Here is a 54,219-nt window from a genome sequence, read left to right as displayed (position 1 = left end):
CCCCCGCTTCCTCCGTGGTCGTCCTGGCAGACCCGGACTTCAACGCCCCGCCGCCCCCCGCCTCCTCGCTGGCCAGGGCGCCCGCGCGGGTCATGCGCTCCAGCGCCCTGAAGCGCTTCTTCTCCGCGCTGAGCGAGGAGGGGCCGCGGCGGGACTGGGACATCGTGCCGCTGCCGGGCTCCCGCCAGGAGGCCGAGGCCATCCAGCGGCTGTGGCCCCAGGCCCAGCTGTACCTGGGTGCCGAGGCGACCAAGCAGCGGCTGCTGCACCTGCCGACGCCCGGCATCCTGCACGTGGCCACCCATGGCTTCTTCCTGGAGGACGAGCCTGCTCCACCCGCGGCGCGCGCGGTGGCCCACTTCGGTGCGCTGGGGGATGACACCCCGGGGGCCAGCTCCCCGGACCCGCTGCTGCGCTCGGGCCTGGTGCTGGCGGGCTCGAGCGCGCCGGCGCCCTCTGGCTCCGGTCCTGCGGCCTCCCAGGTCGACAGCACGCTGGTGACGGCGCTGGAGCTCGCGGGACTGGACCTGTGGGGCACGCAGCTGGTGGTGCTGTCGGCGTGCGACACGGGGCGCGGGGACGTGAAGCTGGGCCAGGGGGTGTACGGGCTGAGACGGGCCTTCCTGGTGGCCGGGGCGGAGACGGTGGTGATGAGCCTGTGGAAGGTGAATGACGAGACGACGCGGGAGCTGATGGAGGCGTACTACCACCGGCTGCTCGCGGGACAGGGCCGGGCGGCGGCGCTGAGGGAGGCGATGCGGAAGCTGAGGCAGGCCCAGCCCCACCCGCACTACTGGGCGCCCTTCATCGCCATGGGCCGCGAGACGCCCCTGCGCCTCTTCACGTCCAGCTTCCTCCGGTACCGGGGCCTCTCCGCGGACTCCGACGGGTTGTGAAGGGTGACAACGTCCGGCGCGTGCACGCTCCGTCTATACTTTCCGCACCCATGACGCCGCGACAGGGTTTCCGGCAGGGATGGCGTTGGAAGGTGGCGAAGGTGATTTCAAAACAGGTATTTCGCGCGGCTTTGTCTGTGATGCTGTTCTTGACGGCTTGCTCCCACCCGACCCGGGTGGAGCCGCCCACCGCTCCCCGAGACACCGGCGGTGCGACCCCGACTTCGACGCTGTCTCCAGTTCCAGCCCCGGCCCCGGCGCCCGCCTCCGTCGCCCCCCCGGTCCAGGCGGAAGCACCTGCCGTGCCCCCGCCGCCGGTCCAGTACCCGGCCGCGGTGAAGGCGGCCTTCGACACGGCGTGGAAGACCCTCTCCCGGAAGCCCGGAGACGCGGCCGCGCAGGACGCGTTCGCGCGCGCCTGGCTCGACCTGGAGTTCCAGCTCCTCGGCGAGGAGCGGAAGGAGGCGGCGGGAGACGAACCGCCGCTGAAGCTGGAGGGCTGCCCGGCGGGTACTCCGGCGAGGGATTGCCTCGCGGCGAGCATCGGCCGCCGCTTCGACAGCTCCTGGTACCGCGTGGAGACGCGGGGTGACGCGGCCGTCGTGCTCTTCTTCCACGCCCGCGACCCCGACGACGGGAACCCGGAGACCGGCAACCTGATGGTGGGGTTCCGGGGCACGCTCCAGGCGCGGCAGGGCGCACCCCTCCGGCTCACCCTCCTCTCCTGGAGCGAGCAGCAGGTCTCGGACGTCCTCGGCACGGCGCTGGGCCGGGGTGCCACGCCGGCGGACCCGAAGGACCCGGCCACGCGCTGGGGCATCCGCTTCGAGCCGCTCGAGCCCGAGCAGTACGCCCTCGTCGACGCCCTTCCCGACGAGTGGGTGGCGCTCCGCGAGGAGGGAGCGCGCTACTGGCGATACCGGGAGTCACCGGCCCACGGCGCGCGCTTCTACATCGTCAAGGAGCCCGGACTGCGCATGGCCTGGCTGTCGTTCGTCGACCGCGATGGCCAGCTCGAGGCGCTCACCCAGGTCTCGAAGAAGGGCGACACCTACCAGCTCGGCGGCTACACGCTCCGCTGGCCAGCTTCGTCCCCCAAGGTGGGCCTGCTGACCGATGACTATCCCGACGCGCCCGCCCTGCCCCACACCCCGGCGCGGTACGCGAAGGAGTACCCGGTCTTCATCCCCAAGCCCACGCCGGAGGAGCTGCGCGAGGAGAACGAGAAGGCCGGGACGTACAAGACGGAGGAAGGACAGCCCGTGCCGGAGATGGTGGGCCGGGTGATGGCGCGGTACTGCGACCGGGGCTACGTGTCACACCTGAAGGCCGGCCTGTACGAGGTGCGGTGCAGCTGCGGCACCTCCTGCGGCGCCTCCACCTTCGTGGACGTGAAGAGCGGGCGCACGTCCGCGCTGTTCTCGATTCCCCTCGCCGTGGACGCCGAGGGCATGCGCGTGGCCATCTCCACGGACGGCCGCATGCCCCTGCGCGTCGTCGGCATGTTCGACGAGAAGGAGTGGCTGCGCCTGCGCCGTCCCGCCGAGGAGACCGCGGACATCTCCGGCGTGATGGGGGTCTCCTTCAGCGGCAACCGGCTGGACCTGCGGTACCTGGACCGGCGCGGAGAGTGGACCGAGGAGGAGGTGGCCCTACCGGACCGTCCCGTCGAGGCCCCGCGGGCCCATGAATAGGGAGGCGAGGTCCTTGACGGGCCGGAGATTCCGCCCGCCGCGCGCGACGCGCTTTTGGAACCTAGCCCCGCCGCGCGCGGACGTATGAGGACGGCCTAGCAGTCCCAATTGGGTACGGAGTAGGACGACGTCGTGCCCCATCTGGACCACAAGCCACAGTGGCAACCCCGCCTCCCGACCAGGGTCGTGTAGGTAGCGTCGCTGTAGAAGTCGATCGCGTCGTGCATGCCGTTGCAGTCGGGAAACGGGGCCTCCTGCGTGGACAGGTTGGTTTCCTCTTCCTGCTCCACGGGCACACCACAGCCCACCATCAGCGCCGACGCCAACAGACCACAGACAATGCTCGCTCGCATGCGTCCTCCATCAAGGTGACTCCCGTAGCCTTAGCAGAGCCTGTCTTTCCTTGGAATGACGATTCCGTGGTCTGAATGTCTATAGCAACATGGATGCACTTTTCTTCGTATCGCGGTTTTACGCACGCACTTGTGAGCCATTCGACAGGGGACGCGGTGTCGGCGCGGCTTACGGCCCGGAGCGCTCCACGCGAGTCCGCCAGGCGATGAAGGGGGCGGAGCGCGCCAGCACGCGCGCGAAGGGCAGGCCGTGCGCGTGCAGCCACTGGCGTGTCGCGTCCCGCAGTCCGGCCTGATCGAGCAACTCCCCCACGGTGTGCCGTGACAGGTCCTCCAGGACGGCGTGCAGCTCGGCCTTCAGCCCCTCGCGCACCTCGGGGCGCGCGAGGTTGTGCGCAATCACCTGGGGCGCCAGGGAGTCGAGTTGCTCGTGGGGCACCCGGCTCAGCGCCTGCGCGGCCTCGGCCTCGGTCTTCTCCAGGGTCGACAGGAAGACCTTCTGGCGCCGTACCCCCAGGGCGCGAGCGGTCTCCTCGCTGGCGAGCCGCTCGGCGATGCGCCGCTGCACCATGGCCATGGAGCCGTCGATGACCTCGCGCACGCGGTCCTGCAAGCCTCCGCCCAGGCCTCCCAGGATTCCCTTCCCCGCCGAGGCCGCCGCTCGCGCGCCCCAGCTCAGCGCATCCCTCAGGCCCCCGGCGACGCCCGCCCCGGGAGCTCCCGCGATGACCTTGCTCACCAGCGACGACAGCGTCTCCTGGAGCGTGGTGCGCACCGTCTCCCGCACCTGCTCGGACGCCACCAGCTCGTCGATGGCCTTGCGAGGCAGGTGCACCGGCTGGCCCAGCAGCGCCGTCAGCGACGCGGTGGCCTCGGTGGGGAGCCACGCGCCCAGCTTGATGTGGCTCTTCGCCGCGCGCGCGAGCAGGCGCGTGCGCAGGGGCGCCACCAGCCGGGCGTGCCAGCCCGTCACCCGCTCGGGCGTCAGGGCGAGGTCAACCGCGGCGAGGACCCGGTCGGGGTCCACCCAATCCGAGACGCGGGATGCACAGAGCGCGTCGAAGGTCAGGTCCAGCAGTTCCAGGAGCGAGGAGTCGTCGAGTTCGGACATCGGGGCGTTCCTACTACGGACCGGAGCCGGAAGGACGGGGACGACGGCCTCCATGGCGACCCGTGTACAGATGGAGTCCACGTGGTAGAAAAACGCGACCAGCCTGGCTGCCTGGCGACTGGCTTCATTCAATCGAGGGGGGGATTCATGAGGAAGGCGAGAACGACCTGGAGCGTCCAGGCCCTGCTCACCGCGGTGCTCGTGGTCGGCTTCGCGGGCTGTGCGGACTCCGAGCAGGAAGAACCGGGACTCTGTCAGCGCAACCCCACCCAGTGTGGTCCGGACGCAGGCACCACGGATCCGCTCCCGGACGCAGGCACCACGGATCCGCTCCCGGATGGGGGGAGCGTTGATACGACGGCACCCACCCTTCTCGACAGCTCGCAGTCGGTCACCCAGGTGCGGGTCCAGGGCCCTGTGACCTTCCGCGTACGTGCCCAGGACGAAGAGAGCCCCCAGCTGCGCTTCTCGTGGACGGCCAACCTCGGGACACTGGGAGTCCCTGTTCATACGGGCACCACCAGCGAGGTCGTCTGGACCTCCCCTTCGTGTGTGCCCACTGGCACCGCGGTCACGGTCACGGTCACGGTCGCGAATCGCAGCGATGCATCCATTTCCAAGACCTTCACCGTCACCGCCAATGCGTGCCCGAGCCCCACCGTGGTCTCAGGCAGTACCCACACGTTGGCGCTGCGCGGCGATGGGACCGTCTGGGCCTGGGGCAACAACGCCAGCGGCCAATTGGGAACCGGAACGACCCTCTCCTGGGCCACGCCGGTACAGGTGGCCGGGCTCACCAGCGTGACGGCGCTGGCGGTGGGCAGTGGCCACTCGCTGGCACTGCGCGGGGATGGCACCGTCTGGTCGTGGGGCTCCAATACGAACCTCCAACTGGGGGACGGGACGTCCATCAATCGGCTCACGCCGGTGCGGGTGTCCGGGCTCACGGGGGTGACCGCCCTGGCCGCGAACTCTCGCCACTCGCTGGCGCTGCGCGAAGATGGGACCGTCTGGGCGTGGGGCAACAACGGCAGTGGCCAGCTGGGAGATGGGACGCGCACCTCCAAGCGCACGCCGGTGCAGGTGTCCGGGCTCACCGGGGTGACCGCCCTGGCCACGGGCTCTTCCTACTCGCTGGCGCTGCGCGACGATGGGACCGTCTGGGGTTGGGGCGGCAACGCAGGCGGCATTCTGGGGGATGGGACGGAGGACCGGACCTCTCCGGTGCAGGTGTCCGGGCTCACCGGGGTGACCGCCCTGGCCGCGGGCCTCAACCACGCGCTGGCGCTGCGCGGCGATGGCAGCGTCTGGGCGTGGGGCTCCAACGGAAATGGCCAACTGGGAGAGGCTTCAGGCACCTCCCATCGGACCACCGCGGTGCAGGTGCTCGGGCTCACGGGCGCCTCCGCCGTGGCCGCGGGAAATACCCACTCGATGGTGCTCCGGAGCGATGGGACCGTCTGGGCCTGGGGCGACAACTTCTACGACCAGCTGGGGGATGGGACGCGCAGCGCTCGATTCGAGCCGCGACAGGTGTCCGGGCCCACCGGCGTGACCACCCTGACGACAGGCTCGTATCACGCACTGGCGCTGACCGGCGATGGCATCCTCTGGGCGTGGGGCGACAACCGCTACGGCCAGCTGGGGACGGGGACGACCACCACGCGGACCCCGGCGGTGCAGGTGCCCGGGCTCACGGGGGTGACGGCCCTTGCCGCGGGCGCGAGCCAGTCACTGGCGCTGCGCGGCGATGGAACCGTCTGGGCGTGGGGCTCCAGCGAAGGCGCTGAGTCGGCCACCCCTCGGGCCTCGCCGGTTCAGGTGGCCGGGCTCACCAACGTGACCGCTCTGGCGGCAGGCAGTGCCCACGCGTTGGCACTGCGCAATGACGGGACCGTGTGGGCGTGGGGCGAAAACGCAAGCGGCCAGTTGGGAGATGGGACGAGCCTCTCCCGGGCCTCGCCGGTACAGGTGGCCGGGCTCACCAACGTGACCGCTCTGGCGGCAGGTGCTTTCCACTCGCTGGCGCTGCGCGGCGATGGCAGCGTCTGGGCGTGGGGCTCCGACGAAGGCGGTGGAACGGGCACCTCTACGTCCACGCCGGTGCAGGTGTCTGGGCTCACGGAGGTCATCGCCCTGGCGGCAGGTAGCAACCACTCGCTGGCGCTGCGTGGCGATGGCTCCGTCTGGGCCTGGGGCAGAAACTCGAGCGGCCAGTTGGGGGATGGGACGAGCGACGCTCGGACCACGCCGGTGCAGGTGTCCGGGCTCACGGAGGTCGTTGCCCTGGCGGCAAGCAGTGGCCACTCGCTGGCGGTGCGCGTCGATGGCTCCGTCTGGGCCTGGGGCTTCAACACGAGTGGACAACTGGGAAGTGGGACGGCGAGCTTCTCTCGAGCCACGGCGGCACGGGTGCCCGGAGTGACGGGTGTCATCGCCGTGGCGGCGGGCAACGGATTCTCGCTGGCGCTGCGCGGAGACGGGACCGCCTGGGGTTGGGGCTACAACGGAGGCGGCCAGGTGGGAGATGGGACGTACACGAACCGGCTCTCGGCGATGCAGGTGTTTGGGTTCACGGGTGGCACCACCCTGGTGACAGGCAGTGACCACGCGCTGGCGCTGCGCGGCGATGGCACCGTCCGGGCGTGGGGCTTCAACGGGAATGGACAGCTCGGCGATGGGACGTTGGCGTCGCGAGTCCCTGTCGAAGCCCTGTGGCCTTGAGCGTCCTTTGAAGGCCCGGCCGTGCACACTCGCGCACCCATGGCGCCCCACCAGCAAGACGGGGCGCCTTGGCCTCCGTGGAGCAGGACTCGAGTCTGCGCGGTATCGTCGCCGACGTGACGGCCGGAGCCATCGAGCCGGGTCACCAGGCGGTACGGCCGAGAGGGACTCGTGAGGCTATTCGTTCGCATCCTCTTGTTTTGCACGCTCCCATTCCTGGCCCTTTCCGCGCTGATGGGTGCCGGGATGCTCTTCAGGGGCGCTTTCATCGTCCCGCTCACGGTGGAGAACCGCACCGGCCGGCCCCTTCTCATCACGCCCGTGGGCACTCCCCACGGACAGGAGCACAAGGCCCCATTGCCCACGGTCGTGCGCCCGATGCTGGCCATCCCTTCGCCGCAAGCCGGCTCCTACCCACTCGGTCCCGACGAGTCCGTGACCATCCATTTCGATAGGGATGACATCACCGCCTCGGAGCTCGTGCTCGAAGACGAGCAGGGTCGCATCCGGCAGCGCGTCATCAACCCGGAGCCGAACAAGGGCTACCGCCCCTTGGATGAGCGTTACGTCCTCGAGGACTTCGAGACCCTGCCCGAGCCGAGCCCCCCCGTCCTGGAGGCCTCCGTTGCCGCTCGCGATAGGAAGAGTGTCCACACCATCCTCTATCTCGTGTTTCTCATCACCCCATGGCTCCTCGCGGCTTGGGCGCTGCGTCGCCTGATGGCGGAGCGGAAGTCGGCTCCGCCGGGCTCACTTCCGAAGTGACGAGACACACCGGGTCTCCACGCCTCGCGGAAAGGCGCGTCGGCGCATTCATCCCGCGCTGTCACGGACCTCGGCGAGAACGAGATGCTCGTACGGCGCGAGCGGCTCCTCGGCGAGCCCGTGGGGCGTGAGAAAGCGCTCACGGAGCATCCGCGGGGTGGGCTGGTCCAGGACGCGGTAACCGGCCGTCGTGAGAAACGGAGGGACGGCGGAGGGAGCGATTCCCCACCGCAGGGGCTCGCCCGCGAGTCGGAGTGCGGACCGGATGGCCCGCCCGAGCAGCCTCCCGGCGAAGAGGAGCCGTGGCTGGCCTTCCTCGTCCGAGTCCATGGAGCTGAAGGCGAGCCGGCTTCCAGGGCTCGTGCAGGCACGCACCTGGGCCAGGAACGCGGAGACCTGCGCGGGCGCCAGATACATGAGGAGCCCCTCGGCCACGACGACGCTCCGGACGTCGACGCGCCAGCCCGCCGCCCCCAGGACCGCCTCCAGCGGCTTCTTCGCGAGGTCCGCCGCGAGGACGACGTGGTTCGGACACGCGAGCCCTCCCCCCTGGATGCCCGCGCGCTTGGGCTCCGCCGTCGCCGGTGCATCCACCTCGACACACGTCACGTCCGGATGACGGCGGGCCACGCTCACGGCCAGGGGGTCGAACCCGGCGCCGACCACGAGCACCTGTCGCGCGCCCTCGGCGATGGCCTGCTCGACGACCTCCCGCATCCAGCGCTTGCGCACCCCGAACCAAAGGAGCTGCCCCTGCCCGAGAAGCCTTTCGGTGGCTTCATAGAACCGCACCGTCAGGCGCGTTCGCTGCAGCTCGACGTGAAGTCGGGGAACCGCACCGGAGGCTCGTAGGATGGCCTCCGCCTCCACCGCCGCGCCCGGCGGCAGCACGGGCGCGAGCCGGGGCACGGAGTCGAGCAGCAGCATGAAGCCAGCAATCTTCGTCGCGGTGCGGCTGGGGCGTTCGCTCGGCATGAGGCTCATCTGGGACTCCCGCGGGCGGCGACCCCAGTATGAGCCCATCTCTTCCTGTCGGTGCACGCGAGATGGCCCGCGAACCGCTCACGGGATGAGCGGCACCGACCAGAGCTGCTGGGCCTCCGTGTCGTCGAAGGCGCCGAAGAACACCCGCGCGCCCGCGCGCACGAAGGCGCCTGGGAAGGAACTCCCGCTCGGGGCGATGTCCTTCAGCAGGCGCGTGCCCGCCACCGTGCCGTCCGTCACCCAGGGCTCGAGGCCCGAGGTCTCGCTGTAGGAGACGAAGAACGCGAGGCCGGAGTCCACCGCGGTGATGGGCGAGCCGTACTCGTCGGAGAGGCTCAGCGGCCGGCGCAACAGCCGCGTGCCGGCCTTGGTGCCATCCGTCACCCACAGTTGCGTGTCGCGCGGGGCGGGGCCGGAGCTGCCGATGACCTGCTCGAAGTAGATGCGGTCCGCCGTGGCGCTGAAGTTGTTGAGGAAGGGAAAGGCCTCCGGCTGGGACGCGTACGGGTTGGACAGCGTGGCGACGTGCTCCTTGCCACCCACATTGTCAATGCGCAGCCGGAAGAGGCCGAGCCGCTGGTCGACCGGGTTGGACAGGGTGACGTAGAGGTGCGCGCCCATCGCCGTCAGCAGCCTCGGGTAGCGGCCATCCGGCTCGAAGGTGTACAGCCGCACCGTGCCCGTGCGGGTGCCGTCCGACTTCCAGACGGTGGTGGCGCCCCCGGCCTCGTACGACGTGAAGAACGCCAGCCCGCCGCTGCTGCGCACGTCCAGCGGCGCGGAGCCCTCCGGCCCGGTGAGCGCGCGCAGCGGCTGCGTGCCCGCGCGGGTGCCATCGGTCTTCCAGGCCGCGACGTTGCCGGCCGAATCCCGGACGAAGAAGACGAGCGCGCTACCCGCGCGCGCCGTCCGCCAATCCACCTCGACGTCTTGTCCCAGGTCGAGGACGCGGACCGTGCCGGTGTCGGTGCCATCGCTCCGCCACAGCTCCGAACGCCCCGGCGTGGTGTCCGTGGCCGGCACATCGCGGAAGAAGACGAGCGTGCTCCCGAGCGCGTTGAGGTACTTGGGCGCGGAACTCCCCGCGCCCGGGGTGATGTCCTTGACGAGCCGGGTGCCACCGGCGGAGCCATCGCTCACCCACAGCTCGTGGCCGTACAGGGGCTCGCCCACGGTGAAGAAGAGCTGCGCTCCCGCCGGGGTGAGGTCCGCCACCTGGACGTTGACCGCGGGGGGCGGCGCCGCGGGGAAGGTCTTCAGCGCGACGGTCCCCGCCTCGGTGCCGTTGCTCACCCACAGCGACCGGGTGCCGTCCTCGAAATTGGCGGCGAAGGCGAGCCGGCCGCGGAAGTCCACCAGGGATGACGGCCCTTGCATGTAGCGCGGAAGCATCTGCGACGGCGGGAAGATGGTCTTCACCCGGCTCGGCGTGCCCACGGTGAGGGCCGCCCGGGACGTGCCGGTCGACGTGTCGTGGACGGCCTCCCGGTCTTCCGCCGGAGTGCCGGAGGGCCATCCGTCCTCTGGCGCCATTCCCCCGCATCCCGCGGCCAGCCAGCCCACCAGAATCCCTCCGCACCATCCGCGCATCCGCCACCTCCACTCCACGGGTTTGCGCGAGGGTAGGGAGCGTGAGTCACATCGACCACCGCGCCACCGGACAGTCAACGCGAGCCGCGTGTGATGGTGGACGAAGGTGCTTCCCCTCCTGCTCCCGGAGTGGGAACGCGCGGAGCCATACCGTGAAACAGAGGCCCTCATGAGCAGGCATGCGCACGGGCGCATGGCTTCATGCCAGCCTGCTGCTCCCGCCCGTTCCCGAATGGCGCAATCCCTCACAGGCCAGTCCTGTGTCGCCGCCGCGGAAGTGGCTCAGCTCTCCCCGCAGGGAGCTGGAGATGCTCGCCGACGAGGGACCGTAGGTGACGGTGCCGTAGCGCCACTGGGTGCCGCGGTTGGGGCCGTTGGCGATGACGCTCATCGTCCCTGCCTGGCTCGCCCTGCACTCTCAACTGCCGGGTACAGACTGTCTCACTCACTCACAATCCATGTTCTTGGAATGAGAGGAAGAACTCGTACGACTCGGGGAATCTGAGAGGGACGGCGAATCGATGGCTCGGGCTCCGAGCCTGACTGGGGCTCCGTCGCATCCGCGTGCGCTGAACGACCAGGAATTGTCACCGGCTCCGTAATCACCAACATACACATCCATCGGAAGAGGCCGCGGGGCGCACCGCGCATACGGCCCTCCGAACCGAATCATTTGAAAGCAAGCCAGCAGCGACGTGCGAGTCCCTCGCGCGGCGCGTGAGGGGGGCTTGCGTCCATTCCGGCGATACCCGCCGGGCGCTGCGACCATGCAGCATGTCGAGGGGAGCAATACGTGAAGATGAAGTCCAAGTGGGCGGGACGTTCCGCGGTGTCCCTGATGTTGTCGGGCTTGATGCTGGTGGGTGGCCCGGGCTGCGGTGGCGGCATGGGGCCGGATGACTCACGGCAGGCGGCGCGGGTTGCCTACGACGGCGAGACGGTGTTCCGGGGCGTGCTCTTCGGCCTGGGGCCCGTGGGCAGCGCGCTGCCCGAAATCTGGGAGGAGCCGCACGCCGCCAGCGTGCTGCGCAATCCGGACCGCTCGGCGGCCGCCGCGGCCCTGGCGGACAAAATCGTCGCGCGCATCCAGCAGCAGGATCCGTCGTTCTTCGGGCGCTTCGGCGCGGACATCCAGAGCGGTGACCACCTGCGCGTGTCGAGCGCGCTGAAGGAAGCCGGTGACGTGACGCTGGCCGCCGCCGCCGCGGAGCAGGGCACGACCGTCCAGGCGCTGCGTGACAAGAAGGCGGCGGCGATCGACGTCTGCGTGGGCGAGGAGGTCGTCGTCCAGGCATACGTCGCCGCGGTGGTGGTGGCCGTGGCCATGGCCGTGGTCGTGGTGGTCGCGCTGGCGCCCGAAGACGGCGGCTCGGAGGCGATGAAGGTGTCCGGCCTGGAGCGCGACGTCTGGGTGCAGCTCCTGGTGGAGCGGCTCGGCCCCGGTGACGCGAGCGCGGCGCCCGCTCGGTAGTCCGTCTCGTCTGGGGAGGCGGGGCCCGGCGCTGTCGGGCTCCGCCTCCGTCCCTTTCTTCGCAGGAGTGGCTCCATGCCTTCGGACAACCTCGCGCCGCCCGAAGCCCGCGGCCTCAACCGCCTGGGGGGCGTTGCCCTCGCGGTCGTCTCCGCCTGGGTGATTGTGCTCGCCTATGTGGCGCATGGCTTCATGCCCTACAACCCGTTCTCCCTGCCCTTCGAACGATACGTCCGCGCCTCGACGTGGGCGCCCGAGGGCTGGAGCTTCTTCACTCGCAACCCGCAGGAGCCGGACATCCGCCTGTACTCACGCGGCGTGGATGGCACCTGGATGCCCTCGGGCCTGACGCCCAACTCCAGCCCGGCGAACCTCTTCGGCCTCCGGCGCGGCGGCCGTGCACAGGGCATGGAGTCCGCGCTCCTGCTGGAGCACGTCGCCAAGGAGTCATGGCAGGCGTGCGAGGGGGCTCCGCTCTCGTGCCTGGAGCGCATGGAGGCGCTGCCCCCGGTCCACAACCCCACGCCGGGTCCGACGCTCTGCGGCCACGTGGGCTTTGTCTCGCAGAAGCCCGTGCCCTGGGCATGGAGCCGCGCGACGCGGCCGGTGGTCATGCCCTCGAACGTGCTGGTGATGGAGGTCTCATGCTGACGGCCCTGGGTGGCGCCACGAGGCGCTGGATGGGAGACGTGAATCCCTGGACGAACGTGTATGGGCTCGCCCGCACGCTGCTTGCCACGGGCACCGCGCTCACCCTCGCGTTCAACCCCACGACGCTGATGTTCCGCCCCGCCGCGGGCGGCATCGAGGCGCCCATCTGCCAGGGCATGAGCAACGCCGCCCTGTTCTGCCTGGTCCCGCGAGGGGGCCTGGAGTGGGCACGCTGGCTGGCGGTGGCGCTGCTCGTCGTCGTCGCCTCCGGATGGCGTCCCCGGCTGACGGCGCCCGTGCACTGGTGGCTGTCCTTCAGCCTGCACTCCACCGCGCTCGCCACCGATGGCGGAGACCAGGTGACGTCCGTCCTGACGTTGCTCCTGCTGCCCCTGACGCTCACCGACGGGCGGCGCTGGCACTGGGACCCGCCGCGCGAGCGCGGGGAGGGGGCGCGTCTGGTGGCGCTGTCGTCGCTCACCGCCATCCGTCTCCAGGTGGCGCTCGTCTACTTCCACGCCGCGGTGGCCAAGTTCCCCGTGCGGGAGTGGGCGGACGGCACCGCGCTCTACTATTGGCTGCTGGACCCGGGCATTGGCGCGTCGCCGTGGCTCGCCGCGCTGCTGCGCCCGCTGCTCACGCAGGGGGTGCCCGTGGCGCTGCTCACCTGGAGCGTGCTCGTGCTGGAAGTCTTCCTCGCGGCGGGCCTCGTGGTGGAGAAGCGCCACCGGGGAAGGCTGTTGCTGCTGGGGCTGGGACTGCATGGCGGCATCGCGCTCATCCATGGCCTGCCCAGCTTCGCCCTGGCCATGGCTGGCGCACTGGTGCTCTTCCTGCGTCCGCTGGAAGACGGGTTCGCCTGGCTGAGGCTCCGGCGTAGCCCTTCCCCAAGGGCAGCCTGCTCCCACCACGAAGCACGCCTCTGTTCTAGGCCCGAAAACGTCTCGTGAGCTGTCATGCCCTGCATCCGCGGGGTTGCTTCATCACGTAGAGGCAGGACCGCATATTCGCCCCCTCTGACTGGCGAGCGCCGGCAGTGGGAGGAAAGCCATCATGCGGTTCTCTCGATGCAGATTCGCTTTCGTCGCGTGGGTCACCTTGCTGCTGGTCGGAACCCGCGCGCCAGCCGCCCCGCACCAACTCCCGGGCCCGGTGCAGCCAGAAGGCATCGTCCAGCCATTCCTCATCACCTTCGAGCGCCACGAGGTCCAGGTGATTGCCCTGCTCGCCAATCACCCTGTCTACGATGCCATCGAGGTGATGGTGACGCGGCGGACCGGGCGGCCCCCGCTGCTTCGAGCCATCATCACGCAGCTCGATGGAGTTCAAATCGACTTCATCAACGACGAGGAGGCGGCGAGGGAGCGCGCCGCGGTGCTGACCGATCGGCGGACGCTCTACCGGCCCATGCGGTACGAGGAGGGAGAGCGCAACGGCCTCCCCACGATGCGGCTGCGCTTCACCTCTCATGAGGGTGAGCGGATCGTGCTCTCGTTCGAGGCCTTCTCGCCCCCCACCCCCGAGCAGGGCGGGTTCATCAATCCTGGAAATCACTCGGAGGACTCCTCCCTTCCCGTGATGTGGGCGGGCACCAGCGCCCTCGCCCACCCCCACAGTCAGGTGACCGTGGACGGCATCTCCTATCGGCTCCGCCCCGCCCCGCAGCCAGGCGCGCTTCTCTTCATCTACTCGGAAGACTTCCTCATCGGTGTCATCCGCGAGGGGCAGCTGAGGCTGTGGCTGGCCTGGGCCCCCAGGCGCATCGCGGTGGGCGAGCGCTGGGTGTATTGGGACAACCTGGGCAACCTGCACCAGTACGAGCTCGTCGGCATCGAGGGAGACCTGCTCACCCTGCACAAGACCACCACGTCGTCGTTCCTGGCGGAGGAAATCCTCACGGTCCAACGCGTGGAAGGGCAATTCCTGCTCCGCTCCGTCCGGAACACGGGCCGGCTCGACAGACGCGAGGACATCCCGCCCGCTCCCCAGGGCTTCACCCTCCGCCTGTCCACCCAGGGTGGCTTTTCGTTGTCCACGGACGAGCACGAGAACCTCGTGACGGGGACGGCCTCCCGGCAGGTGAGCGGCAACACGACGACGTGGACCCTTCACCCCATGGACCCGCCCTGGACGCAGGGCCGCACGGTGCGAGCCAGCGTCTCCAGGTATGGGCGCTGGCACCACATCGAGAACACGGTCGGCGAGGACTGAGCGGCCCGCGCCGACCGGCTCGCGCCTGTGTCCGTGCTTGCTTTGGGTGACTGATGAGGCAAGCGTACGTCGACCTCTTCTTCCATCTGGAGCTGCGTGATGCGCGCTTGCTGGCGTTCGCTGTCGCTGAGAGTCCTGTGGGGTGTCGTCCTGGCATGGTGGCTTCCGGGGGAGGCGCTGGCGCAGCAGTCCGCGGGGCCCTCGAAGGTGGCCGTGCGCGCGGCGAGGCTGTTCGATGGGAAGAACGCGAAGCTGCTCACGGACGCCGTGGTGCTCGTCGAGGCCAACCGCATCAAGGCGGTGGGCAGCAAGCTGGCGATTCCCGAGGGGACGCAGGTCATCGACCTGGGGGACGTGACGCTCCTGCCGGGACTCATCGACGTGCATTCGCACCTGCTGCTGAGCGACAACATCGCGCTGGGGCCGGAGCTCACCGTCTCGCGCCTGAGCACGGCGGAGCGGGCGCTGCTGGGTGTGAAGCTGGGGCGCGAGGTGCTGGAGGTGGGGTTCACCATGGTGCGGGACGCGGGCAACTCCGGGGTGAACGGGGACGTGGCGCTGCGCGATGCCATCCAGAAGGGCTGGGTGGAGGGGCCGCGCATCTCCGCGTGCACCCGCGCGCTCGCGCCGCACGGTGGGCAGTTCAGGCGGCTCCAGCCGGACGCGCAGGGGCTCATCGAGCAGGAGTACGTCACCATCGCCGGCGCGGACGAGGCGCGGCGCGCGGTGAGGCAGGCCGTGTACGACGGCGCGGATTGCATCAAGGTCATCGGGGACAACGGGCACAACCTCCTCTCGGAGGAGGAGCTGAAGGTCATCGTCGAGGAGGCGCACCGCATGAAGCGCCCGGTGGCGGTGCACACCACGACGGACGAGAGCATCCGCGCGGCGGTGGCGGCGGGCGTGGACTCCATCGAGCATGGGTACTCGCTGCCGGAGGACGTGCTGGCGCCGATGGCGCGCAAGCGCATCTTCCTGGTGCCCACGTATGGCTCGGTGGAGATGTGCGAGGAGATCGACGCGATGACCGGGGACGAGGCGATGAAGCGCATGCGCAGGGAGCGGTGTCGCAACGCCATCAAGCAGGGGCACGCGCAGTTCCGCCGCGCGGTGGCGGCGGGCGTGAGGGTGGCGATGGGCTCGGACAGCTACACGGAGCCGCCGGGCAAGACGCGTGGCGACTCCACGCTGGCCTATCTGCTCGCGTATGAAGAGGCGGGGCTGTCGGCGGTGGACGTCCTGCGCGCGGCGACGTCGAGCGCGGCGGAGCTGCTGCGCGTCCAGGACCGGCTGGGGTCGCTCGAGGCCGGGAAGCTCGCGGACGTGATTGCGGTGCAGGGCAACCCGCTGAAGGACCTGTCGTCGCTGAAGCAGGTGCGCTTCGTGATGAAGGACGGGAAGGTGGTGGTCGCGCCAGTCGAGAAGACCGGGCAGGTTACCGCCCCCGCGCACTGACGGGAGCGGGCGCCTGCTCAATCCATGGGAGCCCCGCTGTCAGTTCAGGCACTCGCCGCAGGAGCCGGACAGCCGGGTATTGGCGACGAAGGAATCGTAGTCCGCCTTCGAGGTGACCACCGCCGAGCCGAAGTCGGCGTAGACCGCCCAGGTGGAGGGAGTGGCCGCGGCGTCCTTGAAGGTTCCGCGATAGTAGTCCACCCCATTGCCATTCTTGATGAAGCTCCACCCGTAAGGGCTATTCCAGGGACGGCAGCTCGCATGGGTCGCCATGTAGCTCGCCGAGGGCGCACCTCCACGCCCCTTCCACAGGTAGCACGCATTCGCGGGCGTCTGGTTCGAGGGGGTCTGAGCGGGGGGCGTCTGCGCTCCAGCGCCAGTCATCAGCAGACAGCTGGCCAGTGAGAAGAGCGTCACGAATCTGCGCATGGTTGTCATTCATCTCCGGTAGGGGCCCGTGGTGGGTGGGCCTGAGTCCACACAGCAAGCCTCATGCCCAGGGCCGATGAGGCCTGGCACGAGGGCAACCCGTGCATGCCCGAGGTCGCTCCACGCTCGTTGACATGTCCATTGACGCGGCTGACGTGTCAGTGGGCACGCCGGGGCACCCGCCTCCCATCTCCTACACGGATTACATCAGCCACACGGTAGCTTCATCTCGTGGAAGGATGGGAGGCGGCCCTCTGGAAGGAATGGGAAGACACCGCTAGTTTCGCGCCCATGCTCCCAGCCCACTCGCTCATCGCCTACGCCCTGGCATTCCTGCCCGGAGATGTCTTCCCGCTCCACGCCGACCGCTGTGTCGCCCCGGAGCCTTCTTCTTCCGCCTGGTCGGCGAAGCTCACCGCCTCCGACTGCTCCCTGGACTCGACCGTTCCCGGCCCGCTGTGGCAGCCCGCGACACTGCGGCGCATCCCTGTGGTGGTTCACGTCCTCGCGGACAGTTCGTGCACGAACGTCAACATCCCGGATGCCCTGGTCCACAGTCAGATTGCGGTCCTCAACGAGGACTTTCGCGCGCTGGCCGGCAGTCCGGGAGGCGCCGGAGTGGATAGCAAGATTGAATTCTTCCTCGCCACCGTGGACCCTTCGGGCAACCCGAGCACGGGCATCAAGCGCTACTGCAACACGACGTGGTACCAGGACCAGGGCAGCTACTGGCTCAGCATCGCCTGGGACCCGACGCGCTACCTGAACATCTACACGAACAGCGCCGGCGGCTCGCGAGGGTACGTGCCCTTCCTCCCCGCGGACCCCGCGGGCGCTATCGGCCAGCCTCAGGACCGCGTGGTCATCAACTGGCTGGCGTTCGGGCGCCCGGGGCCTGTTTCGCCATACCACCACGGGCGGACCGTCACTCACGAGGTGGGTCACTACCTGGGCCTGTTCCACACGTACTACGCCGGTTGTGGAACGGCCACCGCGCCCGGCTGCTACACCACGGGCGACCGCATCTGCGACACCCCGCCCAACGCCACCTCCCACAAGGGCTGCACGGCGGGAATCACGAGCTGCGGCGGCGTACCGGTCCCCATCCAGAACTACATGGAGCTGACGGACGATGCCTGCATGACGGGCTTCAGTGCCGAGCAGGTGCAGCGGATGCGCTGCACCCTCGCCACCTACCGTCCAGACCTGGCGCAGTAGCGCGACCTCGCTCCGGGCGAGCGCGGCAGCGAACGTTCCGAAGCCTCCGAAGGCGATGGTTGGCAAGCAGCGCAACGCCCAAGCTGCGCCGACCATGGTCTGGCGCGAGGCGCGGGGAAGACTGTCGGCGGCACGGGTCCGGCGGTGCTTCATCCTGGTGCTCGCACTGAGTACCGCCCGGGTCATGGCGGCGGAGCCTGCCTCGCCCGCGCCCACCACGAAGCAGGGTCCGGCGGACGGATGCAGGCTGGATGCGCTGCCCGGCGTGGTGTGGCATGGCACGGAGACGAAGCTCTCCCTCGCGCGCCTCGCCGCATATGCCGCGCCCATCTACTGGTTCTCTCCGGACGAGCCACGGCTGCGGAGTGAGGAGGCCGGGGACATCCAGCTTCCCCAGGCCCTCCCCTTCCAGCCCGCCGCCGCCACGCCCGTCGTGTACTACCAGTTCGACGAGGTCTCCCTGTCCGGCGGCGACACGGGACGCGCGAGCCTCCAGCGGCGGGAGGACCCCGGCGACACGGAGGTGGACCTGCGGTACGTCACGAGCTTCCAGCTCGACTTCTTCGCCTACTTCCCCACGGAGCAGGGCGTGGGGGCACACACCCACGACGTGGAGACGGCCGAGTTCAAGGCCATCGTCGTGTCCACGGCCAGCGAGGTCTTCCAGGAGTTCACGGGCCTGCGCTGCAGCCCGACGGAGCACGTGGTGTTGGTCACGCGGGTGAGCGGCAAGGCCCATGGGCTCTTCTGGTACTGGAACGTCAGTGACACGGATGAGGACACGCGCTTTCCCATGCACCTGCTGGTGGAGGAGGGAAAGCACGCGCTCGGGACGGACAAGAATGGCGACGGCTACTACACGCCCGGCTACGACGTGAGCCGCAGCGTCAACGACGCGTGGGGTGTGCGCGACGCCACACGCGGCGGCCAGCTCTTCAGCGGCAGCTATCAGGCGTGGATGACGAAGGTGCGGCGCCCCGAGGACCGGCTCTTCCCTCCGCTGCCGGAGGACAGTCCGCTCCGGGCCGCGCTCAAGCGGCGGGAGGGCGCCGGGGCCCGGGCCGAGTACACCTTGAGGCCCCTGCCCCCCGCGGCGCAAGCCCGGAGCGTCCCGGGGCTCTCCCCCTTCCTGGAGGACAAGGAGGTGCCCGGCTGGCCCGAAATCAAGGAGGCCGGGACGCTGGAGGACCTCGGCGAGTGGGTCGAGGCGGACAGGTCGCTGCGCTCGTTGTCCCTCTCCTTCTATGCCGATGGCGACGTGGGCCTCTCCTTCGTCTTCCCGTTCCTCGTCGTGAAGAACCTCGAGCTGCCCGTGGCCGGCGGCTACCTCGTCCATCGCATGTACCTGAAGGACGACCAGCTGCGGGACCTGGGATGGATGGCCCTGTACACGCCTTCCGCTTCGAGGTGGTTCGACACGTACTTCGCGGCGGGCGTCGAGTGGGACCTGGAGGAAAGCGGGGCCGGCACGCGGCGACGCACCGACTTCGTCATGGAGTCGGGCATCAAGTTCCGCGTCAACATCTCCCGCTCGCCGGTGAGTGCCCTGCGCGTGCTCACCGACTTCTGGGGCCTGCGGCTCGGCATCAAGAGCTACGGCTTCTTCGATGTGGACCGGCTCACCTATGTGTTCGAGGTGGGCGCCGGGACCTGGTAGCTGACTCCTGGCGTTGTCACTCACCGAACGCCCGGCCTGCACCGGCGAGCCGCCATCCGTACCTTCCGCGAAGGGAGGACCATGGCGAATCCACTCGTACGCCTCACCCGCCGTGCGGTCGGCGGGGCCAAGCGACTCAAGCGCCGAGCCAAGCAGCGCCTCGGGCTGTTCGACCCGCTACAGTTGCTCCCCTTCCGTAGCTACGGCACCCGTGAGTACCTCGTCGTCAGCGGCCGGCTCCTCGAGCGCGAGGGCGTCATCCATGACGCCGACGAGGCGGCGGCCTCGGAGGACGCCACCCGCGCGCGGAACGGGCGGCTCGACAACCTGCGAGCTTCCATCCGGCGCTTCCGCAGCGACGAGATTCCGGATGCGCGCATCGCGGTCCGCTTTGGCACGTCGTACCAGGAGGTCGTCACCGACGAAGAGGGCTTCTTCCGCCTGGAGCTGCGGCTGCTCGAACCCGTGGAGCCCGGCTGGAAGGAGGTGGAGCTCGAGCTGCTCGAATCCATGGCCGGCTCAGCGGGCATCCGGGCGAAGGCGCATGTCTTCGTGCCGTCCGACGAGGCGGAGTTCGGAATCATCAGCGACGTGGACGACACGGTCATCCGCACCCGCGCCACGCACCGGTTGGAGATGGTCCACACCGTCCTCTTCAACGATGCGAGGAGCCGCAAACCCTTCCCCGGCGTGGCCGCCTTCTACCGCGCGCTGGAGCAGGGCCCCGACGGCAGGGGCCTCAATCCCATCTTCTACGTCTCACGCAGCGGCTGGAACCTCTACGACCTGATGGATGCCTTCTTCGAGGTCCAGGACGTGCCCCACGGGCCGCTCTTCCTCACCGACATCTCCCTCATCGAGCCGAAGTCGACGGCACTCGGCGAGGGCGAGGACAAGCTGACGCGCATCCGCCGGCTGCTCGAGGCCTACCCCACCCTGCCCTTCGTCCTCATCGGGGACAGCGGCCAGCAGGACCCGGAGGTGTACGGCACCATCGTCCGCGAGCATCCGGGCCGCATCCGCGCCGTCTACATCCGCGACGTCACCGGCCGCCGTCGCGACCAGGAGGTGCGGGAGCAGCTGGCGCGACTGCGAGCGCTGGGCGTCCCCGCGCTGGCGGTGAGGGACAGCTGCGAGGCGGCAAGGCACGCGGTGGGGCTGGGACTCATCGACCGCTCCGCCCTCGCCCGCATCGAGGAGGCCTCGCGCACGGACGAATCACGCCCCCGGATGAACCGGCGGCCGGAACCCGAGGCGCACCCGCAACGCGGCTGAAGACGACTTCGCACGGCACGCGGCTCACGGCGTACGACGGAGCCCGTGCTCGTTCGACGCACACCTCCGGCTGCCCTATGTTGGTCAGCCGATGAAGCGAAAGCAGCCCGGTCGCAAGGCGCCGGCCGCCCACGTGGAGGGGCTCGGCACCTCGTTGATGCATACCGTTCGTGTCTGGCAGGTCGCACCCATCCGGACCCGGTGGACCGCCGTGCTGCCCGTCCGAGCTGGCCGCGAGGAGGCGGCGCGGCGGCTGGTGACCGGGGCGCTGGCGCGCAATCCGGACATGGGAGGAGAACCGCCGCGCAACGCGGTCGGGCTGCTCGAGCCGGAGGCCGGCCGGCGCGGGATGCGCTTCGACCCGAGCGAGCGCGCCTCGTGGCCGCCCGCGGCGCTCTACCTCGAGTTCATGCCGGCGGGCTCCGACATGGTCTACGCGCAGTACGAGCTGGCGCATCACATCCTCGAGGGTGCGGCGCCGCTGCTCGTGGATGCGCGCTGGTACGCCATCCTGACGCAGTGCGAGGACATCCTCGACTGCTGGGAGATTTCAGCGGGCCGGCTGCGCTACGAGCGGCACCAGACCGAGGAAGACCAGGCCCGCGAGCTGCTCCAACAGCTCGAGCCGTCGCTCCGGGGCCGGCTGGATTGAATCAACCGCGGACCTGGCCCCGGTGTTATCAAGCGGCATGCCCCTGAAGCCCCAGCCCTACACCACCCTCCCCGGCGCGCGGTTTCAACCCCTGGCAACCGAGCTCGGCCTCGAGCGTTACAATCTGCTCGAGGTCAGCGACGATTCGGTCGGCTACGAGGACCTCTTCGGCGGCAACGAGGTCGCCTTCGTGGTCCACGATGGCACGCTCACGCTGAGCGGACCGACCTACGTTCGCAATGAGGACCCGATGGTGTGCGTCATCGAAGGCGACCTCGTCGTCGATGGGCCGCTGGTGATTCAGGACCTCGACCTCTACGTGCCGCTGTGGATCAAGGGCTCGCTGACCGCGCGTGACCTGTTGCTCAGCGCCGACGCCCAGGTGTTCATCGAGGGCGACCTCAAGCTGACCGGCAACCTCGTCACGGACGGTACGGACGCGACCCACCTGGTCGTCCATGGCGAGGCGCAGGTCGGCGCGTGGCTGCGGCCCAGCCACCGCGGCGCGATCTACCTCCCGGCATCAGTGCCCGAGCCGCTCGAGGGCGATGCCTTGGCGGCGCGGCTCGCCCCCACGCTGGTCCCGCCCAAGAACCTCCGGCTGGCCTTGTGCGAGCACGTGCTGACCGGCCAGCCGCTGCTGCGCGACTGACGCGCGCGTGTCCAGGCGCTTCACCCGCGCCACCCTCGCCACGGAGTCCATGGCGAGGGGGCAGAGAGCAGGAGGCGTACCGGGCTCAGGAACAGCCACCGGGGCACGACTTCCGGCCCACTTCGTCGAGGCAGAGGTTGTAGAAGCAGCAGGTCAGGTACTCGACATTACAGCCATCCTCACAGCGCCACTCGCTGTAGACGAGGACGTAGCCATCGAGGCAGGCCCCCGCCTCCTGCTCCTGCTCCGCCAGCGGCGGCGTCTCCAGCTGCGTCTCTTCCACGCCACCACAGCCCACCAGCAAGCACGCCGACAGCACGACTCCGAGAATTCCGCGCATGTGCCCTCCAGGTTGTGAAGCCCTGCAAGGCTATCAGGGGGTGAGATGCCGTATCGACGTCAGCGCCACGCGAGCGCGGGAGTGTTGTTGCCGCGTCCAGTGCCAGCGGGCCGGGCCCCGAGTCACGGGCCCGGCCGTCGCGTACACGGGCTACGGCGTCGGGCTGCCCACGGCGAAGACGAGGTCGTCCGCGTCAGGCCGGTAGTACGCGTCCGGGCACCCGGTGCGGTAAGGGGCCTCGAATCCGAGGTCGCCGAAGTCGCCGATGGCGGCGCGGATGGCCTGCACGCCGCCCTGCGGGAGCACGAAGGTGACCGAGTACGTGTGGGCGCCGGGGCCCGTGGCGACAAAGGGCGCGCCCCGGGCGGTCCACACGGGGTTGTTCGCGTCGGGCGCGTGGAGAATCCGCACGCCGTCATCGGTCCAGCCCAGGTAGAAGCCCTTCGGGTACCACTGGTCGTAGCTGCTGTGCCACGCGCTCACGTCCACCCGCACCGTCTTCCCCGGCGCCAGCGGGCTGCCGTCCGTGGTGGAGATGCGGATGCGGTCGATGGACTCATCCGCGTGGTAGGTGCCGGCGGTGTCCACGCAGGCGCCGAACAGCGTGTTGGGCGCCTGGGGCTCGGCGGTGGTGCCGCGCCCGGCGATGCGCAGGCCCGTGTCGCAGACGGGGCCCGCGTCCACGCACGTGCGCACGCCGCGTACCGGGTCGAAGTTCGCCGCGCCCGGCGTGCTCACGGTGAAGGCCACCGGCCCGCTCCGGCCGCCGTTGAACGCGGCGTCGTACGCGCGCGCCTCCAGCGTCACCGGGCCGTTGCCGTCCAGCGAGGTGTCATAGGCGAACGCGAATGGCGCGGAGGTGTCCGTCAGCCGCAGCCGGCCGTTCACCCACAGCTCCGCCCGCGTCACGCCCACGTTGTCGGAGGCAATGGCGGTGAGATTCACGGTGCCCTGCAGGGTGCTGCCCGCGGCCGGGCCGCTGAGCTGCACCTGGGGCGCCACGGTGTCGCCCACCGTCCCGAGGAACGCGGTGGACACCAGCCGGTTGGGCGAGCCCGTGCCCGCGTTCGTCACCTTGCCGGTGATGGCGTTGGCCGTCAGCGCGCTCGCGACGGTGGCCGGCGTGGCGGTGGGGTTGGCCTGGAGGTACAGCGCGGCCACGCCCGCCACGTGCGCCGCGGCCAGCGACGTGCCCGTGGCGCTGCTGGAGAGGGCGTCATCGCCCGTGCCCAGCGACGAGGGGAGCCCCTCACCCGGCGCGAAGAGGTCCACGCACGAGCCGAAGTTGGCGTTGGCCACGCGCGCGTCGGCGCGGGTGGTGGAGGACACGGTGATGGCCTCCGGCGCGCGCGCGGGGGACGAGTTGCACGCGTCCGCCGTGCCGTTGCCGGCCGCCACCGCGTACACCACGCCCGCGCTCACGGACTGGCGCACCGCCTGGTCCAGCGCGGAGGACGCCGTCGTGTTGAAGCTCATGGTGGCCACCGCGGGACGGATGCGGTTGGCCGTCACCCAGTCCACGCCGGCGATGACGTCCGAGGTGAGGCCCATTCCCAGGCAGTTCAGCACGCGCACCGAGTGCAGCGTCACACCCTTGGCCACGCCGGACGAGCTGCCGCCGACGATGCCCGCCACCAGCGTGCCGTGGCCGTAGCAGTCCGTGCCCGCGGTGCCGCCGATGGGGATGTTGAAGTCCCCCGTGGCCCTGCCCTGCAGCTCCTGGTGGGTGACGCGGATGCCGGAGTCGATGACGTAGACGTGCACACCCTTGCCGGTGGCATTGTGCGTGTAGCTGCCGTCCAGCGGCAGGTTCGCCTGGTCGATGCGGTCCAGGCCCCACGGCGGATTCACCTGCTGGCTCGCGGCCTCCACCCACGTGTCGGGCTCCACGGACTCCACGCGCGGGTCCTCGCGCAGGGCCTGCGCCCGCGCGTCGTCCAGCTCCGCCACGAAGCCGCGCAGCGCATGCCGGTAGACATGCCCCACCTTCGCGCCGTGCCGCTTCGCGAGGTCCGCCGCCACCTCCGCCGCGTCCGCCCGCGCCGCCTCCGCGCGCACGCCGTCCGTCACATCCTTGAGCACCACGATGTACCGGTTCGGAATGGCCTGCTGCTCCGGGGCCGCGGCCCGGGGCTCGCTCCGCGTGGCGTCCGGCTCCGCTCCAGCGCCGCAACCCGTCACCACCAGCGCGGCCAGGACGCCCGTCAGGGACTTCAACCCATGGTTCTTCACGCGTGCTCCTCTTCAGGAAGGATGTTGCGTGAATGACTCTAGCGGCAGCTCTGACATAACAACTTAACCGCCAAAACACGCTCTGACTGAAATCCTTGGCCGTGCGGTGACGGGACAACGGAATGGAAATGCTCAGGGAGCGAGTGGTGAAGGCGGCGGACCGCACGTCGAGCCGTTCATGGCTCTGGTGAGTATCGCCTACCCCATCGAAATGCGCGTAGCCACAGGGTGACAGATGCAACTCGCCCCAATTCTAGCGTTTTGATTGGAGGCCTTCGCGGACCGGGGCACGAAGCGCCAGCCGAAGGTCAGGTGGCTGGACGCTGACGCGACAGCAGCAGGTCGATGGCCCGGGCATCGGCCGGGGTGGCCGGGGTGTAGACGAACATCCCCAGGCCGTCGGCGGCGTCCACCGAGAAGGTCGAATACTCGAGCGTCATCAACCCGGCGACGGGGTGCTGGATGCGCTTGCGCCCTACCCCCGGGCTGCGAATCTCGTTCTCCGCCCAGAGGCGGCGGAAGTCGGCGCTCGTCTCCTGGAGCTCGGCCGCGAGCGCCGCGGCGGCGTGGGACTCGCCCGCGCGGAGGACATCCACGCGGAAGGTGGCCACGGCGAAGCGGGCATCCTCCTCCCAATCGGGGAGCCTCGCGCGCCGGCCCGGGTCGCAGAACAGGCGCCTGAGCACGTTGCGCTCGCTGCTCGGCAGCGCGGCGTAGTCCGTCAGCACCGCCACCGCCGCCGCGTTCCACGCCACGATGTCCCATGTCGGCGTCTTCACGAAGGCGGGGCTCGCCAGCAGGGCATCCAGCACGCGCTGCAGGGCGGGAGGCACCGGCGGCGGCGGAGCCGGATTCACCGGCGGCGGGCGCTGCTGGGCGAGCAGGAACAGGACCTCGCGGCCCGCCGCGTCCAGCTCCAGCGCGCGGGCGAGCCGCTCCAGCACCTCCTCGGAAGGCGGACCGCCGCGCCCCTGCTCCAGCCACGTGTACCAGGTGACGCTCACGCCCGCGCGCGTCGCCACTTCTTCCCGCCTCAGCCCCGGCGTCCGGCGCCGGCTCGGAGCGCCCGGCCCGGGAGACAGGCGCTCCCGGCGGTCGCGCAGGAAGCCGCCCAGGGTCAGGCTCGAAACCGGCAGGGTGTTAGTGGTCATACCTGTAAACGCTCCCGGCTTTTCAGCCCCGGCACGCCGGAGCATATCCCCTCCCGCCAGACAACACGGGAGGTCGGCATGCGCGTTTTCGTGACGGGAGCCACGGGCTTCATCGGTACAGCAGTGGTGGGTGAGTTGCTAGCCGCCGGGCACGAGGTGCTCGGGCTGGCCCGCAGCGACGCGGCGGCCGACACCCTGGCGCGGCAGGGTGCCAGGGTCCACCGGGGCGAGCTGTCGGACGTCGAGAGCCTCGCCGCCGGCGCCCGGGCGTGCGACGGCGTCATCCACCTGGCCTTCATCCACGACTTCTCCGCCTATGCGACCGCCGCGGAGACGGACCGGAACGCCATCGCGGCCATGGTCGGCGCGCTGGAGGGCTCGGGGAAGCCCTTCGTCTCGACGTCCGGCACCGCGGTGCTCGCACCCGGCCGCCTCGGCACGGAGCAGGACGTGCCGCCGCCGAATAGCTCGCTCGGAGCACGGGTGGCCGCGGAGAAGATTGTCCTGGCGGCCTCGGAGCGCGGAGTGCGGGGCAGCATCGTGCGGCTGCCGCCCTCCGTCCACGGCGCGGGCGACCACGGCTTCGTGCCCACCCTGATTCAAATCGCACGCCGCGCGGGCGTCTCCGCCTTCGTCGCCGACGGCGCGAACCGGTGGCCGGCGGTCCACCGGATGGACGCCGCGCGCCTGTTCCGGTTGGCGCTCGAGAAGGCAGTCCCTGGAATGCGACTGCACGGCGTGGCCGAGGAGGGTGTGCCGATGCGCGCCATCGCCGAGGCCATCGGCCAGGGGCTCGGCGTCCCGGTGCGCGGCATCTCCACGGACGAGGCGGCCACGCATTTCGGGTGGCTGGGCGGGTTCGTCGCCGTCGACAACCCCACCTCCAGCGCGCTCACCCGCGGCGCGCTGGGATGGAACCCACAGGGGGCCGGGCTCCTGACGGACCTCCGCGAGAGCGGATACTTCGCCTCATGACACCCGCCCTCTGAAGCCCGGCCCGCCAGAAGGGACCTCCACTGGCGGAGGTCCCACTCCGCCTCGCGTTACGGAAGCAGGGTGATGCGGCCCAGCTGCGGCGTCACCAGCGGGTTGTTGGCGCGCGTGTAGGCCTCGAGCACGTCGAGGTCGATGGGGCCCGTGCGCGGGTCCCTCCCCTCGGTGAGCACCGCGAGACCGTCACCTCCACCAGCCATGAAGTTGTTCACGGTGACGCGGTAGTTCGCCGCCGGGTTCAAGGGCGTGCCGTTGAGGGTGATGGACGCCGGGTCCACCTTGCTTCCCCTCGGCGCCGACGCGCTCCAGCTGAAGGCGAAGCCCTGCGACACCTGGAGGATGGACGTGCCGGACGGCTGGAACTGCTGCTCCAGCAACGTATCAATCTGCGCGCCGGTGAGCGTCAGCGTCACCATGTTGTTGGCGAAGGGCTGAACGGCGAAGACCTCGCCGAAGGTGATGTCTCCCGCGTTGATGTCCGCGCGCACGCCGCCCGGGTTCTGCATGGCGATGACGGCCCCGCCCGTCTGCTCGCTGCGCGTGGCCGCGAGCATCGCGTCCGCCACGACGTTGCCCAGCGTGGACTCGCCCGAGGTCCCCGCCGGGAGGGGCCGCACCGGGGCCGCCAGCCCGCTCTCGGTCAGGCCGATGACCTTGTCCCGGAGGGGCGCGACCTTGCCGATGGTGGCCTGCACGAAGTCCGCCACCAGGGTATGCGGGGTGTCGCGCGTGACGATGACGTTGCGAGCGGTCGTCTCCACCACGTCACGCGTGGTCGGGTCCAGCACGATGTCGATGTCGGTGAGCAGGCGCCCGTTGCTGGCCGCGCTGGTGACGCGCTTGCCGTCGATGATGCAGTTGTACGCCTGGTGGGTGTGGCCGGAGGCAATCACGTCCACCTCATCGTCGAACCGCTCGGCGAGGTCCTTGATGGGCCCGGAGATGCCGGGGCACTCATCGAAGGAGCCCGTCGGCAGGCCGCCCTCGTGGATGACCACCACGATGGCCTCCACGCCCTGCTGCTTCAGCTCGGGGACGAGGGCATTGACCGTGTCCGCCTCGTCCTGGAAGGTGAGGCCCGCCACGCCCGTGGGGTTGACGATGAGCGGGGTGCCCTCCAGCGTCATGCCGATGAAGGCGACCTTCACCCCCTGGAACTCGCGGATGTCGTAGGCGGGGAGCAGCGTCTTCCGGGTGGCCACGTCGGTGAACACGTTGGCCGAGAGGAACGTGAAGTTCGCGCCGGGGAAGGTCGGGTTCGCCTGGCACCCGTCCACCGGGTGGCAGCCGCCGGTCTGCATGCGCAGCAGCTCGGTGAAGCCTTCGTCGAACTCGTGGTTGCCCACCGAGTTGATGTCCAGCCCCATCAGGTTCATCACTTCGATGGTGGGCTCGTCATGGAAGATGCCGGAGGCCAGCGGCGAGGCGCCGATGAGGTCTCCCGCGGAGACGACCACCGTGTTCTGCGGGTTCTCCTGCCGCAGCGCCTGGATGTGGTGGGACAGGTAGGCCGCGCCACCCGCGTTCACATCCACGGCGGTGCCGCCATCCGTGGCGGGCACGCGGATGCGGCCATTGCTGCCCGTCGGAGCCTCCAGGTTGCCGTGAAAGTCGTTGAAGGCCAGGACCTGGACGCGAACCGGCTCCGGCGGCTGGGGCTGGGGCTGGGGCTCGGGCTCCTCGTCGTCGCAGCCGGGCTGGGCCAGGAGCGCGACACTGGTGAAGAGCGCTCCGAGGAACGTGAAGGCGCGGCGACGGCTCCGCGGACCTGGAATGGGGGTACTGGGGTTTTTCATGGGCGCAGATGATGCAGAAACCCCGGCGCCGGTACCATCTCGGCCGGAGAAATATCGGAATGAGGGGTCCGGGCAGACTCCGTGCCAGTCACGGCCTGCCGGCTTCTCGGACCTGCGTCACCCGGTGAAGACGCCCCAGCAGATGTCGTTCCGCGCCCGCTGGTCTTCGAGGACCAACTCACGGAGGGTGGCGGGGATGCGTTCCCGCTGCCATCTGAGCTCCCGCAGCCGGGCCCCTTCCGCGTCACCCACTGCGACCGACGCGGCGGCGGCCCGGATGGCGTACGCCGCCGCGCCCAGGTAGTGCGCTGCGACGTGGGCGACGGCCACCGCCTGGCCTGCCGCGAGCGCAGCGAATTTCGCCGGGTCGGGCAACCCACGCGCCGCGGCGTTGGCCACGAACGCGGTCCGGTGGGCGTCACGCATCCGCACCTCACCCCGGATCCACGCCCGTCCCACGGCGATGGCTTCACGGGGGCGCGCGTCCCCGGGGCGCGCGTGCTCGAAGAAGGGCAGGACGTGCTCCGCGCAGAGCGCGGCCCACTCCGCGAGCAGGTGGTGGTCCTCGTCCGTCAGGCTCCCGCCACGACGAATCGTGATGAAACGGGGGTCTCGCTCTTTCGGCAGGATCGGCATGGACAGATACTCGCCCGGCCTCCTCGGCGGCGCGACGGGGGCGGTGATGGGAGGCACGACGGGGACCTCGTGTCGCGCCGTGCCCTCGCACAGCGTGGCAAGGCATCAATTCTCAGTGGGTCGGCCACTCAAGCGTCTTCCTCATGGCCAGGCCGGGTAGCCCTCTTGGGGGATTCGGATGCGGGGCTCGAGCAGCTCCGGCGGCAGCATCCGGTGAGCGACGGTCAGCGGCACGTCGCGGCGCCGAGCCACATTCACGAGTGCCAGCGCCAGGATATCGATGCTCTCAGCCCCTGGGGACAGTTCCTCTTGCTCCTCGGGGGAGAGTTCCTCGAATGATTGCAGGTACTCGAGCAGGGCCTGGTTGAAGGCCGCTGCGTCCCTGTGCACCAGAGTTCCAATGATGGCAATCTTGCCGTCGAATCCGAACTTGCCGGTGCAGGCGTCCTGGAAGGACTGGAAGGCCGTGGCGATGTCCTGTTCCGTGCCGGCCGCCAGCGCGCGAAGCATGCTCGTATAGGTGAAGAACTCCAACCCGTCGGGGTCGTCCAGTTGCCTGGGCATGAGGGTGTGGATTTCGTGGGCGAGCTTGAAGTTCCCTGCTGCCATGGCACACAGCAAGGGACCCGCCGTTTCGGCATTGACGAGCTCTCTGTCCACGTTGAATCCCTGGTGGTAGGCCTTGAGAAGGGTGAGATACGTCAGCGCCTCCCGGTGGAGATCCTCGAAGAATCCCTCCACATCCGCCTCCAGGAGAAAGCGGATGATGGCGCGACTGCGATACATGTCCACCAGACACCAGAGCGAACCGCCGAGATTCCTACAGGCTGAGTAGGGGCGGGTGATGTTCTCCTTGAGGAAGATGCGAATGGTGGCGTTGATGCTCAGAAGCGAGTCGCTGAGCAGTTCTTGCGTTACCATGGAATGGAGGTCTCAGGTAGGAAGGATGATGGAGGAAGGAGCTGGCTCTGCGTCATGAGAGGACTGTGACTGCAACCAGTTGTCGAAGTCCTCTCCCAGCTCGATGAACTCCTTGTCATCCATTGGAAATGGCCACTCGACAGGGAGCTCGTTGACGGAGGGGGCTCCCGCCTCCCCCAGGACGACCAGGTAGATGCCTGGGTAGACGGGGACCTCAGCCGCACCGAAGATGTTGACCATGCGTTTTCCACGCCTGTCGTTCGCAGCTTGCAGCATCCGCACGCACTGCTCGACGCCAGATGCCTTCTGGTCAGTGGAGAGCCCCGCGAGACCCACGGGTCTCAGCAAGGCCTTCCTGGCGCGGTCCCGGATCCAGGACCAGCTCATCTGTCGGCAGCGATTGCCATCCCCGGTTTTGTAGCGCCCCATGAGCTGCCAGACGCGCCGCTTGTCCGCCTTCCAGCTCTCGAATTTGGCTGGGCTTCTGGTGAACTTGGATTCGCAGAAGACGCAAGTCTGCTTGCCCTCGTGCCAGAAGAAGCTGTCGACGCCGCAATTCTCGACATCAATGCTGGCGCTACCCCGGGTCAGCGTCTGCACGTATTTCGAGCCAAGCTTCTTGAAGCCCTCGTCAATGTATCGCTTTTCAGCCCGCATGACCGAGTAGAGTTCGACCTCGTTGTTGGTCAGCTTGTTGGCGTCATCCCAGACCTTCCATTTGAGCTCCATTGAGCCCGTTCCGCTGTTGACGGGGGTTTCCTCGGTCGGGAAAGGCTTTTTGCCCTTGGACTTCCCCTCCGGGATGCTGTTCCAGGAGGGTTCAAGGCGGCTCTTCTCGGCCAGTTTTGCCCAGGTCGCGTTGTGGCCCAGGCGTACGATCCGGTGTTCCCTGGCCCCGGAACTGGTCCACTTCTCATAGTCGACGATAAACACCGCATGCTTCGCCGTCTCGGGATTAATTGCCATCTTTCCACTCCACCTTGAGTTTCACCTCTTCCGGGTCAAGGCTTGCGGACTGGCCCATGGCCACCAGTGGGGGTTGTAGGAGTGGAGCCGGTGGAGTGTTCTTGTCATTGTGCAGCATCATGTCGAAGGCGCGAGCCACGTTCTTGCCTTCGAATTTGACATCGAACGAGTAGTTGATGAACTCCGCCTTGCCCTGGATCTTCCCCGAGGCAACGCCCTTGTTCGTGCCTGCTTCGTCTCCCGTGCTCGTCTTGAAGTTCGAGCCCTTGACGCACACAGGATTCCCATCGCAGGTCACGCTCTTGGTGCCTTTGTCCGTGTCGCTGGACTTGGCAATGTTGGGATAGGGAACCGGAACGGGGGAGGGAGGGCCCGGTGTCAGGCATACATCCGGGAAGGCGATGCTGGTACCCGAGGAATCCTTGTGAACGATGGTCAGCTTGTTGACACCCACCTTGGTGCTCATGAGCGAACCGCCTCCTTTCTGGCACTGCGCAGGTACATCGAGCCCCTCAAGCCCTCATCCGACGATGCACAAACGAGGACGCCGTCGGTCCGTGCGTAGCCGCGGGCGAGCGCCCTGGCCCCGACGCACACGGAAATGGCGGCGGAGGCAGCACCGGTATCCCCGATGCAATCGGCCGGATGCCACAGGCGCCAGGATTGCTGGAGACGGTGCAGCGACCGGGGCGCCATCTTGGAAAACTCCTCCGCCCGGTAGAGTTCTCCGTTCAGGTCACAGATGATGAGCCCCGTGGCCGCGCCATGGTCCGCCAGTCCAGTGAGGGTCGCGGAGACGGCCTGACCCAGACCCAGGCCATTGCAGGGCTGCTTCGACGCTGGAGAAACGGGCTCATGGGCGATTCTGGCAGCCTCCAGCCAGGCAAGCACTTCGGCCTTCCTGCGTCGTGCATGCCGTGGTGACTCCACCAGGAAGAATGCAGAGGCCTCTCCAGGAATCAGGCCCACGGGGTTCTCATCTGTCTTGAGCCTGCCCCCGGTAAGGAGCGAGGCCAGTCTTTCCTGGTCCACCAGCGAGTCAACGCCTCCGATGACCGCTCGCGTGAGTCTACCCTGATGTATCTGCGCGACGGCCTCTTGCAATGCCTTGAGGGCGGACGCATGGCCCTCGGGGTAGAAGCGGATGCAACTCTGCAGTCCTGGCAACTGGAGCCACTGGGCGATGCGCGTGGCGAACTGCTGGTGACGCTCCGGTGAGCTGCTCCACGTTCCAGCGGGCAGGCCCAGGAAGATGCCGCTCTGCTCGAGTTCTGCTCCGCTCAGTCTCGCATTGACCATCAAATCGCGGAGCGCATCCACGGCCATTCGAGTCCATCGCCCCAGCCCGAAATACCCATCCGTGAGCCCCTTCATGGGGCTGCCGACGAGAGGTGGCTTCCAATCGGGATGGCCAGCCGCCTTCTGAGAGGCGTCCAGTTCGACCATCCGGACAATACCCGCTCGGAGGGCGGCGCATGCCGGATAGGCGCCAAAGCCCACCGAGGTCATCATGCCGATACCCGTGAGAGGCACGGCCTCTTCCTGGTGCTCTCCCCTCATGGGATTGGACCTCCCCCGAGCTGCTGTACCTTGACCCATACCACCTCGTGGATCTGCCTGTGGATGGGCACCGAGCAGCGCCACACCATGACCAGGCGCGCCTCGTCTGTGTCGATGACCACCGTGTCCAGAGGCATGGGGAGCGCGTGGCGGCGGTATGAGTGTAGCATGACGACGCCTTCCAGGCGGTACGTGGGCAGTTTGAACCGGAGCGGGCCTCTGACGGAGGCGTTGAGTATCTCGACGGGTTCCCCACCTGAGAGGAAGCCAGGGACCTGCTGGTCGGTGGGGGCTGCGTTGAGGTGGCGGAGGTCGAAGTCCCTGGGCAGGAGCGGGAAACGCTCCTCCTTCCATGCTTGATCGTAACTGCCAGCCAGCTGAAGCCGAGGCTGCCAGTGCGATGCGATGAAGCCGAAGCCGGCGGGAGGAGGTTTGTCGGAAGGATGGCGGATGCGGTGCTGAGGGTCCTCGAGGTTGGGCAGTCGCAGTCCGTCGTACCTGCCCTGGGAGGGACGAGCAATGAAGCCGGTGCCCACGGGGTTGCGCAAATCCGCCTCCGGCAAGTCTGGATTGCTGCGATCCCACCCTCCATATGCCCGCTCGTATGTCAGGGGAATTCGTTCAAAGGGAAGTGGGGGGCTGATGGTCGCGGAACCGAGAATACGGGACCACACCCGGCTTCCCAGAACGAGCACTCGCTTCGTCAGGGAGCCGATCCTCAAGGAGACCGTGACCTCCGTTGCACGGCCTCCGGGCGAGTGGGCATGCCCCAGCAACACAACATCCGTGGCCGTCTTGGTGAAGACTGCTTCCGACTCGTACTTCAAGCTGGATGAGCCAGGTGTGCCATGGAAGGCGGGCTCCGGATTGACTGGAGGCGGGGGCTGGAGAGGTTCCACGACTCCGCTGGCATGGAGAACGAATGTGGCTTTGACGACCAGCGTCAGCACGTCCGCACCGTGCTCGTCCTGCAAGAGGAACATGTCGGCGGCAAAGGGAGTCAGGTTGACGAAGCCCTTGCGCACCAACCCTGCCATTGGCCGGGTCATGTGAGGTCCCTCCCTACCCGTTGACCCTGACAACAACAGGTCGTGAAGAATCAGAGTCTATTAGCGATTTCACCACGTCGTCATCATTCCTACCATCCCGCCTACCGCCGCATTGACGGTGAGCACCTCCTCACATGAGGCGAGAGGCGGGTCCACTTGAGAGGCGAGCGGATGCCGGCGGGTTGACTCCAGATGCCGCACGCGAGGCAGACGCTGTGGAGGTCACAGGAGGGTGCTGGCGTCTCTGACGGCATCCGCTGGGGTGAGCGCCATTCTGGAGCACCTGGGACTCCCCTCTCGGCCCGCGCAGCGGGCTGCAGCGCTTCGGGCCACCCCAGAGCGCACCGCGCTCCGGCTCATCCAGGACCTCGTGGAGCCGAGCTCGGCTCCACCGGAGAACCGGGTGAGGAGCTGAAGCACCTCTCTTTTTTCAAGACGGCAGGCGGGTGTGGACCCTCTCTTGAGCGGGAGAAGACCTCCCTTCGAGACGGCACGCCTGGCGGTGCCAGAGGAGAAGACAATGACACGGAGTTCCGTACCCGGCGTGCTGCTGGGGATGTTCGTCGCCATCGGCCTGGTGGTCCCCAGTGTCGCGCATGCCTACGCCGCCCCGCTCGTGCGCGTCCCCTTCGTGGGCCGTGCCTGGACGACCGGCGCCAGCATCTGGGTGGGCACCTCGGAGTCCTTCGGGGATGCCGCCGGTGAGACGCTGACCCTGCGCGCCCGGGAGGCGGACGCCTGCGAGACGTGCTGGGTGGCCACGGTGCAGATGACGTCGGCGGGAACCGGAGGGGGCTTCCGCTCCTGGAAGGGCGCCCTCGACGGACTGAAGTCCAACACCCGCTACCACTATGGAATCTTCGCCGCGGGCTTCACGGGCGAGCGCGGCGGCTTCTACTTCAAGACCGAGCCCGCGGGGCCGGCGCGCTTCAAGGTCGGCGTCGCGTCCTGCATGAACGGCGCGAATGCGCCGAGTCAGCCGTCGTGGAACATCATGCACGAGCAGCTCAACACGGGAGAGCCCAACATCCAGCTGCTCATCGGTGACAACATGTACACGACGGAGAACCCTCCGTCGAAGGACCACTACTGGTTCAAGTACTTCCAGCAGCGCGCCGTGCCGGAGTTCGCCAACGTCTTCCGCGCCTTCCCGACGTTCGCCGTCTGGGATGACCACGACTACGGCCCGAACGACGAGGATGGCACCTTCGCCCAGAAGGCCGTGGCCCGCGAGGCGTACGCGGACCTCTATCCCCACCCCCCGTTCGCGGGCGACGGCATCAACCACACGTTCAACTGGGGTGGCGTGCAGTTCTTCATGATGGATGACCGCTGGGGCCGCGACTGCCCGAAGAACCCGCCCGCGGGACATACGCCGCAGATGTACGGCGCCACCCAGTTCACCTGGCTGAAGACCGAGCTGAAGGCCTCCAATGCCACCTTCAAGGTGATTGTGAATGGCTCCACCCTGGGCAACGCCTGCTGGGGAACCCAGAAGCAGGCGCTCTTCGACTTCATCGCCGACAACAAGATTGGAGGCGTGCTCTTCGTGACGGGTGACATCCACCGGAGCCTGCTCACCGACCGGACCCCCGCGGGGGGCTATCCCCTGTATGAGCTCATCTCCTCCGGAATCGGCTCGCCCAGCACGCCCGCCGAGTGGAGCTTCGGCATCATGGAGTTCAACACCACGCTGGCGGACCCCACCGTCACGCTCAAGGTCATCCAGAACCCCGAGAAGCGCTCGAGCATCACGGGAGCGGGCGTCACCGTCACCACGAAGACCCTCCGGCGCTCGCAGCTGCAGAACTGAGGACGGCCCGACTCCTCCGGCTCCTCCCAGGGCTTCCCCGGGAGGAGCTTCTTCGCTGGGGCTCACTCGGAGCGGGGGCTCTCCAGCACCAGCTCCAGGTTCGACGCGGGCACCTCCACCTCCGCCTCCCGCAGCGGGTGGCCGAGCTTCTCCACCCGGAGCTGGCCGCGTCCTGGCGCGAGGCCCGACAGGGTGAAGCGACCCTGGGCATCCGTGCGCGTGCTGCTCACGCTCATTCCGACTCCCATGAGGACGACTTCCGCCTCGCCCACCGGCGCGCCCCGCGCGTCCCGGACGCGGCCGGACAGCGCGAGGCCCTCTCGCAGGACCAGCGTGACGGGCGCGGCCTCCTCGTCCCACGCCTCCACCGGGACGGGCTCGGACGGGAGGTAGCCCTGGGCGCGCGCCCTCGCGAGGTAGCTGCCCGGAACGAGCCCCCCGAAGTGGACGCCACCCCGGGTGTCCGTGCCTTCCTCCCGCACCGTCTCGCCCACTCGGGAAAGGGACACGGCCGCGTCCTCCACGGGCTCCCCGCGCGCGCCGAGCACCTTCACCGCCACCGCCGCCGCGGGCGCCAGGGAGAGCTCCAGCGGCCCGGCGCGTGGCAGCCGGAGCTCTCTCGTCACGGGGAGATATCCCTGACGCTCGACGCGCAGCTCGTACGTGTCCTCCGTGAGCCCACGCACCTCGAAGCGTCCGTCCGCGCCCGTGAGCACCTCCTCCGCTCCGCTCCGCCCGGCCCCCACGAGGTGGATGCGCGCGCCCTCCATCCCCAGCCCCTCGGGTCCGAGGACGCGGCCCGCGAGCACGCTCTCCGGTGGCAGCTCGACCTCGACTTGCGTGTCGGGGCCCGCGCCCACCTCGAGGACCCGCTGCACGGCGCCATGGCCCGGTGCTCGGACGAGGACGGCATGGGGGCCCGGCATCAGCGGCGCGGCCCGGAAATGCCCCACGTCCTCCTCGCGCCAGACGACCTCCGGCGCGGCCGGGGACTGGAGGCTCGCGCCCTCGAGCAGCCGGCCCGAGCGCGCCTCCACCACCCGGACGCGGAGCCCGCCCGCCGTCTCCAGCGGGATGTCGAGCCCCGAGGTGTCCTCGCTCAGGGGCTCGATGGCCAACTCGCCCACGCCCGTGGTGCTCTCGGCGAGCAGCTCGGTGCGCCCGCTGCAGTCGATGTCCTCCAACACGAAGCGGCCGGCGCTGTCGGCCCGGGCCTCCGGCCCACCCCCGCGAGGCCTCACCCGGGCTCCTGGCGCGGCGACTCCGCGCTCCAGCACCCTGCCCTCCAGGCGCAGCGCGCAGGGCAGCATCACGGTGACGGGCCGGGACGCGGGAACGAGCACCCCGCGCGGGCCATGGCCCGCCGCGCGAGCCCACACGCCGTAGCGCTCCTGGGGGAACAGCCCCTCCACCTCGAAGGCGCCCGTCTCGTCGCTCTCCACCTCCCGCAGGCGCAGCGCGGGCGCCAGGCTCACCACGGTGACGCGGGCCCGGGCCACGCCACCCGCCACGCTCACCACCTGCCCCGTCAGGCGCTCACCGTCCGCCACCACCAGGCGCACCTCGGAGGGGCCCGGCCGCACGTCCAGGGCGAGCGCGGCGGGCTGCCCTCCCCTCTCGGCCAGCAGGTGGTAGCGCCCCTCGGGGACCCGCAGCAGGAAGGCTCCGTCCGGGCCCGTGGTGGCGGTGGCCAGCGGAGGCGTCTCCGGTGCTTCCGCGACCATGTGCCGCTCCAGGCCCTCCCGCGTCAGGGGGGGCGCGGCCTCGAAGGCGAGCACCTGGGCCGCCACGGGCAGGCCCCGTGCATCCTGAACCCATCCGCGCAGCACGGCGCTCTCGTGGGCCTCCAGGGCCGCCGTGGAGGAGTCCGGGCCCGTGCCCGCGGCCCGTGTCGTCACGGAGGCCCTTCGCCCCTCCCTGCCGCCGGACGCGATGGCCAGGAGGAGCGCCAGCAGCAGGAGCAAGGCTCCTCCCGCGACGAGCCTGTACCGCATCGGAAGAGCCTCCTTCTCGGAGCGTGTCGACATACCCCTTGGAGGGCGCGTGCCCCGCAGGCATCCAAGGATTTGATTTTCGATTCTTTTCTGGAGGATGAGAAGGTGCCCGGCAAAGAGAGAGCCCGTGAAGCCGTATCTCCAAAAGACCTTCCTCCAGCTGGGCCATGGCTTTCAGTTCTCAATGGCTCCACCGGCAAGTCTGGCGGCATCGAGCAATCTGGCCAGCAGCGACCCGTGGACGGTGCTGGGATGCGTGCTGGCGAGGGCACGTCAGGGTGACCTCGGCGCCGTCGAGGTCCTCCCGGATATGATGGCCCGCGACGATGAGGCGTTGGTCTGGAACGCGTGTGTCCAACTGCTCGGCTTCGCGGGACACCCGTCGCTCATCTTCGACACGGCGAAGCGATTCCTGTCCGCACCCGCGAATCCCGGCGTCCAGTGGTACATCTCGGACATGATGCTGAACGGTTGCAGCCTTCGCGCCGTGGAACCTCTGCTTCAGCTCCACGAGGCGGCGACCGATCGAGACGCGCGGCGGCATATCGAGCACTGCCTCTCGGCCCTGCTCGAAGAGGGACACGGAGAGGTCGATGACGGCCCCGAAGAGCACGAAGTCCCTGACCCGGACTACCCGGAGCCGTTCACTGAATACCGGACCGTTCTGGATCGAGCTGGCTACGTCGAGAAAGTGCGCGCGGTGACGGCCAGGGTCGCCCAGGGGCTCGCGTCTCCCGCTCAACCCGTCACAGCCGGAAGGCTGCTCGACCTTCGAGCCCTGGTCGTGCGTCTGTACGAACGCATCCGCTCAGGCGCGGAAAGCGATTCTAGGATGGAATGGGAGCGCATGTGTTTCGAGGCCTTTACTGGCATCGACTGCTCCGGCTTCTACGCGGATGGGAGGCTCCAGCGACCGGCGGCCATGGCGGTGCTGGAAGGCTTCCTGGGGTCGGGAGGTGCGGCGCGATTCAAGCTCGGGACCCGCTACTTCTTCGCCCATCCCATCGAGCCCTGAAGTCGCGGCACCTCCGCGGACCTTTCAGACCTACGGCGACGCCGGGCCCTCGCCCGGCGCATCCATCGCGAGCAGGTCTTGCCACCGTCACGCGGCGTCAGGCCGCCCTGCGAAGCCGGCCCAGCATTCCGTTGAGGTCCTGGACGAACAGCTCGTGGCGGAAGTAGTGCCCGCCCGGAACTTCATGCCACTCATGCGGAATACCGGCCCGGCCGAGTGCGCCGCGGAACTCGCGCTGTCCGGCGAGCACCTGCGTCTCGTTGACGGTGTCAAACCAGTTCACGGGGTCGGGTGACGTGCCGGCCGCGAGGAAGATCCGCTTGTTGTGGTAGCTCGGGATGCGCTGGATGGGATTGTCGGCGCTCACCCTCGCCTCGTCCCAGAAGGGGACGCCATAAACGGTCCCCCCAGCCAGGTCCAGCGCCGCCGACGTGGCGTTCGCCCAGTGGACGACGAGGCCCGCGTCGCGCCGAAGGCTTGCCGGACCCGAATGCGAGCTGACCGAGCAGAAGTGACCGTAGTACTTGGCGGCGTACTTCAAGGCACCGAATCCGCCCATGGAGAACCCGGCGACGGCTCGACCGTTGTACTCGGCATGGGTGCGGAAGTTCGCTTCCACCCAGGGCAACAACTGGCCGATATGGAATGTCTCCCAATTGCGGGGGCCGGAATTGGTGCTCACCGGATTGCAGTACCAGCCCGTCGAGGCGTCCGGCATGACAACGATGATTTCGCGCCCGGCCGTGAGGTTGATGATGTTGTCCTGCAGGTGGAAGGTGCGGAAATCCGCGTTGCCACCGTGGAGCAGGTACAGGACCGGATACCGCTTGCCACTGTAATGGTACCCGTCAGGAAGCAAGATGTTGACCGCCGGGTCCCACGCGATTTCGTCGGTGGCGAAGCGGTAGTACTGCAGGCGACCGCCGTTCTCGTTTCGATCGACGATGCGCAGCCCGAAGCCATCACCGGCGGCCTGGGCCGTTCCCGGAGAGCCAAGACCGCCAGCAAGAGCGCCCGCCGTGGCACCGAGACCGGCCAGAAAGTGCCGGCGGGAGACAGTCATCCGTGGCTTCGAGAGAGTGTCCATTCGTTCCTCTTCGGCGTGATGGAATTGATTACTCGATAAAAACCCGACTAGCCTGCTTAACTTACAAATCCACTACACAGTGTCAATAGGACGGGTTGTGCGTTTGGTGAGCAGGCCAACACCCCGCCGGGCGGCCCCGCCCCACTCTCGTCTTCCAGCCCTGGCATCAGCCGACCCACGTGCTGGAAGTACGCCTCCTCCAGAGGCAGAGGCGTGTCCTGCTCGGGGTTCTCTATCGCCTTGCCGTGGACTCGATTCCCGCCGCGAGCGCGTCGGGGCGCAGCGGCGGCACCCGCGGCACCTCCGCGGACCTTTCGGGCCTACGGCGACGCCGGACCCTCGCCCGGAGCATCCAGCGCGGGCACCGTCACCGCGGCGGGATGCGGAGTGGCCAGTCCCAGCTTGAACAACAGCAGCAGCACCAGTCCACCCACGTCGAGCTGCCACGGGCCGCGCCCGAGCATCGGCGAGCGGGGGTGGGCGTGGTGGTTGTTGTGCCAGCCCTCGCCCAGCGCCCACAGCCCCACCCACCACACGTTGCGGCTCTCATCGGGCGAGTCGTACGAGCGGAACCCGAGCCTGCTCCCGTGGCACACCGAGTTCACCGTGTACTGGGCGTGCATCCACAGCTTGAGCGGCAGGTACATCACGCACGGCACCGCCTGCCAGCCCCACACCGCGACGACGAGCGCCAAGAGGATGCCGTGCGGAACGTACCGGTATCGCAGGAGCCAGAGGTAGTAGCGGTCCTGGGCGAGGTCGCGGCAGTAGGTCTTGTAGGCCTCCCGGTCCGTCGACAAGTCATCCACCACCCAACCGAGGTAGCTGTACCAGAAGCCCCTGCGCGGGGTGTGCGGATCCCGCTCCTTGTCGGCGTGCCCGTGGTGGATGCGGTGGTTCGCCACCCACTCGAGCGGGCTGCTCTGCAGGGTCAGCATGGCGGCCGTGACCAGCGCGTACTCCAGCCAGCGGGGGCAATCGAAGGAGCGATGGGTCAGCTTCCGGTGGAGCCCCAGGGTCGTCCCCAGCCCGACCAGCATGAAGACGCCGAAGCCCGCGAGCACCCAGTCCAGGCGCCACGGGAGCACGAACGCCGCGAGCGCCAGCCCGTGGTAGACCACCAGGGTCACCCCGACGAGCGGGTTCATCCGAACGGGTCTCGCGGCCAGGCTGGACGTCTGCATGATGCCTCCACCGTCGGGCTCGGAGCGCCCCACGCGAGACCGGGGACCTTACAGTGCCTGACCCATCCACGGGTAGAGGGTGTGTACAGAGGACAGGCCGTGGGCAAGCCCACGTGGTCCAGAATCGTCTTCATCCGCTCCTTCCCCGCTGCTGCCTCAAGCTCCTCGCTCGTCTCCTCCGTGCCTGCGTGAGGGTGCATTGTGGCCGTAGCTCTGGGCCGCCGAACGGCAATCTCAATGTGCTTGAAGGAACTCTCAGGGAGTGTTTATGTCCGCGCCGAAAGAGAAAGGAATAAACATGCGAAAGCTCATTGTATCTTTGGTTGCATCTATTCTCGTTGGCGTCCCGTCCGCGGCTCATGCCAAGGGTCCCGGAACGGGAACACTTGCACGCATCGACATCCAGGAGAATGGCGTCGCGATCCTTTTCGCGGTGGGCGGCTGGACTGGTGGAGTCTCGGACAACACCACCTGCAGTGGGACAGGAGTCGTGGCGCTGGATATCACCACTGATGTGGGTAGAGCCATGCTCTCGATTGCAACCGCGGCGCGTCTGGCCAATAGGACGGTTGAGATCTTCGTCTCGGATACGGCATGTCTGTCCGTTGGCGGGATGGCACCGCGCGTCATCCGAATTGGAATGCATTAACAAGCCGGTGACAACCTGGCTTGATGCAGCAGCGAGGACCAAAGGATCTCTCACATGAAGAGACATTTGACCGTGGGGTTGGTCATCGCGCTCTGTGCGTGCTCATCCGGCATGGAACAGGAGCAGGACCCCGCCTCGGCGGAAGTGACAGCGCCGCCGGACGCGCAGCAGGCCGTTCCGACCTGGGAGCAATTCCTGGCTTCGGCTCACCGCGAGGCATCGAGCCGCGGTGTGTACGTGGTGGATGGCGACATCCCGCTGCGTGGCGAATCCGAGCTTCGGGAGTACTACGAGTCCTTCCATGGGGCGCACCAGCGCGGTCAAGCACTCACGGTGGGCGTGAACAACCTGGGTGCCGACGTGCTCTGGCCACAGAATGCGCGCTTCGAACTCACGTACTGCGTCAGCAACGCATTCGACACGACCACCGCGGCCCGGAAGGCAACCCTCGTGGCGGCGCTCGATGCGGCGGCGCACTCCTGGAACAATCGAGTCGCGGTTCGCTTCATCTACGTCCCGTCAGAGGACGCCAACTGCGACGCGAACAACGCGAACGTCGTCTTCGACGTCCGGCCTGCGCCGACGGGCGAGCGCTACTTCGGCAACGCCTTCTTCCCGGACTGGGCGCGTGCGGACCGAACCCTGTTCGTCGGGCCGGACGCCTTCACCACGACCGCGGGCGGACGAGACCTGGAAGGCATCCTCCGGCACGAACTGGGTCACGCGCTTGGTTTCAGGCACGAGCACATCCACATTGCACTCGGCAGCAGGCCCGCGATCTGCAACTCGACCGAGACCAACACGGGGACGCGGCTCGTGAACTCGTACGACGTCAACTCCGTCATGCACTACCCCCAGTGCCGGCCGATGGACACGGGGGGTTACCGGCAGACCGAGTTGGACTACAACGGGGCCATTGGTTTGTACGGGCTGGCGCCCGCGCTGACGATGGCGGCGACGAGCATCCAGCTCTGAAGTCACCTCGGCAAGAGAGCCCCGTGGCGCCAGCAAGGTGCCACGGGGTTTTTGTTTTGCACAGCCAGGCGCGTGGTTCTGAGCTGGCGATGCAATGGCCCCCGGCTTCCGCCGTATCCGGGCGCGGACCGCGGAAACAGGAGGATGTGATGCGCAAGGGAACGTGGCTGGCGATGGCGGCGCTGCTTCTGGTGGGCCTCCGGGCCCAGGCGCAGGAGACCCCAAGCCCGCAGTGCCGGGCCGAGGCCACCAAAGTCATCGCGGACCTCCGCAAAATCGTGGCGCCCGGGGGCGTGGAGCGCACGGAGAAGGTCCGCATCGGCGGCATCGACCAATGGGTCTCCGTCCGGAGCCGCGACCGGCGCAATCCCGTGCTGCTCGTGCTCCATGGCGGCCCCGGCTGGGTGGCCATGCCGACGAGCTGGTACGTCGCCCACGGCTGGGACGAGTTCTTCACCGTCATCCAGTGGGACCAGCGCGGCGCGGGCAAGACGTACGTCGCCAACGACCCGGCCACCGTCGCCCCGACGCTCACCGTCGAGCAGATGCACGCCGATGCCGAGGAGGTCGTCCAGTGGGCGCGCAAGGCCTTCGGGAAGCAGAAGATTTTCGTCCTCGGCCACAGCTGGGGCAGCATCCTGGGGCTCACCCTCGCGGAGAAGCACCCCGAGTGGCTCCATGCCTATATCGGCGTCGGCCAGGGCATCGACGCGATGGAGAGCGAGCGGCGCGGCTGGGCCTGGGCGATGCAGCAGGCTCGCGCGGCGAAGCACGAAGAGGCCATCCGTGACCTCACTTCCATCGCGCCCTATGCCACGGGCAAGACGCCCATTGCGCTGAAGGACGTCATGCTGCAGCGGCGCTGGCTCAACTTCTTCGGGGGTGCCGTGTACCGGCGTCCCGACGCGAGCTTCGAGGCCGCGGCGGCGGCCCTGTCGCCCGAGTACACCGACGAGGACGTGGGCCAGATCTGGAAGGCCGAGGAGCTCTCGGTGGGGAAGCTCCTCACCGCGGTGCTGACGGTCGACCTGTCGCGGGTGAAGCGGCTGAAGACGCCGCTGGTCCTGTTCCTCGGACGCCACGACTACAACGTCTCGGCGACGGTCGCCGCCGAGTGGTTCGCGGGCGTCAAGGCACCGTCGAAGCAGCTCGTCTGGTTCGAGCAGTCGGCGCACGAGCTGATGGCCGAGGAGCCGGGCAAGGTGCTGCTCTCCCTCGTCCGTCATGTCCGCCCGATTGCCGAGCGCGCCGGCGATGTCGCGCCTGACGGTGCGCTCAAAGAGCGATGATGCCGCCCTCGCTTCCCATCGCTCCCACGCGCTCCTGGAGCCAAGGGACATAGGCTCGTCTTTCACCTCAGTCGGAAAGTGCCGCCACGAGGGGTGGCAGCACCAACTCCGCCTGGGCCGCCACGACGCGAATCTTCGGCGAGTGACTGACGCCGGACGGGTCGATGCTGTAGATGTGGGCGTCCGCCAGCATCGCTCGCATCAACACCGCGTCCGTGACTCCGACGGAGAAGGACGTCCCGATGAACACCACCAGGGTGGCCTGCTTCGCGCTCCGCAGCACGTGGTCGAACTGGTAGGAGTCGTGCTCGGAGTAGAGCTCGTCGAACCAGAGGACGTGCGGGCGGAGCTTGCTCTTGCACAGGGAGCAGCGCGGCACGGTCTCCGGGCTCGGGTCCGCGAAGAGCGGGCCGAAGTCCACCTCCGCCATGGGGACCGTGCCCCGCGGCGGGCCCTGCTTGCAGTGCAGGCGCGTGCACCGGGCCTGGTCCAGGCTGCCGTGCACCTTCACCAGCGCGCGGCTTCCCGCCTGCTCGTGAAGCGTGTCCACGTTCTGGGTGACGAGCAGGAAGCCGCGCTGGTGGCGCGCCTGCCACTGCTCCCATGCGACGAGGGCCCGGTGCGCGTCGTTCGGCTTCGCGCCGCGCGCCAGCTCGAAGCGCTTGAGGTACCAGAGCCAGGACTCGTGGGGCTCCCGCTTGAAGTAGGCTCGGGTCCCCTTCTCCGTGACGTCGTTCGCCCAGACCGCGCCCGGGTCCGGCCCGCGGAAGGTCGGGATGCCGCTGGCCAGGCTCACCCCGGCTCCGGTGACGATGACCGTCCTCGCGCCCGCCGGGCCCCGCACCGCGGAGAGAAGCTCCTCGAAGGTTGCCGCTGTCGTCATGGACGCACCCCTCCCAGCCCCGGACGCCTGGAGCCGACACGAGCATACAACGCCACGGCTCAGGGGTTCGTGAACCCGATGACCTGGTGACCCGCGACGCGACTCAGGCCGGCGCCGTCGTGCGCTGGCCCGAGGCGTCATCACGGCGCATCGGCTGGGCCTTTCCATACGTCAGCGACCGCCACACCCACTCCGCGGGGCCGAAGCGGAACCTCGACAGCCACAGGTGGCTCCACACCACCTGGACGGAGAAGACGGCCAGGCAGTACGCCACGCACGCCGCGGGGCCCACCTTCGTGATGAAGCCCAGGCCGTACCCGTAGAAGAACAGCACGCTGATGATGGACTGTGACAGGTAGTTCGTCAGCGCCATGCGCCCCACCGGCGCCAGCAGGCCCAGCACCCGCTGCCAGGTGGCTCGCTGGAAGAGCAGCGTGAAGCCGGACACGTAGACGGCCGCGAAACCCAGCTCGCCCAGGTGCCGCAGCGGCGCGGTGACGAAGGGCACCCACGTCGGCAGCGTCTCCGGGGTGAAGACCTTCTTCAGCATGAGCTGCTGCAGCACCAGGCCGCTGCCGCTGCCAATCACCCCGGCCACGAGCCCCCACCCGAGGAGCCGGCGGAACAGCCGCAGGTGCTGGGGCACGTCGTGGAAGATGCGGCGCCGCCCCGCCAGCAGGCCCAGCAGGAACCGGCCAAACGTCGAGAGCGTGATGGCGACGAGCATCGGCAGATAGTCGCTGAAGAAGAAGTCGCCGGTCGCCTTCGTCGCGTCCAGCCAGCTCCCGCTCGTGAAGGCCGCCAGCGTCCGCGCCCGGATGGCCCCGGATTTCTCGCTGGCCGCCTTGGCGATGGCCGCGCCGGCCTCCGGCGTGTCCGCCATCAGCTGTGGGTACTTGAAGATGACCACGCCGACGATGGACCACCCCAGGGCGAACAGCAGGGCGTAGCTGAGCAGCGTCCGGTCCGAGCGCCCCCGGAACAGGAGCAGGCCGAAGCCCAGCACCGCGTACGTGCTGAGGATGTCGCCGTACCAGATGAGGAACAGGTGGGCGAGCCCCATCACCAGCATCACCCCCAGCCGCCGGACATAGAGCGGCGTGATGGAGGCCCCTCGCGCCTCGGCGCGGCCCATCTGCACCGCGAAGCCGAGGCCGAAGAGGAACGAGAACAGGGTGATGAACTTCCCGGCCACCAGCACCGAGAACGCGTGCCAGGTGACGGTGTCGGCGAGCGACGCGTTGTTCATCGCCGCGAGAACCTGCTCTCGCGGCAGGAACACCCTGCCGCTGAACCACACCATCACATTGGAGATGAACACGCCGCACAGGGCGAAGCCGCGCAGCGTGTCGAGGAGCGCCAGTCGCTCGCTGGAATCCACGGGACGGGCTTCGGCGCTGGGGACCGAGACGTCGGCAGGGGCTGGGGTCATGTGCGGAGAAGATGTGTGCAACGTGAGCCCGCTCGCCCGTATTCCCCGCGAGCGCGCGTCACTCCGGTCCGAGGTGGAGCCAGGTTCCTAGCGACGCAGGTGGTACAGCTCGTAACCCCCGTCGCTGGCATCGAGGATCAGCAGCAGCTCCTTCGCACCAATCCGGACGAGACGTCCGGAGGTGTCCGACTCGGCTCGCGAAGGAGCTTGCTCCGACCCGATGCGGCTATAGGGGACGTGAGGCTCGTCGTTCACCCGCGAGCCGCCGAGGAACGCGAGGGTGCGCCCATCGCCAAACGGGAAGAGGGTGCCACCGCGCCGCTGCGACCCGGTGAGTTTGTCGAAGCGGAAGTTCTCGCCATCGCGGTCGATGCGGGCCTTGAAGCGCGGGTACGCGTAGGTCCCATGGGCGACGACCTGAATCGAGCGCACCTGCCAGTTCCCTTCGATGGCGCCCAGGGGTCGGGGCTGGGACGCACGCGCCAGGAGTTCCTGTGCGCTGGTGAAGGCCTTCGCATCGTCATTCTGTTCGGGCTTGAAGGCGCGCGCGCGGTCGACCGCGGCCTCGACGCGTGTCACGTCCTCGGGCCAGGCCACGCCGCGCCAGTTCAACGCCTCACCGGCCCAGGCCAGCGGCGCCGCTCCGGCGAGAAACAAGGGGATGAGAAGGATTGCGGTTCGTCGGTTCATGCGACATCTCCCGAGAAAGCCTCACTACCTTCCCCGCCGGGCTCCATCCATGAAGCTAGCCGACTCCCGAGGCGTCGTGTTAACGCGGTGGGCCATGCGCACCTCCCTGCTCGCAGTGGCCCTGGGCGTGCTCGTCACGGCCTGTTCCTCCAGCCCGGGCGCCAGGCCCGATGGCGTCAGCCCCGAGGACTCGGGCACTCCGGACGGAGTCGAGGACGCCGGCCTCACGCCCGACGCGGGCACGGAGGACGCGGGCACGGAGGACGCGGGCACGGAGGACGCTGGCACGAATGCCGGCGCCGACGCGGGCACGGACGCCGGTGCCGACGCGGGCGCGGACGGCGGCGCGGACGCGGGGCCTGTCATCCCCGTGCCGGCGGACGGAGGCACCATCGTCACCAGCACGCTGTCAGGCCGGCTCACGCTGGCGGGCTCGCCCTACCGTGTGGTGGGGGATGCGAACGGCGTCGTCACCATTCCACGGGGCCAGCGCCTCACGGTGGAGCCGGGCGTCATCCTCGACTTCCGTGGGCGCCCCGAGGTGACGGAGGCGGACGTGGACGCGTCCTCTCCCCACAGCGTGATGAACCATCAGCGGGGCCGGGTGGAGCTGCGTGCGTACGGCGCCATCCACATTCAGGGCACCGCACAGCAGCCGGTGCTGCTCACGTCCACCAACCCGTATGGCTGGTGGGGCGTGAATTTCTACGGCGAGAACTCCGTGGGCGCCGGCCACCCCGTCTTCGAGCACATGGTCTTCGAGAAGGTGCGCAAGAACCAATACAACGGGGAGCGCGATTGGACGCGCGGCGCGATGTGGGCCTACTACCCGGGCCCGGTGACGATTACGAACTCGGTGTTCCGGGACAATGAGTCGTCCGCCCACTGCGCCGCACTGGACCTGATGTTCACGGACGGCTCGCGCATCGAGAACACCGTCTTCGAGAACAACCGCCTCGTCGACATCGACCGCTTCGCCCAGCCCAATACCTACTCCATGGCCGGAGGCGGGGCGCTGTGCATCACCCACGGCCGCAACTCGGTGGTGCGTGGCAACACCTTCCGCGACAACACCCTCAAGGCCTACCGTGGCTACCTCACGACGGCGCTCGAGCCCCGGCCGCTGCTCACCTACCCCAACCCGCAGGGCATCGTGGACCTGGGCGGTGGCGGCGCGATTCTCTACTTCCAGCCGGAGAACGACCTCTTGGAGGACAACCTCTTCGAGGGCAACGAAGCAGTCCTCGGCCCCGGCGGAGCCATCTACCTGGAGGACGTGAACACGCGCACCGTCACGATGCGGCGCAACCGCTTCGTGAACAACCGGTCCGGTGCCGGGGGCACCATCGTCTGCAACCGGGGCGCGGGCGGCGTGGAGCTGGTGGTGACGGCCGACAACGTCTTCATCGGCAACACGCTCAACGGCCAGCCCGCCGCCAACCTCACGGGCGACTGCGACTCCGCCACGCAGTGATACACGGTGCCATGGCGTGGCGGTGCCCTGAAGAGGGGCCCGCCGACGCCGCGGGCCCCCTCCTCCACTTCAGACACAGTCCTCGATGAGGACGTCGAGGACGTCTTCCCTGCTCAGTAGATGCACTTGAGCGCGAGGTTCAGCACGAACGGGACACCGGTGTTGGCGTAGGTGTCCATCGTGCCCGTGGAGTAGCCGAAATGCTGGCAGACCCGGTTGGCGGCCCCGCGCAGCTGCCACCACGAGGCATACGGCGGGTTCATGCCATTGAGGAACGGGAACCGGGAGTCATCGGTGTTGACCCCGCGAGGCGCCACGTGGGGGCTCTGGACGCAGACGAGTCCGATGAGGTCCGCCGACGTGTTCTGGTGGCCCGTGAAGAACCCCGTGTTGTAGAAGGAGTTGCACTCATTGTCCGCGATGGCCCCCGCATTGAATGCCGCCTGCGAATCGAGCGAGGTGGAGCTGCCCTGCCACAGGGCCCACGCCCGCGCCTCGCTGCCGGGGATGTCCTGCCAGGTCACCATGTCGTGGGTGAAGCAGTGGAGGCCCATCAGCTCACCCGACTGCTCTCCGGTGTACAGGCCTCGCGCATAGCCATACTGGGCACACACGGCCTCCGCGCTCCGGTTCGCATAGGCCCAGTTCACGTCGCCACGGTTCGTGATGGGATAGCCTCCCGCGCTCCGCATGGCAGCCGTCGTGTCGATGAATACAGTCCCGGCGAAAGCCGGGGCCGAGGCCAGTGCGACGATGACAGACGCAAGGGATGTCACGAGCTTGGAAATCCGCACGGCTCCAAACATTCTCTCTCTCCTGGAATGAGCATTGGCTGACATAGCCAAAGAGAGATACGGGACCCCGGCAAATCCTGGTCGTTACCGGGAGGAGCCACGCCCCTGCCGCGCACCTCCTGGGAGGGCGCGGCCAGGGCCGGTTCGCGGCCGCGCCCTCGGCGGGGCGCACGTCAGCTGAGAGAAACGGCCTCGAGCAGCAGGTGCGCGTGCGGGGCGAGCGTGAGGGTGAGCGTGTCCCCTTCCACCACCAGGAGGGAGGGCTCCCGCCCGTCGCGCTCCACCGCCAGCACGTCGCGCAGGCCGAAGGGCTGGCCCAGGCGCCCGGCCTTCAGCGCCCCGCGCAGCTCGGCCACCCGCAGCGTCACCTGCCGCGGCGCGCCGGTGAGGTTGCACAGCGCCCACAGCGGGGCGTCCTCGCCCTGCCGGTCCACCTTCAGGGTGGAGAGCACGTCCGCGCCCGTGTCGCCCACCCGCGCCACGTCCCCGCGGCGCAAGCTGGCGCGCCGCTCCCACAGCCGGTTCAGCGCGCGCGTGGTGCGCAGCGGCAGGTAGCCCTCGGCGCGAGCGGCGGCCAATTGGCCCATGGACACGCTGCCACGCCCGATGTCGCGCCGGTCCAGCGCCGCGGAGCCGTCGCCCGTGGGGAAGCCCAGCGCGGTGAGGATGGGCAGGCGGCGGGCCTGCTCCTCGGCCATGTACCGCGGCTGGTTCACCGCCCCCACCTCGTCCCCGTAGTACGTGACGGGCGCGCCGCGCGGCGGCAGCGCGTTGAGGAAGAAGGCCTTGGCAATCTGCTCGGGGTCTCGCTCGAGGAATTCCGCCATGCGCCCGCCCACCCCGCGGCCGGCGAACAGCTCCGCCCCGCGCGACAGCAGCACCGCGGTCACCCGCTCGCGCACGCCCTCGGGCATCAGGTCCGTGCGCAGCTCGTCGTGGTGGCGCCCCATGTTGAACCAGAAGGTGTCCGCCCCGTACGCGTCCATGTGCGCGGCGAAGCGCCAGAAGAGCTCCGCGTCCCCGTCAATCAGCAGCGCCCACAGGGTGGAGTTCCACTCGAAGCCGAACATGGCGTCGCCCTCGGTGTGGCAGGGCTCGCCGAGCAGGGAGACCTTGCGGCCGAAATAGCCGGAGGCCTCCTGCAGCCCCTCGCCCACTTCCGGCACGGTGATGCCCTTGCCCACCACCACGTGGCGCACGAAGGCCTTGAAGAGCTCCTGCAGCGCGTGGGTGCCCGCGAGGTTCTCGAAGTCCGTCCCCTCCTCCTTGAACCAGTGCGGGGCCGCGTCCGTGCGCTTGCCCACCACGCCGAGCGACAGCTCCCAGCCGAGCACCGCGAAGAGCTCGCCGAGCACCTCGGGGTTGCGCAGGTTGAGGTCCACCTGGAAGGGATAGAAGGAGTGGAAGAGGTGGTGCTTCTTCCCGTTCACCTCGATGTCGATGAGGTTGCGCTGGGAGGCGTGGGGGAAGATGGCCCAGGGGCGAGACACGGTGCCCGAGGCGCTCCGCAGCAGCACGCGCAGCTTGCCCTTGCGGTCCGTCTCGCTGCCCACGCACTCCACCGCGTCCATGGGCAGGAACCAGGAGAGCTTCTTCTCGTCGCCAGCGAGCAGCGCCTGGAACCAGGGGTGGCGCACGGAGACGTGGTTGGGGATGAAGTCGGTGATGACGCGCATGCCCAGGCGCATCGCCTCGTCCATCAGCGCGCGGAAGCCCGCTTCGCCGCCGAGGGCGGGGTCCACCGTGAAGTCAGACACGTCGTAGCCGCCGTCCCCACCGCCGTGGCTCCAGTGCGGGAGCACCTGGATGTTCTTGTAGCCGAGCTCGCGCAGGGCGGGCAGCTGGCGCGCCAGGTCGAACAGGGTGCCGCGCGCCTGCCCCTCGGGCACGCCGAGGGAGTGCGGGTAGGTGTAGTAGAGCGGGGAGTCGGTGTACCAGTCGGCGGGGAGCGCGTCGAAGAAGGCACGCACCCGCTCGCTCTGGGCCGCGCGCGCCGCGCGCACCTGCTCGTAGAAGCGCACCACGAGCTCCTCGGTGCGGAAGGCGTTGATGACGCGCGCGCACGACAGCAGGCGCAGGGCGTCCGCCTGGGTGGTGAGGGCCGCCAGGTCCGACCACTCGTTCCTCGCGCCATCGAGTGCCGCGAAGAGCCGGCGCGCCTCGCGCCGCCAGTCTCGCCCCACGCCGTCACTGCCCTCATCCAGCAGCCAGTGCGCCTCCACCGAGCCCACCGGCAGGCCGCTGCCGGGGATGCGCAGCTCGGCATCCTCCACGTCGAAGAGCGCGTGAGCCACACCGCTGTCCGGGCCGCCGTGGCGCGCGGGCTCGCCGGCCGGTCCCTGCCGCGGGACGGAGGCGGACAGGACGTTCGACGCCTGCTCGGGCGCCTGCTGCCCGGTCGAGGTGTCGTCGGAGGTGTCGCGGAGGACGAGGTTCTGGGCGTGTTTCGTGGGCTCCATGAAGCGTCGTTTTGTCTTGGGAAGGAGGGGTGTTTCGCGGGGCACGTGCGTGCTCCCGGCTTGCGGCAGCCGCCGAACCACGGACCCGCACCGGAACATTTCCCCCTTCCGCCACACCTCACACGTCCACCCCGCCGCTGGGCGGGCGGGGTAGCGGGCCTCACTCGGGAGCGGCAGGAGCCCCTCCGGATGCAGGCTGTCGGGGAGCATGTCGGGCACGCCAGCCCGCATCTGCCAGCAGGCCTCGTCGGCCCACCGCTCACTTCGAAAAGGAGAAGAGCCTCGGCTACACTGACTCTTTGGTTTCAGCGTGGCACCTGCCCATGGGGCTCACATGCAATCTCGTTGCTACAATTGGCTGCTGGCAGCTGTGTGTACGACGTGGCTGGGGTGCGCTGGAGGAGAGCCGGAGGCGTCGTGGGCTCCCGGAACGGGCTCGCCGCACAGCGCGGGCCTGACCACCGACGGCGGCACGGTGCTCGTGACGAGCACCTCGCACTTCCACACCGCGGGGGGCATCACGGAGGTGCCGAACGACCTGTCGAGCAGGAATCTCGCGCTCCTCGTCCCCAACGGCTCGACGTTCACCCAGCTCACCGGTGCGGCCACGGATGGCGGCTGGCAGTTCACGGGCGTGCCCCCGGGCCTGTACTACCTGAAGACCGGCTCCACCTACACCGTCACGGACGCGCGGGAGGTGGAGCTCGATTCGCACGACCTCGGCCGGGCGGACGCCGTCTACTCGCCCGTGAGCACCTCGCCCGTGAACATCCATGTGACGAACCTCGCCCCGTGGATGCCGTACCGGCGGAGCACGGAGCCCGGCTCCAGCCTGCAGCTCGCCTCCGGGCAGGTGAACCTCGGTGCCATGCTGTTCCTCGACGAGGAGGTCCCCACCGGGCAGACGAGCCTCGTCACGAGCGCGGCCGAGATGTGGAACATGACCGGCCCGACGCCCATCTGCGAGGCGGCCAAGGGGGACCGGCTGTACGTGAACCAGCTCAGCCAGCTCGACGCGGGCACCCTGCCGGACGGCGGAGCGCTGGGGTACAGCACCGTGGTGCGCAGCGTGGAGACGGCCCCCTTCGACTACACGGCGGACGGCATCACGCCCCTGAGCGTCACCGGCGCGCTTCAGCCGGTGCCCCAGACACCGTTCACCCTCGACTGGCGCCTGTCCGAGTACGCCGCCCATGCCTCGGAGGTCCACCCCACGGCCACGCCCGCCACGCCCGACTTCTACGTCATGCCCTCCGCATATGGCTTGAGCCATGGCTGGGTGGGCAACGTGGAGCAGGTACTCCACCTGTCCTTGCCTCCGGGCACCTCGTCCGACTTCTCGCGCTCGCTGTCCTACGGCACCCCCTACCCTTCTTCCTGGGGAATGGTGGGCTACGCCCAGTCTTCGTTCCGGGTCTGGTTGGACGCGCCGGATGGCGCCTCGTATGGAGTCCTGGGCAACCTGTTCACGCAGGCGCGGCTGGAGGACCTCGTCGCCGGGCCCGTGCGTCCGCGCGTGTCTCCTCCCAGGTCGCTGACCCTCGACGGGATGGATGCCAGCACGTCGCGGGAGGTGGGCTCGCTCACCCCCGTCATCGCCTGGCAGGCACCGGCCCTGGGTACGCCCTCGGCCTATCGGGTGACGGTCTTCGGGCCCAGGTTCAGCTCACTGGTCATCAAGGGGTACGTCTACGTCCCTGGCTCGCTCACCCAGGTTCGGCTGCCACCCGGACTCCTGTCGCCGGGCGCCATCCACTACCTGCGCGTGACAGCCATTGATGCTCCCTTCCTCGACCTGAGTCGCATGGGCGCCACCCGGCATCTCCTGCCCAATGCCCATGCCGACGCGCTCAGCGCCATCTTCACCACGCCCTGAGGTCACCCGGCGCGGCGAACTCGCGCGGGGATGGGGGTCCGGCGGTTCTCAGTTCCGGCCGAGGACGCGACGCCGTTGGAAGCGGAAGAACCCCGCGTCCTCCTCGCGCGCGATGGTCGGAGCCTCGTGTCCGAAGTACCGCTCACGCAAGGAACGGAGCTCGGCCTCGAGGGCTTCACCCTGCTCGAGCCGCGAGAACAGCTCCGCTCGCGCCTTCATGTACGCATGCCCGTTCTCCCAACGCGCGTCCCGGTACACATCCTCCGCCGCCTTGCGGGCAATCATCTCCTCGGAGTAGCCCATGCGCCGCCGGATGCCGGCGAGGGCGGCCCGTCGCTCATCGACCGGCATCGCGGCGAGGCGCGCCTGCACCGGTTCGAGCCGGAGGAACAGCTCGGTCGCCTGCGACCGCACCAGATGGGCGTCCGGCGCTCTTGGGTCCACGCCGCCGGCCGCGGACAGCCGGTCGAGAAACGCGCTCTGCTGCGCCTCCAGCGGGAGCGTCGGGTCCACGTCGAGGAGCTCTCGCCGTTTCGTCTCCTCCTCGTGCTCGAGGGCGGCCGCCGTCCGCGCCAGGTGCGCGACCAGCTCTCCGGCCTGGTCCTTCTCCGTCCGTCCGGGAGCTTCACCGCGGGACCGCCGTGGCGCTTCTCCGGGAGCCGCCGAAGCGGGCTGAGACGCCCCCACCGCCGCGACTGGCGCGACCCCGCCTCGAAAGAGGGGAATCGCGCCAGCCACGAGCAGGGCGCCGGACGCGAGGAGGACCCACATTCTCCCGCGCCGACCGAGCATCAGAGTCGCGGCTCCAGCTCGGCCCAGATGAGCCCGGCGATCTTGTTCGAGCCCGAGGTCGTCGGGTGGACGCCGTCGGACTTGACGTCGGCGTTGGTCACCACCGGCCGCGGATCGACGAACGAGCAGTCGACGACGGAGTTCGAGCACGCCGTGGCCAGAATCTGGTCTCCGTAGTCGACGGCCTCGTCGAGGTCGTCGGCGCCGAGGAGCCCAGCCTTCGTGTAGTAGTAGCCGAGGTAGACGATGTCGGTGACGCCGCTGGCCGCCATGTCGTTCAGCAGGTCCGCCCCGTCGACGTAGATGTCATCGATGTAGTCCCGGCAGCTCTGCGAGAGGCGGCCGAACTCGTACCACTGCGTCTTGCAGTCGTAGGGGTCG

General features: G+C 68.9%; 48 protein-coding genes (1 of these 48 cut by a window edge). 22 read left to right on the top strand and 26 right to left on the bottom strand.

The genetic code is table 11. The features are described from left to right. Positions 1-896 (top strand): CHAT domain-containing protein (locus HG543_RS01730; protein ID WP_169342860.1); only part of this gene is annotated, 896 nt, incomplete at its 5' end. A 302-nt stretch (positions 897-1,198) separates the two neighbouring features. After that, positions 1,199-2,590, top strand: a complete 1,392-nt coding sequence (locus HG543_RS01725) for a hypothetical protein (RefSeq protein ID WP_169342859.1) — start codon at positions 1,199-1,201, stop codon at positions 2,588-2,590. Between the two features lie 95 nt (positions 2,591-2,685). Here HG543_RS01725 and HG543_RS57240 read toward each other — a convergent pair whose 3' ends face one another. Then, positions 2,686-2,817 carry a DUF6289 family protein gene (locus HG543_RS57240; RefSeq protein WP_500690498.1) on the bottom strand — a complete coding sequence of 44 codons (132 nt, stop codon included), beginning with the start codon at positions 2,815-2,817 and terminating at the stop codon, positions 2,686-2,688. 295 nt (positions 2,818-3,112) lie between these two features. After that, positions 3,113-4,054: a hypothetical protein gene (locus HG543_RS01720; RefSeq protein ID WP_169342858.1), complete on the bottom strand. Its 942-nt coding sequence runs from the start codon at positions 4,052-4,054 to the stop codon at positions 3,113-3,115. 147 nt (positions 4,055-4,201) lie between these two features. Here HG543_RS01720 and HG543_RS01715 point away from each other — a divergent pair, with 147 nt between their 5' ends. Both HG543_RS01715 and HG543_RS01710 read left to right on the top strand, forming a co-directional pair. Beyond that, the gene (locus HG543_RS01715; protein ID WP_169342857.1) at positions 4,202-6,778 is read left to right on the top strand and encodes an RCC1 domain-containing protein; all 2,577 of its coding nucleotides are present in this window, start codon (positions 4,202-4,204) and stop codon (positions 6,776-6,778) included. A gap of 171 nt (positions 6,779-6,949) precedes the next feature. Beyond that, on the top strand, positions 6,950-7,543 hold the full coding sequence (locus HG543_RS01710; RefSeq protein ID WP_169342856.1) for a hypothetical protein: 594 nt from the start codon (positions 6,950-6,952) through the stop codon (positions 7,541-7,543). A gap of 48 nt (positions 7,544-7,591) precedes the next feature. Here the strand turns inward: HG543_RS01710 and HG543_RS01705 are convergent, their stop codons facing one another. The 3 genes from HG543_RS01705 to HG543_RS01695 form a co-directional block, all read right to left on the bottom strand. Continuing rightward, entirely contained in the window at positions 7,592-8,518 is a 927-nt protein-coding gene (locus HG543_RS01705) for a class I SAM-dependent methyltransferase (RefSeq protein WP_169342855.1), read from the bottom strand. Between the two features lie 87 nt (positions 8,519-8,605). Further along, a complete protein-coding gene (locus tag HG543_RS01700) occupies positions 8,606-10,060 on the bottom strand; it encodes a hypothetical protein (RefSeq protein ID WP_169342854.1) in 1,455 nt (484 codons plus the stop codon). A gap of 256 nt (positions 10,061-10,316) precedes the next feature. Continuing rightward, complete coding sequence (locus HG543_RS01695; RefSeq protein ID WP_169342853.1) at positions 10,317-10,508, bottom strand: hypothetical protein; 192 nt, start codon at positions 10,506-10,508, stop codon at positions 10,317-10,319. 408 nt (positions 10,509-10,916) lie between these two features. On the opposite strand from HG543_RS01695, the gene HG543_RS01690 reads away from it, so the two are divergent. The 5 genes from HG543_RS01690 (at position 10,917) to HG543_RS01670 (ending at position 15,905) form a co-directional block, all read left to right on the top strand. Then, the gene (locus tag HG543_RS01690; RefSeq protein ID WP_246356685.1) at positions 10,917-11,588 is read left to right on the top strand and encodes a sporulation delaying protein family toxin; all 672 of its coding nucleotides are present in this window, start codon (positions 10,917-10,919) and stop codon (positions 11,586-11,588) included. A gap of 75 nt (positions 11,589-11,663) precedes the next feature. Then, complete coding sequence (locus tag HG543_RS01685; protein WP_169342851.1) at positions 11,664-12,239, top strand: SdpA family antimicrobial peptide system protein; 576 nt, start codon at positions 11,664-11,666, stop codon at positions 12,237-12,239. Next, positions 12,233-13,189, top strand: a complete 957-nt coding sequence (locus tag HG543_RS01680; RefSeq protein WP_246356681.1) for a sporulation-delaying protein SdpB family protein — start codon at positions 12,233-12,235, stop codon at positions 13,187-13,189. Before HG543_RS01685 ends, HG543_RS01680 begins: the two co-directional genes overlap by 7 nt. Before the next feature lie 103 nt (positions 13,190-13,292). After that, a complete protein-coding gene (locus HG543_RS01675; protein ID WP_169342850.1) occupies positions 13,293-14,450 on the top strand; it encodes a hypothetical protein in 1,158 nt (385 codons plus the stop codon). A 99-nt stretch (positions 14,451-14,549) separates the two neighbouring features. Further along, entirely contained in the window at positions 14,550-15,905 is a 1,356-nt protein-coding gene (locus HG543_RS01670) for an amidohydrolase family protein (RefSeq protein WP_169342849.1), read from the top strand. A gap of 39 nt (positions 15,906-15,944) precedes the next feature. Here the strand turns inward: HG543_RS01670 and HG543_RS01665 are convergent, their stop codons facing one another. Further along, a complete protein-coding gene (locus HG543_RS01665) occupies positions 15,945-16,334 on the bottom strand; it encodes a hypothetical protein (RefSeq protein WP_169342848.1) in 390 nt (129 codons plus the stop codon). Positions 16,335-16,625: 291 nt separating this feature from the next. On the opposite strand from HG543_RS01665, the gene HG543_RS01660 reads away from it, so the two are divergent. The 5 genes from HG543_RS01660 (at position 16,626) to HG543_RS01640 (ending at position 21,788) form a co-directional block, all read left to right on the top strand. Continuing rightward, positions 16,626-17,552, top strand: a complete 927-nt coding sequence (locus HG543_RS01660) for a zinc metalloprotease (RefSeq protein ID WP_169342847.1) — start codon at positions 16,626-16,628, stop codon at positions 17,550-17,552. Between the two features lie 184 nt (positions 17,553-17,736). Further along, a complete protein-coding gene (locus HG543_RS01655; RefSeq protein ID WP_169342846.1) occupies positions 17,737-19,209 on the top strand; it encodes a hypothetical protein in 1,473 nt (490 codons plus the stop codon). Between the two features lie 81 nt (positions 19,210-19,290). Then, positions 19,291-20,484 (top strand): App1 family protein phosphatidate phosphatase, encoded by a 1,194-nt coding sequence (locus HG543_RS01650; protein ID WP_169342845.1) that lies wholly within the window; start codon positions 19,291-19,293, stop codon positions 20,482-20,484. 91 nt (positions 20,485-20,575) lie between these two features. Then, a complete protein-coding gene (locus HG543_RS01645) occupies positions 20,576-21,136 on the top strand; it encodes a hypothetical protein (protein ID WP_169342844.1) in 561 nt (186 codons plus the stop codon). 37 nt (positions 21,137-21,173) lie between these two features. Beyond that, on the top strand, positions 21,174-21,788 hold the full coding sequence (locus HG543_RS01640; RefSeq protein WP_169342843.1) for a hypothetical protein: 615 nt from the start codon (positions 21,174-21,176) through the stop codon (positions 21,786-21,788). A gap of 85 nt (positions 21,789-21,873) precedes the next feature. Here HG543_RS01640 and HG543_RS01635 read toward each other — a convergent pair whose 3' ends face one another. From HG543_RS01635 to HG543_RS01625, 3 genes are all read right to left on the bottom strand, one after another. Then, positions 21,874-22,128 (bottom strand): hypothetical protein, encoded by a 255-nt coding sequence (locus HG543_RS01635; RefSeq protein ID WP_169342842.1) that lies wholly within the window; start codon positions 22,126-22,128, stop codon positions 21,874-21,876. 150 nt (positions 22,129-22,278) lie between these two features. After that, complete coding sequence (locus tag HG543_RS01630; protein WP_169342841.1) at positions 22,279-24,360, bottom strand: S8 family serine peptidase; 2,082 nt, start codon at positions 24,358-24,360, stop codon at positions 22,279-22,281. A gap of 308 nt (positions 24,361-24,668) precedes the next feature. Then, a complete protein-coding gene (locus HG543_RS01625) occupies positions 24,669-25,511 on the bottom strand; it encodes a helix-turn-helix transcriptional regulator (RefSeq protein ID WP_169342840.1) in 843 nt (280 codons plus the stop codon). A 78-nt stretch (positions 25,512-25,589) separates the two neighbouring features. Between HG543_RS01625 and HG543_RS01620 the strand changes: the two genes are divergently transcribed. Next, positions 25,590-26,486, top strand: a complete 897-nt coding sequence (locus HG543_RS01620; RefSeq protein WP_169342839.1) for an SDR family oxidoreductase — start codon at positions 25,590-25,592, stop codon at positions 26,484-26,486. A 68-nt stretch (positions 26,487-26,554) separates the two neighbouring features. On the opposite strand, the gene HG543_RS01615 is transcribed toward HG543_RS01620, so the two are convergent. The 7 genes from HG543_RS01615 to HG543_RS01585 form a co-directional block, all read right to left on the bottom strand. Then, positions 26,555-28,300: a bifunctional metallophosphatase/5'-nucleotidase gene (locus HG543_RS01615; protein WP_169342838.1), complete on the bottom strand. Its 1,746-nt coding sequence runs from the start codon at positions 28,298-28,300 to the stop codon at positions 26,555-26,557. Between the two features lie 117 nt (positions 28,301-28,417). Continuing rightward, entirely contained in the window at positions 28,418-28,993 is a 576-nt protein-coding gene (locus HG543_RS01610) for a putative immunity protein (RefSeq protein WP_343073246.1), read from the bottom strand. Positions 28,994-29,077: 84 nt separating this feature from the next. Continuing rightward, complete coding sequence (locus tag HG543_RS01605) at positions 29,078-29,857, bottom strand: Imm49 family immunity protein (protein WP_169342837.1); 780 nt, start codon at positions 29,855-29,857, stop codon at positions 29,078-29,080. 12 nt (positions 29,858-29,869) lie between these two features. Further along, positions 29,870-30,823 carry a hypothetical protein gene (locus HG543_RS01600; protein WP_169342836.1) on the bottom strand — a complete coding sequence of 318 codons (954 nt, stop codon included), beginning with the start codon at positions 30,821-30,823 and terminating at the stop codon, positions 29,870-29,872. Next, positions 30,813-31,289 (bottom strand): DUF4150 domain-containing protein, encoded by a 477-nt coding sequence (locus HG543_RS01595; protein ID WP_169342835.1) that lies wholly within the window; start codon positions 31,287-31,289, stop codon positions 30,813-30,815. Before HG543_RS01595 ends, HG543_RS01600 begins: the two co-directional genes overlap by 11 nt. After that, positions 31,286-32,383 carry a beta-ketoacyl synthase N-terminal-like domain-containing protein gene (locus HG543_RS01590; protein ID WP_169342834.1) on the bottom strand — a complete coding sequence of 366 codons (1,098 nt, stop codon included), beginning with the start codon at positions 32,381-32,383 and terminating at the stop codon, positions 31,286-31,288. Before HG543_RS01590 ends, HG543_RS01595 begins: the two co-directional genes overlap by 4 nt. Continuing rightward, entirely contained in the window at positions 32,380-33,408 is a 1,029-nt protein-coding gene (locus tag HG543_RS01585; RefSeq protein WP_169342833.1) for a DUF2169 domain-containing protein, read from the bottom strand. Before HG543_RS01585 ends, HG543_RS01590 begins: the two co-directional genes overlap by 4 nt. A gap of 544 nt (positions 33,409-33,952) precedes the next feature. Between HG543_RS01585 and HG543_RS01580 the strand changes: the two genes are divergently transcribed. Beyond that, entirely contained in the window at positions 33,953-35,245 is a 1,293-nt protein-coding gene (locus tag HG543_RS01580; RefSeq protein WP_169342832.1) for an alkaline phosphatase D family protein, read from the top strand. A gap of 62 nt (positions 35,246-35,307) precedes the next feature. Here HG543_RS01580 and HG543_RS01575 read toward each other — a convergent pair whose 3' ends face one another. Next, positions 35,308-37,239: an MSCRAMM family protein gene (locus HG543_RS01575; RefSeq protein WP_169342831.1), complete on the bottom strand. Its 1,932-nt coding sequence runs from the start codon at positions 37,237-37,239 to the stop codon at positions 35,308-35,310. A gap of 127 nt (positions 37,240-37,366) precedes the next feature. Between HG543_RS01575 and HG543_RS01570 the strand changes: the two genes are divergently transcribed. Beyond that, positions 37,367-38,254 carry a hypothetical protein gene (locus HG543_RS01570; RefSeq protein ID WP_169342830.1) on the top strand — a complete coding sequence of 296 codons (888 nt, stop codon included), beginning with the start codon at positions 37,367-37,369 and terminating at the stop codon, positions 38,252-38,254. A gap of 97 nt (positions 38,255-38,351) precedes the next feature. On the opposite strand, the gene HG543_RS01565 is transcribed toward HG543_RS01570, so the two are convergent. Both HG543_RS01565 and HG543_RS01560 read right to left on the bottom strand, forming a co-directional pair. Then, positions 38,352-39,341: an alpha/beta hydrolase gene (locus HG543_RS01565; RefSeq protein WP_169342829.1), complete on the bottom strand. Its 990-nt coding sequence runs from the start codon at positions 39,339-39,341 to the stop codon at positions 38,352-38,354. Between the two features lie 320 nt (positions 39,342-39,661). Then, a complete protein-coding gene (locus tag HG543_RS01560) occupies positions 39,662-40,525 on the bottom strand; it encodes an acyl-CoA desaturase (RefSeq protein ID WP_169342828.1) in 864 nt (287 codons plus the stop codon). Between the two features lie 298 nt (positions 40,526-40,823). Between HG543_RS01560 and HG543_RS01555 the strand changes: the two genes are divergently transcribed. From HG543_RS01555 to HG543_RS01545, 3 genes are all read left to right on the top strand, one after another. Then, positions 40,824-41,174, top strand: coding sequence for a hypothetical protein (locus HG543_RS01555; protein ID WP_169342827.1), 351 nt, complete (start codon positions 40,824-40,826; stop codon positions 41,172-41,174). Positions 41,175-41,228: 54 nt separating this feature from the next. After that, positions 41,229-42,149 carry a M57 family metalloprotease gene (locus HG543_RS01550; protein WP_169342826.1) on the top strand — a complete coding sequence of 307 codons (921 nt, stop codon included), beginning with the start codon at positions 41,229-41,231 and terminating at the stop codon, positions 42,147-42,149. Between the two features lie 149 nt (positions 42,150-42,298). Continuing rightward, the gene (locus HG543_RS01545) at positions 42,299-43,438 is read left to right on the top strand and encodes an alpha/beta hydrolase (protein WP_246356680.1); all 1,140 of its coding nucleotides are present in this window, start codon (positions 42,299-42,301) and stop codon (positions 43,436-43,438) included. A gap of 67 nt (positions 43,439-43,505) precedes the next feature. On the opposite strand, the gene HG543_RS01540 is transcribed toward HG543_RS01545, so the two are convergent. The 3 genes from HG543_RS01540 to HG543_RS01530 all read right to left on the bottom strand — a co-directional run bounded on the left by HG543_RS01540 (position 43,506) and on the right by HG543_RS01530 (position 46,443). Next, a complete protein-coding gene (locus HG543_RS01540) occupies positions 43,506-44,321 on the bottom strand; it encodes an SIR2 family NAD-dependent protein deacylase (protein ID WP_169342825.1) in 816 nt (271 codons plus the stop codon). A 103-nt stretch (positions 44,322-44,424) separates the two neighbouring features. Further along, positions 44,425-45,702: a DUF418 domain-containing protein gene (locus tag HG543_RS01535; RefSeq protein ID WP_500690497.1), complete on the bottom strand. Its 1,278-nt coding sequence runs from the start codon at positions 45,700-45,702 to the stop codon at positions 44,425-44,427. A gap of 138 nt (positions 45,703-45,840) precedes the next feature. Continuing rightward, entirely contained in the window at positions 45,841-46,443 is a 603-nt protein-coding gene (locus HG543_RS01530; protein ID WP_169342823.1) for a DUF4893 domain-containing protein, read from the bottom strand. A gap of 94 nt (positions 46,444-46,537) precedes the next feature. Here HG543_RS01530 and HG543_RS01525 point away from each other — a divergent pair, with 94 nt between their 5' ends. Beyond that, the gene (locus HG543_RS01525; RefSeq protein WP_169342822.1) at positions 46,538-47,917 is read left to right on the top strand and encodes a right-handed parallel beta-helix repeat-containing protein; all 1,380 of its coding nucleotides are present in this window, start codon (positions 46,538-46,540) and stop codon (positions 47,915-47,917) included. Positions 47,918-48,030: 113 nt separating this feature from the next. On the opposite strand, the gene HG543_RS01520 is transcribed toward HG543_RS01525, so the two are convergent. Both HG543_RS01520 and HG543_RS01515 read right to left on the bottom strand, forming a co-directional pair. Then, the gene (locus HG543_RS01520) at positions 48,031-48,609 is read right to left on the bottom strand and encodes a hypothetical protein (protein ID WP_169342821.1); all 579 of its coding nucleotides are present in this window, start codon (positions 48,607-48,609) and stop codon (positions 48,031-48,033) included. Between the two features lie 275 nt (positions 48,610-48,884). After that, entirely contained in the window at positions 48,885-51,170 is a 2,286-nt protein-coding gene (locus tag HG543_RS01515) for an alpha-amylase family glycosyl hydrolase (RefSeq protein WP_169342820.1), read from the bottom strand. A gap of 334 nt (positions 51,171-51,504) precedes the next feature. Here HG543_RS01515 and HG543_RS01510 point away from each other — a divergent pair, with 334 nt between their 5' ends. Then, positions 51,505-53,046: a hypothetical protein gene (locus HG543_RS01510; protein WP_169342819.1), complete on the top strand. Its 1,542-nt coding sequence runs from the start codon at positions 51,505-51,507 to the stop codon at positions 53,044-53,046. 48 nt (positions 53,047-53,094) lie between these two features. Here the strand turns inward: HG543_RS01510 and HG543_RS01505 are convergent, their stop codons facing one another. Both HG543_RS01505 and HG543_RS01500 read right to left on the bottom strand, forming a co-directional pair. Then, positions 53,095-53,817: a hypothetical protein gene (locus tag HG543_RS01505; protein WP_169342818.1), complete on the bottom strand. Its 723-nt coding sequence runs from the start codon at positions 53,815-53,817 to the stop codon at positions 53,095-53,097. A 20-nt stretch (positions 53,818-53,837) separates the two neighbouring features. Further along, a protein-coding gene (locus HG543_RS01500; protein WP_169342817.1) for an SGNH/GDSL hydrolase family protein crosses the window boundary here: on the bottom strand, positions 53,838-54,219 show its 3' portion. Its footprint extends 377 nt past the window's final position; the window shows 382 of its 759 coding nt (coding positions 378-759); the start codon falls outside the window, past its right edge — the gene reads right to left on this strand; its stop codon occupies positions 53,838-53,840.

Source organism: Pyxidicoccus fallax (genome assembly GCF_012933655.1).
GTDB classification, from domain to species: Bacteria; Myxococcota; Myxococcia; order Myxococcales; family Myxococcaceae; genus Myxococcus; species Myxococcus fallax.
This window is presented reverse-complemented; position numbering and strand designations above follow the sequence as displayed.

What these genes read in the sequence shown, in the direction of transcription:
- HG543_RS57240 (WP_500690498.1), bottom strand. Translation starts at nt 2,817, where the DNA reads ATGCACGACGCGATCGACTTCTACAGCGACGCTACCTACACGACCCTG.
- HG543_RS01720 (WP_169342858.1), bottom strand. Translation starts at nt 4,054, where the DNA reads ATGTCCGAACTCGACGACTCCTCGCTCCTGGAACTGCTGGACCTGACC.
- HG543_RS01715 (WP_169342857.1), top strand. Translation starts at nt 4,202, where the DNA reads ATGAGGAAGGCGAGAACGACCTGGAGCGTCCAGGCCCTGCTCACCGCG.
- HG543_RS01705 (WP_169342855.1), bottom strand. Translation starts at nt 8,518, where the DNA reads ATGCCGAGCGAACGCCCCAGCCGCACCGCGACGAAGATTGCTGGCTTC.
- HG543_RS01700 (WP_169342854.1), bottom strand. Translation starts at nt 10,060, where the DNA reads ATGGCGCCAGAGGACGGATGGCCCTCCGGCACTCCGGCGGAAGACCGG.
- HG543_RS01695 (WP_169342853.1), bottom strand. Translation starts at nt 10,508, where the DNA reads ATGAGCGTCATCGCCAACGGCCCCAACCGCGGCACCCAGTGGCGCTAC.
- HG543_RS01690 (WP_246356685.1), top strand. Translation starts at nt 10,917, where the DNA reads ATGAAGTCCAAGTGGGCGGGACGTTCCGCGGTGTCCCTGATGTTGTCG.
- HG543_RS01685 (WP_169342851.1), top strand. Translation starts at nt 11,664, where the DNA reads ATGCCTTCGGACAACCTCGCGCCGCCCGAAGCCCGCGGCCTCAACCGC.
- HG543_RS01680 (WP_246356681.1), top strand. Translation starts at nt 12,233, where the DNA reads ATGCTGACGGCCCTGGGTGGCGCCACGAGGCGCTGGATGGGAGACGTG.
- HG543_RS01675 (WP_169342850.1), top strand. Translation starts at nt 13,293, where the DNA reads ATGCGGTTCTCTCGATGCAGATTCGCTTTCGTCGCGTGGGTCACCTTG.
- HG543_RS01670 (WP_169342849.1), top strand. Translation starts at nt 14,550, where the DNA reads ATGCGCGCTTGCTGGCGTTCGCTGTCGCTGAGAGTCCTGTGGGGTGTC.
- HG543_RS01665 (WP_169342848.1), bottom strand. Translation starts at nt 16,334, where the DNA reads ATGCGCAGATTCGTGACGCTCTTCTCACTGGCCAGCTGTCTGCTGATG.
- HG543_RS01660 (WP_169342847.1), top strand. Translation starts at nt 16,626, where the DNA reads ATGCTCCCAGCCCACTCGCTCATCGCCTACGCCCTGGCATTCCTGCCC.
- HG543_RS01655 (WP_169342846.1), top strand. Translation starts at nt 17,737, where the DNA reads ATGGCGGCGGAGCCTGCCTCGCCCGCGCCCACCACGAAGCAGGGTCCG.
- HG543_RS01650 (WP_169342845.1), top strand. Translation starts at nt 19,291, where the DNA reads ATGGCGAATCCACTCGTACGCCTCACCCGCCGTGCGGTCGGCGGGGCC.
- HG543_RS01645 (WP_169342844.1), top strand. Translation starts at nt 20,576, where the DNA reads ATGAAGCGAAAGCAGCCCGGTCGCAAGGCGCCGGCCGCCCACGTGGAG.
- HG543_RS01640 (WP_169342843.1), top strand. Translation starts at nt 21,174, where the DNA reads ATGCCCCTGAAGCCCCAGCCCTACACCACCCTCCCCGGCGCGCGGTTT.
- HG543_RS01635 (WP_169342842.1), bottom strand. Translation starts at nt 22,128, where the DNA reads ATGCGCGGAATTCTCGGAGTCGTGCTGTCGGCGTGCTTGCTGGTGGGC.
- HG543_RS01625 (WP_169342840.1), bottom strand. Translation starts at nt 25,511, where the DNA reads ATGACCACTAACACCCTGCCGGTTTCGAGCCTGACCCTGGGCGGCTTC.
- HG543_RS01620 (WP_169342839.1), top strand. Translation starts at nt 25,590, where the DNA reads ATGCGCGTTTTCGTGACGGGAGCCACGGGCTTCATCGGTACAGCAGTG.
- HG543_RS01615 (WP_169342838.1), bottom strand. Translation starts at nt 28,300, where the DNA reads ATGAAAAACCCCAGTACCCCCATTCCAGGTCCGCGGAGCCGTCGCCGC.
- HG543_RS01605 (WP_169342837.1), bottom strand. Translation starts at nt 29,857, where the DNA reads ATGGTAACGCAAGAACTGCTCAGCGACTCGCTTCTGAGCATCAACGCC.
- HG543_RS01600 (WP_169342836.1), bottom strand. Translation starts at nt 30,823, where the DNA reads ATGGCAATTAATCCCGAGACGGCGAAGCATGCGGTGTTTATCGTCGAC.
- HG543_RS01595 (WP_169342835.1), bottom strand. Translation starts at nt 31,289, where the DNA reads ATGAGCACCAAGGTGGGTGTCAACAAGCTGACCATCGTTCACAAGGAT.
- HG543_RS01590 (WP_169342834.1), bottom strand. Translation starts at nt 32,383, where the DNA reads ATGAGGGGAGAGCACCAGGAAGAGGCCGTGCCTCTCACGGGTATCGGC.
- HG543_RS01580 (WP_169342832.1), top strand. Translation starts at nt 33,953, where the DNA reads ATGACACGGAGTTCCGTACCCGGCGTGCTGCTGGGGATGTTCGTCGCC.
- HG543_RS01575 (WP_169342831.1), bottom strand. Translation starts at nt 37,239, where the DNA reads ATGCGGTACAGGCTCGTCGCGGGAGGAGCCTTGCTCCTGCTGCTGGCG.
- HG543_RS01565 (WP_169342829.1), bottom strand. Translation starts at nt 39,341, where the DNA reads ATGGACACTCTCTCGAAGCCACGGATGACTGTCTCCCGCCGGCACTTT.
- HG543_RS01560 (WP_169342828.1), bottom strand. Translation starts at nt 40,525, where the DNA reads ATGCAGACGTCCAGCCTGGCCGCGAGACCCGTTCGGATGAACCCGCTC.
- HG543_RS01555 (WP_169342827.1), top strand. Translation starts at nt 40,824, where the DNA reads ATGCGAAAGCTCATTGTATCTTTGGTTGCATCTATTCTCGTTGGCGTC.
- HG543_RS01550 (WP_169342826.1), top strand. Translation starts at nt 41,229, where the DNA reads ATGAAGAGACATTTGACCGTGGGGTTGGTCATCGCGCTCTGTGCGTGC.
- HG543_RS01545 (WP_246356680.1), top strand. Translation starts at nt 42,299, where the DNA reads ATGCGCAAGGGAACGTGGCTGGCGATGGCGGCGCTGCTTCTGGTGGGC.
- HG543_RS01540 (WP_169342825.1), bottom strand. Translation starts at nt 44,321, where the DNA reads ATGACGACAGCGGCAACCTTCGAGGAGCTTCTCTCCGCGGTGCGGGGC.
- HG543_RS01530 (WP_169342823.1), bottom strand. Translation starts at nt 46,443, where the DNA reads ATGAACCGACGAACCGCAATCCTTCTCATCCCCTTGTTTCTCGCCGGA.
- HG543_RS01525 (WP_169342822.1), top strand. Translation starts at nt 46,538, where the DNA reads ATGCGCACCTCCCTGCTCGCAGTGGCCCTGGGCGTGCTCGTCACGGCC.
- HG543_RS01520 (WP_169342821.1), bottom strand. Translation starts at nt 48,609, where the DNA reads ATGCGGAGCGCGGGAGGCTATCCCATCACGAACCGTGGCGACGTGAAC.
- HG543_RS01515 (WP_169342820.1), bottom strand. Translation starts at nt 51,170, where the DNA reads ATGGAGCCCACGAAACACGCCCAGAACCTCGTCCTCCGCGACACCTCC.
- HG543_RS01510 (WP_169342819.1), top strand. Translation starts at nt 51,505, where the DNA reads ATGCAATCTCGTTGCTACAATTGGCTGCTGGCAGCTGTGTGTACGACG.
- HG543_RS01505 (WP_169342818.1), bottom strand. Translation starts at nt 53,817, where the DNA reads ATGTGGGTCCTCCTCGCGTCCGGCGCCCTGCTCGTGGCTGGCGCGATT.